This window comes from Roseburia sp. OM03-7AC (assembly GCF_003462625.1).
GTDB classification, from domain to species: Bacteria; Bacillota; Clostridia; order Lachnospirales; family Lachnospiraceae; genus Roseburia_C; species Roseburia_C amylophila.
The window spans coordinates 57,672-115,342 of sequence record NZ_QTZJ01000003.1; the positions used below are offsets into that span (position 1 = coordinate 57,672).

48 protein-coding genes and 5 tRNA genes (2 of these 53 cut by a window edge) are annotated in these 57,671 nt (G+C 41.0%); 7 read left to right on the forward strand and 46 right to left on the reverse strand.

Features of this window, described 5'->3' with window-relative positions; all coding sequences use genetic code 11:
- From DXB39_RS08265 to DXB39_RS08295, 7 genes are all read right to left on the reverse strand, one after another.
- Positions 1-369: the start of an alpha-L-rhamnosidase gene (locus DXB39_RS08265; protein WP_117841626.1), read on the reverse strand. It extends 2,172 nt beyond the left edge of the window; the window shows 369 of its 2,541 coding nt (coding positions 1-369); it begins with the start codon at positions 367-369; its stop codon lies off the left edge, out of view.
- Between the two features lie 33 nt (positions 370-402).
- The gene (locus DXB39_RS08270) at positions 403-2,085 is read right to left on the reverse strand and encodes a glycoside hydrolase family 3 protein (protein WP_022242961.1); all 1,683 of its coding nucleotides are present in this window, start codon (positions 2,083-2,085) and stop codon (positions 403-405) included.
- A gap of 54 nt (positions 2,086-2,139) precedes the next feature.
- Positions 2,140-2,775, reverse strand: a complete 636-nt coding sequence (gene pgmB / locus DXB39_RS08275; protein ID WP_117697681.1) for a beta-phosphoglucomutase — start codon at positions 2,773-2,775, stop codon at positions 2,140-2,142.
- Entirely contained in the window at positions 2,776-3,783 is a 1,008-nt protein-coding gene (locus DXB39_RS08280; RefSeq protein WP_022242959.1) for an ABC transporter permease, read from the reverse strand. It abuts the gene before it with no gap.
- 78 nt (positions 3,784-3,861) lie between these two features.
- Entirely contained in the window at positions 3,862-5,115 is a 1,254-nt protein-coding gene (locus tag DXB39_RS08285) for a sugar ABC transporter substrate-binding protein (protein WP_117841625.1), read from the reverse strand.
- Positions 5,116-5,181: 66 nt separating this feature from the next.
- A complete protein-coding gene (locus DXB39_RS08290; RefSeq protein WP_242988749.1) occupies positions 5,182-6,141 on the reverse strand; it encodes an ABC transporter permease in 960 nt (319 codons plus the stop codon).
- A 12-nt stretch (positions 6,142-6,153) separates the two neighbouring features.
- Positions 6,154-7,671, reverse strand: a complete 1,518-nt coding sequence (locus DXB39_RS08295) for a sugar ABC transporter ATP-binding protein (RefSeq protein WP_117841624.1) — start codon at positions 7,669-7,671, stop codon at positions 6,154-6,156.
- 193 nt (positions 7,672-7,864) lie between these two features.
- On the opposite strand from DXB39_RS08295, the gene DXB39_RS08300 reads away from it, so the two are divergent.
- Positions 7,865-8,914: an AraC family transcriptional regulator gene (locus DXB39_RS08300; protein ID WP_117697687.1), complete on the forward strand. Its 1,050-nt coding sequence runs from the start codon at positions 7,865-7,867 to the stop codon at positions 8,912-8,914.
- A 67-nt stretch (positions 8,915-8,981) separates the two neighbouring features.
- Positions 8,982-9,266 carry a GNAT family acetyltransferase gene (locus tag DXB39_RS08305; RefSeq protein ID WP_117841623.1) on the forward strand — a complete coding sequence of 95 codons (285 nt, stop codon included), beginning with the start codon at positions 8,982-8,984 and terminating at the stop codon, positions 9,264-9,266.
- Between the two features lie 3 nt (positions 9,267-9,269).
- Here DXB39_RS08305 and DXB39_RS08310 read toward each other — a convergent pair whose 3' ends face one another.
- Entirely contained in the window at positions 9,270-9,452 is a 183-nt protein-coding gene (locus DXB39_RS08310; protein ID WP_117697689.1) for a DUF6472 family protein, read from the reverse strand.
- Positions 9,453-9,465: 13 nt separating this feature from the next.
- The gene (locus DXB39_RS08315) at positions 9,466-9,969 is read right to left on the reverse strand and encodes a hypothetical protein (protein ID WP_117841622.1); all 504 of its coding nucleotides are present in this window, start codon (positions 9,967-9,969) and stop codon (positions 9,466-9,468) included.
- 713 nt (positions 9,970-10,682) lie between these two features.
- On the opposite strand from DXB39_RS08315, the gene DXB39_RS08320 reads away from it, so the two are divergent.
- Positions 10,683-12,683, forward strand: coding sequence for an amylo-alpha-1,6-glucosidase (locus tag DXB39_RS08320; protein WP_243006015.1), 2,001 nt, complete (start codon positions 10,683-10,685; stop codon positions 12,681-12,683).
- 83 nt (positions 12,684-12,766) lie between these two features.
- On the opposite strand, the gene DXB39_RS08325 is transcribed toward DXB39_RS08320, so the two are convergent.
- Complete coding sequence (locus tag DXB39_RS08325; RefSeq protein WP_334294221.1) at positions 12,767-14,554, reverse strand: aminopeptidase P family protein; 1,788 nt, start codon at positions 14,552-14,554, stop codon at positions 12,767-12,769.
- A gap of 80 nt (positions 14,555-14,634) precedes the next feature.
- On the opposite strand from DXB39_RS08325, the gene DXB39_RS08330 reads away from it, so the two are divergent.
- Positions 14,635-15,168: a restriction endonuclease gene (locus DXB39_RS08330; RefSeq protein WP_117841621.1), complete on the forward strand. Its 534-nt coding sequence runs from the start codon at positions 14,635-14,637 to the stop codon at positions 15,166-15,168.
- Positions 15,169-15,263: 95 nt separating this feature from the next.
- On the opposite strand, the gene DXB39_RS08335 is transcribed toward DXB39_RS08330, so the two are convergent.
- The 9 genes from DXB39_RS08335 to malQ form a co-directional block, all read right to left on the reverse strand.
- The gene (locus DXB39_RS08335; protein WP_022242942.1) at positions 15,264-16,496 is read right to left on the reverse strand and encodes a DUF4317 domain-containing protein; all 1,233 of its coding nucleotides are present in this window, start codon (positions 16,494-16,496) and stop codon (positions 15,264-15,266) included.
- A gap of 228 nt (positions 16,497-16,724) precedes the next feature.
- Positions 16,725-16,797, reverse strand: a tRNA-Gly gene (locus DXB39_RS08340).
- Positions 16,798-16,818: 21 nt separating this feature from the next.
- Positions 16,819-16,889 (reverse strand) — tRNA-Gly (locus DXB39_RS08345).
- Positions 16,890-16,909: 20 nt separating this feature from the next.
- A tRNA-Phe gene (locus DXB39_RS08350) sits at positions 16,910-16,982 on the reverse strand.
- A 132-nt stretch (positions 16,983-17,114) separates the two neighbouring features.
- Positions 17,115-18,827: an alpha-amylase family glycosyl hydrolase gene (locus DXB39_RS08355; protein ID WP_117841620.1), complete on the reverse strand. Its 1,713-nt coding sequence runs from the start codon at positions 18,825-18,827 to the stop codon at positions 17,115-17,117.
- 606 nt (positions 18,828-19,433) lie between these two features.
- Entirely contained in the window at positions 19,434-20,312 is an 879-nt protein-coding gene (locus DXB39_RS08360) for a sugar ABC transporter permease (protein WP_117697699.1), read from the reverse strand.
- Positions 20,312-21,694 carry a carbohydrate ABC transporter permease gene (locus DXB39_RS08365; protein WP_117841619.1) on the reverse strand — a complete coding sequence of 461 codons (1,383 nt, stop codon included), beginning with the start codon at positions 21,692-21,694 and terminating at the stop codon, positions 20,312-20,314. Before DXB39_RS08365 ends, DXB39_RS08360 begins: the two co-directional genes overlap by 1 nt.
- 130 nt (positions 21,695-21,824) lie before the next feature.
- Positions 21,825-23,120 (reverse strand): extracellular solute-binding protein, encoded by a 1,296-nt coding sequence (locus tag DXB39_RS08370; protein WP_117841618.1) that lies wholly within the window; start codon positions 23,118-23,120, stop codon positions 21,825-21,827.
- A gap of 75 nt (positions 23,121-23,195) precedes the next feature.
- Positions 23,196-24,647, reverse strand: coding sequence for a 4-alpha-glucanotransferase (malQ, locus tag DXB39_RS08375; RefSeq protein ID WP_199535129.1), 1,452 nt, complete (start codon positions 24,645-24,647; stop codon positions 23,196-23,198).
- 336 nt (positions 24,648-24,983) lie between these two features.
- Between malQ and DXB39_RS08380 the strand changes: the two genes are divergently transcribed.
- Positions 24,984-26,003: a LacI family DNA-binding transcriptional regulator gene (locus tag DXB39_RS08380; RefSeq protein WP_117841617.1), complete on the forward strand. Its 1,020-nt coding sequence runs from the start codon at positions 24,984-24,986 to the stop codon at positions 26,001-26,003.
- A 91-nt stretch (positions 26,004-26,094) separates the two neighbouring features.
- Here DXB39_RS08380 and DXB39_RS08385 read toward each other — a convergent pair.
- From DXB39_RS08385 to DXB39_RS08515, 27 genes are all read right to left on the reverse strand, one after another.
- Positions 26,095-26,178: transfer RNA gene (locus tag DXB39_RS08385), tRNA-Leu, on the reverse strand.
- Positions 26,179-26,233: 55 nt separating this feature from the next.
- Positions 26,234-26,315, reverse strand: a tRNA-Tyr gene (locus DXB39_RS08390).
- Positions 26,316-26,421: 106 nt separating this feature from the next.
- Positions 26,422-28,533: an alpha-glycosidase gene (locus DXB39_RS08395; protein WP_117841669.1), complete on the reverse strand. Its 2,112-nt coding sequence runs from the start codon at positions 28,531-28,533 to the stop codon at positions 26,422-26,424.
- Between the two features lie 141 nt (positions 28,534-28,674).
- Positions 28,675-29,004: an LptM family lipoprotein gene (locus DXB39_RS08400; RefSeq protein ID WP_117697705.1), complete on the reverse strand. Its 330-nt coding sequence runs from the start codon at positions 29,002-29,004 to the stop codon at positions 28,675-28,677.
- Positions 29,005-29,089: 85 nt separating this feature from the next.
- On the reverse strand, positions 29,090-30,400 hold the full coding sequence (locus DXB39_RS08405) for a sensor histidine kinase (protein WP_117841616.1): 1,311 nt from the start codon (positions 30,398-30,400) through the stop codon (positions 29,090-29,092).
- Entirely contained in the window at positions 30,397-31,131 is a 735-nt protein-coding gene (locus DXB39_RS08410) for a LytR/AlgR family response regulator transcription factor (RefSeq protein WP_117841615.1), read from the reverse strand. Before DXB39_RS08410 ends, DXB39_RS08405 begins: the two co-directional genes overlap by 4 nt.
- Before the next feature lie 784 nt (positions 31,132-31,915).
- Positions 31,916-33,766, reverse strand: a complete 1,851-nt coding sequence (gene ftsH, locus DXB39_RS08415) for an ATP-dependent zinc metalloprotease FtsH (protein ID WP_022242335.1) — start codon at positions 33,764-33,766, stop codon at positions 31,916-31,918.
- 12 nt (positions 33,767-33,778) lie between these two features.
- Entirely contained in the window at positions 33,779-34,303 is a 525-nt protein-coding gene (gene hpt / locus DXB39_RS08420) for a hypoxanthine phosphoribosyltransferase (RefSeq protein ID WP_022242336.1), read from the reverse strand.
- Positions 34,296-35,756, reverse strand: a complete 1,461-nt coding sequence (gene tilS, locus DXB39_RS08425) for a tRNA lysidine(34) synthetase TilS (RefSeq protein ID WP_117841614.1) — start codon at positions 35,754-35,756, stop codon at positions 34,296-34,298. Before tilS ends, hpt begins: the two co-directional genes overlap by 8 nt.
- 1 nt (position 35,757) lies before the next feature.
- Positions 35,758-37,593: a SpoIIE family protein phosphatase gene (locus DXB39_RS08430; RefSeq protein ID WP_242997796.1), complete on the reverse strand. Its 1,836-nt coding sequence runs from the start codon at positions 37,591-37,593 to the stop codon at positions 35,758-35,760.
- Between the two features lie 170 nt (positions 37,594-37,763).
- Complete coding sequence (locus tag DXB39_RS08435) at positions 37,764-38,066, reverse strand: septum formation initiator family protein (protein WP_117841612.1); 303 nt, start codon at positions 38,064-38,066, stop codon at positions 37,764-37,766.
- Between the two features lie 14 nt (positions 38,067-38,080).
- Positions 38,081-38,557, reverse strand: a complete 477-nt coding sequence (yabQ, locus tag DXB39_RS08440; RefSeq protein ID WP_117697715.1) for a spore cortex biosynthesis protein YabQ — start codon at positions 38,555-38,557, stop codon at positions 38,081-38,083.
- Complete coding sequence (gene yabP, locus DXB39_RS08445) at positions 38,554-38,841, reverse strand: sporulation protein YabP (protein WP_022242341.1); 288 nt, start codon at positions 38,839-38,841, stop codon at positions 38,554-38,556. Before yabP ends, yabQ begins: the two co-directional genes overlap by 4 nt.
- 82 nt (positions 38,842-38,923) lie before the next feature.
- Positions 38,924-39,163, reverse strand: a complete 240-nt coding sequence (locus DXB39_RS08450; RefSeq protein ID WP_022242342.1) for an RNA-binding S4 domain-containing protein — start codon at positions 39,161-39,163, stop codon at positions 38,924-38,926.
- 612 nt (positions 39,164-39,775) lie between these two features.
- Positions 39,776-40,051 carry an HU family DNA-binding protein gene (locus tag DXB39_RS08455; protein WP_022242343.1) on the reverse strand — a complete coding sequence of 92 codons (276 nt, stop codon included), beginning with the start codon at positions 40,049-40,051 and terminating at the stop codon, positions 39,776-39,778.
- A 134-nt stretch (positions 40,052-40,185) separates the two neighbouring features.
- Complete coding sequence (locus DXB39_RS08460; RefSeq protein WP_117841611.1) at positions 40,186-41,922, reverse strand: phospho-sugar mutase; 1,737 nt, start codon at positions 41,920-41,922, stop codon at positions 40,186-40,188.
- 94 nt (positions 41,923-42,016) lie between these two features.
- The gene (locus DXB39_RS08465) at positions 42,017-43,279 is read right to left on the reverse strand and encodes a hypothetical protein (protein ID WP_117841610.1); all 1,263 of its coding nucleotides are present in this window, start codon (positions 43,277-43,279) and stop codon (positions 42,017-42,019) included.
- 66 nt (positions 43,280-43,345) lie between these two features.
- A complete protein-coding gene (locus DXB39_RS08470) occupies positions 43,346-44,353 on the reverse strand; it encodes a phosphotransferase (RefSeq protein ID WP_158565981.1) in 1,008 nt (335 codons plus the stop codon).
- A gap of 50 nt (positions 44,354-44,403) precedes the next feature.
- Positions 44,404-45,738 carry a CCA tRNA nucleotidyltransferase gene (locus DXB39_RS08475; protein WP_117841668.1) on the reverse strand — a complete coding sequence of 445 codons (1,335 nt, stop codon included), beginning with the start codon at positions 45,736-45,738 and terminating at the stop codon, positions 44,404-44,406.
- Between the two features lie 22 nt (positions 45,739-45,760).
- The gene (locus DXB39_RS08480; RefSeq protein ID WP_117841608.1) at positions 45,761-49,090 is read right to left on the reverse strand and encodes a tetratricopeptide repeat-containing diguanylate cyclase; all 3,330 of its coding nucleotides are present in this window, start codon (positions 49,088-49,090) and stop codon (positions 45,761-45,763) included.
- Positions 49,091-49,324: 234 nt separating this feature from the next.
- Positions 49,325-50,026, reverse strand: coding sequence for an aspartate/glutamate racemase family protein (locus DXB39_RS08485; RefSeq protein WP_117841607.1), 702 nt, complete (start codon positions 50,024-50,026; stop codon positions 49,325-49,327).
- Positions 50,027-50,168: 142 nt separating this feature from the next.
- Positions 50,169-51,152, reverse strand: a complete 984-nt coding sequence (locus DXB39_RS08490) for an SIS domain-containing protein (protein WP_117841606.1) — start codon at positions 51,150-51,152, stop codon at positions 50,169-50,171.
- Between the two features lie 42 nt (positions 51,153-51,194).
- Positions 51,195-51,614 (reverse strand): hypothetical protein, encoded by a 420-nt coding sequence (locus tag DXB39_RS08495; RefSeq protein WP_022242350.1) that lies wholly within the window; start codon positions 51,612-51,614, stop codon positions 51,195-51,197.
- Between the two features lie 22 nt (positions 51,615-51,636).
- The gene (locus DXB39_RS08500) at positions 51,637-52,542 is read right to left on the reverse strand and encodes a fructoselysine 6-kinase (RefSeq protein WP_117697733.1); all 906 of its coding nucleotides are present in this window, start codon (positions 52,540-52,542) and stop codon (positions 51,637-51,639) included.
- A gap of 234 nt (positions 52,543-52,776) precedes the next feature.
- Entirely contained in the window at positions 52,777-54,090 is a 1,314-nt protein-coding gene (locus DXB39_RS08505) for an anaerobic C4-dicarboxylate transporter family protein (protein WP_117697735.1), read from the reverse strand.
- A 296-nt stretch (positions 54,091-54,386) separates the two neighbouring features.
- The gene (locus DXB39_RS08510) at positions 54,387-55,016 is read right to left on the reverse strand and encodes an HAD family hydrolase (protein ID WP_117697737.1); all 630 of its coding nucleotides are present in this window, start codon (positions 55,014-55,016) and stop codon (positions 54,387-54,389) included.
- A complete protein-coding gene (locus DXB39_RS08515) occupies positions 55,016-56,026 on the reverse strand; it encodes an SIS domain-containing protein (protein WP_117841605.1) in 1,011 nt (336 codons plus the stop codon). The genes DXB39_RS08510 and DXB39_RS08515 overlap by 1 nt, the downstream gene beginning before the upstream one ends.
- A 164-nt stretch (positions 56,027-56,190) precedes the next feature.
- On the opposite strand from DXB39_RS08515, the gene DXB39_RS08520 reads away from it, so the two are divergent.
- Both DXB39_RS08520 and DXB39_RS08525 read left to right on the forward strand, forming a co-directional pair.
- Entirely contained in the window at positions 56,191-56,901 is a 711-nt protein-coding gene (locus tag DXB39_RS08520; protein ID WP_117697741.1) for a GntR family transcriptional regulator, read from the forward strand.
- A 194-nt stretch (positions 56,902-57,095) separates the two neighbouring features.
- Positions 57,096-57,671, forward strand: the 5' portion of a protein-coding gene (locus DXB39_RS08525) for an alpha/beta hydrolase (protein ID WP_117841667.1). It continues 3 nt past the right edge of the window; 576 of the gene's 579 nt are visible here — the first part of the coding sequence; its start codon is at positions 57,096-57,098; its stop codon lies off the right edge, out of view.

The window sequence follows — 57,671 nt, forward strand, 5'->3', positions numbered from 1 at the left end:
CATTCTCTTTTCATTTTCTTCTGTTCCAATCCATTTTGCGGTCCAGCTTTCCTGCAGTTTTCCCGTTTCAAACCATGCCGGATTACTTTTTGCGCAGTCTCCCTTGTCATCTTTAACTTCTACCTGCCAGTAATATCTGGTTCTTGGTTTTAAGTCGAAGGAAACCAGCATCTGGTTCTCATGATAATTCTCCTGTACTCCGGAATCATATACCAGCTTTTCCATATTGCTGCTCTCTGATACTATAATTCTTGTTTCCACGGCCCATTTTCCACAGACATCCTTTACTTCCCAGGACAAATGGATTTTTGCCAAATTAAAACCTAATGGATTTTTTTTATGATTTACTCTTAATCTGCTGATATACATATAACCGGTTCTCCCTTATGTCTCGTTATTCTTTTAGTAGGAAAGTTCGATTCGTCCACAGAATGGATCTACCGGACTTACTCCTTTAAATCTGCTTTCTCCGGCAATCTTTGCTATTACTGCCTCTAATACATAATCATTATTGGAGTAACAGTTAATATACGTTTTTATCATTGGCACATCCAGTAAATGATATGGATTGGCTACACTGATAAAAATTACCGGTACTTCTTCTGCAAACCACGGAACATTATTTCCCTGTCCCCAGAAGGTATACCAGTTTAACCGGTTGGTGGTCTGATTGCTGGCATTTTCCACATTTCCGATGTAAATTACCATGTCATACTTATCTTTAAAAGCTGTTACATTATCGACACCCTTTTCGAAATCTTCCTTCTCATAGAGGAATACCTGGAAATTTCTCTTTTCCAGTTCTTCTTTTACTTTTCCGACTACTCTTTCATTGGACGGAAAATGTCCTAAAATTTCCAGCAAAATACGCGGTGTCTTCTTCGCACTGATTGGAAGATTCTCTGCAATATCTTTCACCAGTGTAACAGACTGGTCTGCCAGCTCTTTTGCCCACTGTATATGCTCCGTGGTGCGTAAGTTTTTTAATGCTTCCTTTCCAGGAACCAGCTGTCTTTTTATCTTCTTTTCATGTAATCTTAAAGAAGCCTTTAATGCCAGTATGCGTCTGTTTGCATCCAGTAATCTTTCACGGGATAACAGACCATTCTTATAACCATCTAGCATAAACTGATAATCTTCTTTTAAATCTTTATTGAATAAAATCATGTCACAGCCATTTTCTATTGCCATTGGTACCGTTTCACTTCGTTTACCGGCTGCCGTAAATCCGACCATCGGTGTTGCATCTGTAATGACAAGTCCGTTAAATCCTAATTTGTCCCGAAGCAAATTCACCAAAAGCTCTCTGGAAAGAGAAGCCGGAACAATCTTGCCCTTTAACTGTGGATTAAAATGTTCCTGATACGCTGGCATTGCAATATGCCCTGCCATAACAGTTTTGGCACCATCGTCAATCAGCCGCTGATAAATACTTCCATAGGATTTATCCCATTCTTCCATGCTAAGACTATTTACCGATGTCAAAAGATGCTGGTCTCTTTCATCCACACCATCTCCCGGGAAATGCTTAATTGAGACTGCCATATTGCATTCATCTGCTGCACGAAGATACTCCCTTGCATAGGCATAAACCTTCTCCGGATCATCGCCATATGTTCTGACATTGGTAATTGGATTATGATAATTTCTATCTATGTCAACTACCGGTGCAAAAGCCCAGTTAATTCCTAATGCACTTCCTTCTGAGCAGGCAATCTTTCCCAGACGATATGCATATACCGGATCATTTGCAGCTGCACATGCCATCTGTTTTCCATATGCAGTTCCATTGGTAGCCGCTCCATCTCCTCCCGCTTCTAAATTTGATGGAATCAGAAGCGGAATCTTTGTGTGCTCCTGCGCATAGGTAAATGTACTTTGCATCTCTTCTGCCACACCATCCCGGAAAAATAATCCGCCGATATGGAAATGTAATAACATATTCAGATACTCCGGATCCGTTGAATATCCAATCGGGCAGAACAACTGTCCTATCATTTCTTCCAGGCTCATATTTTCCAGCGTATTTTCTACCCAGGCAATGTCTACATCATCTAAATAAAATGGTTTTTCTTTATAATTCATCTCTTTTTCCTTTCATTTAAGGCACAAAAAGAGCAGCCACGGCTGCTCCTTTTCTTAATTAATATTTCTCAGTTCAGCAAAACCGCTCAATGGATATGTTGTCATTTCACATTCGGATGCTTCACCCAATCCTGCACTATCAAAGCCTCCAGCTGTAGCTGCTTTTATCCCTGCCACCGCATCTTCTACAACAAGACACTCCTGTGGTTCTAACTGCAGGTATTCTGCTGCTTTCAAAAATACCTCCGGATCAGGTTTTGATTTTGTAATATTCGTTCCATCACTGATGGCATCGAAATAATTTTCTAATCCTAAATGTTTTAATATTCTCTTTGCATTTTTACTGGATGAACCAATTGCCAGTAAAACTCCCTGTTTCCTTAAATCATCTAAGGTTGTTTTTACTTCTTTTGGCAAATCAGCCGGTGTCATGTCTTCCAGCAATTCCACATACATCTTATTTTTCTGCTCTGCGAAATCTTCTTTCTCTTCTTTGGAATATTTCTTTGTACTTTTCTCTAAAATAATCTCAAGGCTTTCCATCCGGCTTACGCCTCTTAACCGGTTGTTTATGGTTTCATCAAAATATATTCCCAGTTTATCTGCCAGTCTCTTCCATGCCAGATAATGATACTTATCGGTAAAGCAGATTACTCCGTCCAAATCAAAAATGATTCCTTTATATTTCATCTAATTATCCTCTTGTCTTTTTTTCTTCAACTGTTTCTTCAGCATTACAAGCTCAATTACCTTATTCTCGTTATTCAGATAAATCAGGAACAATACCAGGATAACTGCAGTAACAATCTGCTGAATGGATGCATCTACATTTAATCTTGCATACATCAATGATATGAATGCTGTTGTTACTGCTCCTAACAGATAACCAATTTTTTCATTGCAGAACCGTCCGATAAATCCACCGATAAACATCGGTAAGAAAGCTGTAAACATTACTCCAATTGAGCCAAAGTTTAAAGACATCTGAATATTTCCTGTATTTGAAGCACTAATAAATCCAACTACACCCATGAAGCCGCCTGCAATGGTATAACAGATTACTGCATTAGATACTTCATGAATTCCTGTATTAACAGAAACCTTCTGTCCGGATAATAGTGACTTATATTCATAACCAAATTGTGTATAATCAAAAATCGCAATAAATAAAACGAGTCCAATTACAATTACAAGTACATAATTCAAAACACCTGGAAAACTTGTTAATTCTTTATTTGCTACAAATGACACGCCATAACCATCGGTAAGTGCGAATGCCATTCCTTCGTAAAACAGTGTTACTCCCAGTGACACAATAATCGGTGGTAATTTTACAATTACATAAATTGCTCCGGATATCAGTCCAAGCAATGCTCCGGATACAATAGAAATCACGAGCATATATGGTGTTGAAAGTCCATGGGATGAACAAATTGATGCACTGATTACTGATGACAATAACGAAATTGCTCCGATTGAGAAATCAAATCTTCCGGAATTCAGATTCAATGAAAGAGCAAATGTCGTTAACATTACTGTTGCTGTTGCCCGGAAAAACAAAATCCAGTTTCCTTCTGATTCAAAAAATACAACACCATTCCTCTGACATAAGAGTATCATTACGAGCAGTGTCACTACCGGAATACACAAAGTTCCAATTATCTTTTTTAAAATGCTATTTCTTCCTTTACTTTTCATGTTATTTTCCCTCATGTCTTTTCTAAATTCTGCTCCGGAGAATTCCGGAGCAGAACAAAAATTTTATTAATATGTTACTTATTTTGCTTCTTCCTGGATATCTTTAAATCCATAAGCACTTACAAATTTTTCAAATGATGCATAATCTGCTGTAAGAAGTCTATCTAACATATCTTTTGTATATGCAGGGCTGTCTACAGAGCTGTCTACTGCATAGTACTCAGAGAACTCTTCTGGTGAAGTTGCAACCCAGTAACCCTGGCTGAGAGCTAAAGCATTTCCATCTTCTGTACGGATCGGGCTTCCAAGTACTGCACGATAAGTTGCAATAAAGATAGGTCCGATACTTGCTGAGAACTTACCTGCAAGGTAATCAAGCATTCCACCATCCATTGCAGTACCATAGCTTTCTGCATAAGCATCTACGCTGGCAATCTTAACATCTGTGCCTTCAATTGCTGTCCCAAAGAAGTCAGAACCATTTCCAACAGCTAAGATAACCTCTAAGTCAGGAGTCTGTGCCATCTGAGCACATTTTCCAAACCATGCATCATCCATGTCATATCCACCTACATAACCAACGATATTTACATCACCAATTGCTCCGGTTTCAATCTGTCCATCTGCATAAATCTGTCCAATAATTCCAGCTTCATCTGTAGCACCTTTGTAATTAGCATCTGCTCCACCTGCATCTACCATAGCTGCAATCATACCTGCTGCACGATAAATATGCATATCTGTATAATATGGAATTGCTCCACCGAAGATAGCAAAGTTTTTCTTGCCCTGCTCCAGATAGTAATTTGCCATATCATAACCAGTCTGATATTCTACTTCAAGAGATGGCCCGATTGCACCTACATAATGCTCATATCCCTTATAAGTCTCATATTCTTCATCGGTTAAAGTTCCTGTTGCAACTGCATAATACACACCTGCCGCTTCACACTGCTCAATCTGTGCTGCACGGTCAAAGGATGAGAATGAAATAATTGCTTTACAATTATTTGTAATAAAAGTATCAATTGCTGATGTTTCCCCTGCTGCATCCTTTAATTCATCAGAATAAATAAGCTCAACATTGTACTGTTTCTGAATATACTCTGTATAGTATGTCCGGAATGCCAACGCCTCTGCACTTGTTGCATCTGATACAAGAATACCCATTTTAACGGTTTCACTCATATCAAGTTCTGGTGTCTCTTCTTTGCTGCCTGACTGTTCTGTACTTACTACTTCAGAACTGTCATTCTTCTTGTCGCTTCCGCATCCGGTAAAGCATCCTACTACCATGACCGTTGCCAGCAACATTGCTAGAATTTTTTTCATGTTTCTTTCCTCCTGTACATTACATGTTTATGTATAAAGTGACTATCACTTAATACCATATGGATATTATCTTGGTAACATCTTTCCTCTCTGGTCACTGGTTGCCAGGAATACTACCAATATAAATATTGCTGCTTTTACCATCTGTCCAATTCCGGAATTCAGATTAAACATCACCATAATCTGACTGAGCAATGTCATGGAAAAAGCTCCGATTACTGCTGCATAAATTTTACTTCTTGCGCCACCTGATACCGGCATACCACCAAATACAATCGCTATGATGACATCCATTCCTACACTGGATGCAGTATTTCTCGTTAAAGTCGGAGCATAGACAATGGAAAGACATGCGCCAAGTCCAACTCCTATTCCAGACATAATAAATGCTATAATCGACATTTTCTTTACAGAAATACCGCTTAATTTTGCACAAATTGGATTTCCGCCCTGGAATTTCTGCATTCTTCCTACTTTAGTAAAAGAGAATACCAGTAAACATACTAAGAAAAATGCAGCTAATACGAATATTTTAAACTGTGTTGTATTCAGCTTACTGACCGCCATCATTGGCACTCTTATTTCAGAACCTGTTCCATTCATCTTAATCAGAACCAGTACCAGTGCATTCAATACACTTAGCATTGCAATCGTTGTTACGAAAACAGGGAGGTTAAAAATAGATGCCAGTACTGAGTTAAATAGTCCTATAAAGACCGCCACTCCAAGGCAAGCTGCAAACATTATTACCAGGCTCTCTGTTTTGTTATAAACAATCCCACCTACCAGTGCGCTTACTGCTACAGATGCTCCAAGACTGATATCAAAGGAACCAAGGGTATAAATAAAGATTGCACCTGTTGCTACTACTGCAACCACAACTGACTGGTTGATAATACTTTTCATTCCATATGCAACATTTATATTTTTAGATGTTCCAATGATAAAGAAAGCAACCAGCAATGCCACAAGACCAAATAAAGGGGCAAGGAGCATAACATTTTTTCTTAAATTCTTTGTTTTCATTTCATCCGCCTCCTATATCATGTACTGAATCGCATCTGCTTCTGAAAGCGATTCACTTCTTGGAAATTCATGCATAATCTTTCCATCCTTCATAATCATCAGACGGTCTGACATACCGATCAGTTCTGTTAATTCCTCTGAAATGATAACAATTGATTTTCCTTCTTTTTTCATCTGGTACATCAATTGATACATCGCCTGCTTCACACCAATATCAACGCCTCGCGTCGGGCAGTCCAGAATTAATACATCACTGCCTCGTCCAATCCATTTTCCAAATACAACCTTCTGTTTATTTCCACCGGATAATGCCGAAACATACTGATTTATTCCTGCACATTTAATGCTTAATGTTTCCACCTGTTTCTGAACATATTTCTTTTCATTCCATGGGAAAATCAGGAATCCACCAGTTGTAAACTGGTCCAGTCCGCCAACAGCAATATTATCTTTGATGCTGGCATTCAGGCATAGTGACTCAGTGTCTCTGTCTTTTGCCACATATCCAACCATATGCTTCATTGCATCGGCTTCGTTTTTCAATTTCTTTCCTTTGATTCTTATTTCACCAAACTCCGGTTTTTTATTTCCAAACATGACTTTGCCAAGTGTATGCATTCCACAGTGCGAAAGTCCGCCGATTCCAAGAATCTCTCCTTTATGCAATTGCAGATTAAAATCAATCAGTTTGCCAGTCAGATTTACATCTTTCATTTCTAAGACAACCTCATCTTCGCAGCTTCCATCATAATCACTTCGATAATAGTCGCCTTCCAGCTGCCTTCCAATCATACTTGATTTTATTTTGTCTTCATCAAATTCGCTCTTATCAAAAGTAACTATAATATTTCCATCACGAAGAACCGTCAATGCATCGCATTTTTCCATAATCTCTTCCAAATCATGGGAGATGAAAACTACCGCTTTGTTTTCTTTTTTCATCTGTTCCATAATATTGTAGATAATCTCTCTTCCCTTCTGTGACAATGCAGTTGTAGTCTCATCTACTACCAGCACTTCCGGATGCTTATTCATAATTCTTGCTATCTCAATCAGCTTACGTTCCTGTAAATCAAGGCTTGCTGTCATCTGTTCTGCACGAATATGGCTGGCACCGATTGCATCTAAGGCTTCCTGTGCTTTCTGATTTAGCAGCTTCCTTTTAACCGGTCCCCATTTATGCTTTTCGCCAAAACTCTTAAAGAACTTTGTCTCGCCAAGGAATATATTCTCTGCTACTGTAATTCCCGGCACTGTTCCAGTTTCCTGGACAATCATTCCAATTCCATGTTCCAACGAATACAGCATTGATTCCGGCTTCCATTCTTTGTCATGATATGTCATCGTACCGCTGTCTGCGTTCTGCATTCCTGCAATAATAGATGTAACTGTTGATTTACCAGAACCATTCTCTCCAATAAGTCCGAGAACTCTGCCTGAACAAACCTCTATTGAAACATCCTTTAATGCAACGGTAGAGCCAAATCTTTTATTCATATGTTCTACTTTTACTAAGATTTCCTGCTTCATCCATATGCCCCTTCTCTGTAATCATTGTTTTTGTGAAAATCACTTTTCTTTTGTTGTTAAATCTATTATAATCTATTCAAGTGGTTTTCCAATTGTTTGTAACAACCAATTCTATTTACTTTTTTTGATAGATATATCATTTTCTTTATGTTGTTATTGACTATTTTTGATATTTAAATTGGAGGATTCCATTATGGATTATGAAGCGTTAAGAACAGTAGTATATAAATTGAATGAAGATGAGCAGTTTTACAAAAAATATTATTATGCCAAACAGCAGGAGTATTCCCTGCAGGAATTCTTAAGTACTATCAATATAGATGATGTACTGCGCCGGCATCTGCTGGTTCCGGAAATCAAAGAAACCATTCCTCCACGCTTTGAAGATAATTTCTTTTTTGATGCAGGAAACCACGTTTCTATTACTGTAACCAGACATAACCGTTACTCTCCAGCACTTACTCACGACCACACTTTCTTTGAACTCTTATATGTCTATGACGGAAGCTGTTCCCAGAAAATCAGTGACAGTCAGCTCACACTGCGCACCGGAGACCTTTGTATTATTCCACCCGGCATCAAACATTCCGTCAGTGTCTTCGATGACAACAGCGTTATCTTAAATATTTTGATTCGAAAAAGCACTTTACATAATATCTTTTTCAATTTTTTAAATTCACCAAACATCCTGTCCGCTTTCTTTTTAAATAATATCTATTCCGAAAACGGCAACGATTATATTGTATTTCACACCGGCAATGATAATGAAATACGTTCTGGCTTTCTCTGGATGTACTGGGAATCTCTGAACCGCTCCCTTTACTGGGATCAGATGATTTCCTACACACTGATGATAACTTTTGGTCTTTTAATCCGGAATTATGAAAAAAGTTCCGAGCTTCCTACTTTCAACCGTAAATCTGATGTGCAGCGTTTTGCCCTGCTTCAATTCATCCAGGAAAATTATGCAACGGTTACATTAGAGCAGGTTGCCGAAAAATTTCACTATACACCTGAACATGTTTCAAGACTTTTTAAAAGCACTACCGGGAAAACCTTTACCCAGCTGTTACAGCAGGTCCGGATTGAAAAAGCCCAGGTACTTCTTTCTGATACTAATCTTACGGTTGCAGATATTGCTTCCCAGGTGGGCTATGATACAACGGAACATTTTATAAGATTATTTAAGAAAAATCTGAAAATCACACCAACCGAATATAGAAAAAAAGGGATTATCATCTAATCCCTTTTCCTTGCCAGACAACCTTTTTCATGCTATTTTTAATAAAGAATCGAAAGCAGGTGCAATTATGATACAACGTAAAGATTTATTTTCCATTCCTTTTTATAATAAAACACAGTATACCGGAAGCCACCTGGGCATGCGCTACCGCATAGAGAAGCATGTAGAAGATGACTCCACCACTCTGCTTGCCACCTGGTGGCCGGGTCCTTATTGCTTTACCGCCACGCCGGATGAGAAAAAAAAGACCAACACCTTCGAATATTCCGACGAAGGCATTGGTCAGGCTTGCGACTGGCTCAATCAGGTCTATGAAGAAAATGCAGACCTCTTTAAAACCGTTCCTATTTAAAATTTACATCTGATGACGCACAATCTTGTACTCATCATATAACTGATAATACGGGCAGGAATTGGTGTTGCCGGTAAGAAATCTTACCATATCATCTTCATCCAGATCCATATCACAGACATAATATTCGTAATCTTCATCATAAACAAAATTTACACAGGTATCACAATTTCCCTGCTCTGCCATAAAATCACCTCTCCTATCTGATGACTTTCTTTGCATTCCGGTTGCAGATCATATCCAGCATATTTTCATCCGGCTCAAAGATAATATCTCCAAGTCCGCTACCGTTCTTATAAATCACTTCATAGGTCTTCGCTCCCGACTGCTTGGAAGAACAATCCTTTACGCTCACCTGATTGTTATTATGATAATTATACAATTCATGTGCAGTTGACGGTGCAATCAGCACAACCTCTTCCATCTCAATCTTTGCAACATTTTTTCTCTTTCTCTTTGCCTTGATGCGTGCAAAGCTAAGTCTTCCTTCAATATAGGTATATTCCCATTCAATCTGTGATGCAATTTTAAGAAGATACCAGAAAACTGCAAAGATAATTGCAGGAACCAGTAAAATTCCTGGATACACAATAATGGAAACCAGTACACAGAAAATCGCCAATGCGATACAAAGATACCTTAAGATTACATTTACAACAGACACCTTCTTATCTACTAAAACTGTGTTTTCAAAAATACTCATACTTCAAACCTCTCAATTTTTCTTTTTGCAGCTGCTTCTCATGCAGATTCTTTTTCATTATATCTCTTTTTCTGCGATTAATCCAGTAGATTATATTTATTTAATAATTATGTTTTTTCCGTGTTTTTCAGTAGATTTTTTCGATTTATTTCGTTACAATAGAGGCAAACAGTCCGGGTGGAGGAAAGAACTATAAGACGAAAACATATTTCAATGTTATTTCAAGCTTCGGCTCCTTTTTATGGAGACAGAATGCGCAGCAGTTCTTAGCTGCCTTTGTTTTCTGATTGCAGGCTGTCTTTCCGTTGCTTTCACCGGATAGCGGTACTGTCCGTTGCATGCGGATGCGACAGAAAGCCTGCAAGGGGCACCAAGAATTTCAAAAAGGCTAATCGTTCATCTGGCAACCGGTGCAAATTCACATCCATGTTCAGATTGCACCTTGCTGGCACGTCCTGTGCCAGCATTGCCGGTTGCTAGATGAAATTCCAAGTGCCCCTATCAGCCTTTCTCATGCATCCGCATTGCAGCGAACCGTGCCGCTATGCTGTGAAACATTGGAAAGACCGGCTGAATAGCAAAAGAAAACAAAGCAGCTTAGTTCTGCAGCATTCTGTATCAAAAATAGCAGAAGCCTGAAATGACATTTACAATTGTTTTCCTGTTTTTTTCTTTCCTCCACCCGGACAGATTACACGATAAAGGAGATTTCTATGAAAGCATATCATTTAAATAAAGATGCCCTCACCCCAATGTCAGCGGGCGTACAGAAAGAATGGGTTCTGACCAACGGAATCGGCGGCTATGCCGGCAGTTCTGTAACCGGCGCCCATGCAAGAAAACACCACGGCTATCTGATTGCCAGCCTGCACCCGCCGGTAGAACGTTTCGTCATTCTCTCAAAAATCAACGAGTGTCTGATTCGTTCTTCCGAGAAAATAGATTTTACCGTAGAACAGTATCTTGCTGACGATGGCAGTACCGCTTACCGCAAAGGCATTGAATACCTTAATTCCTTTACTTATGACGGGCTGGTACATTTTACCACCAAAGCTCCGGAATTTACCATGACAAAGACTCTCGCCTTTGAACACGGCAAGAATACTATTGCAGTTTCCTATGATATCCAGAATGATGGAGATGCTGCTACACTGGTGCTGACTCCGCTCTTTAATTACCGGGTACACCATGATGCTTCTACCGTAGACACTTTAAAATTCGATACTACTTATGAGCAGCCGGAAATCAGACTGGTTCCGCAGCAGAATAAAGATGTTACCATCCGTCTTTTTACCGATGACGGAACCGTTGTTCCATGTGAAGAAAAATATACCACCGGAATGCAGTTACAAAAAGAACTGGATGTAGAATCCGATGCTTTAGATGATAACTACACGCCATACCAGATTGAATTTCCGCTGGACGCCGGATGCCGCAAGAAAATATCTATCGTCTGCACCATTGAAGATGTTTATGAAAAGGATGCTTTTGCCACTGCTGCCGCAGAAATGGCACGTTTTGATGCGTTAGAGAAAAAAGCTGGCTACCATGATGAACTGGCAGAGACTCTGACCATTGCCGCCGACCATTTTCTTGCATACCGGCAGTCTACCGGACTGATGACTGTTCTTGCCGGACTTCCTTGGTTTACTGACTGGGGCCGGGATACCATGATTGCCCTCACCGGCTTAACTCTGTCTACCGGGCGCTATCAGGATGCCAGAGACATCCTGACCACATTTGCCCGCTATGTCCACCATGGCATGGTACCAAATATGTTCCCGGATGAAGGAACCGCCCCATTGTATAACACTGCGGATGCTTCCATGTGGTATTTCTATGCAGTTGGAAAATATCTCGATTATACCGGCACTCCGGAAGATTATGCTTTTGTGCAGGAAACCATTTATCCGAAATTAAAAGAAATTATTGCAGCTTATGAGCACGGAACAGATTTCTCCATCTATATGGAAGAAGATGGACTTATCCATGCCGGAAGCGGTCTCGACCAGGTAACCTGGATGGATGTCCGTGTGGGCGACTGGGTTGCTACACCACGGCACGGCAAGCCGGTAGAAATCAATGCGCTCTGGTATCACGCACTCTGCCTGATGGAAGAATGGACCACGCGCTTTGGGGAAGACGGTTCCCACTATGCTGCTCTTGCTGCGCATGCAAAGGAATCTTTCACAAAAGAATTCTGGAATGAAAAAGATGGATGTCTCTATGATGTGGTAGACGGACTGGAAGGTGATGCCACCCTTCGTCCAAATCAGATTTATGCTGTTTCCCTGCCGCACCGGATGTTAGATGCTGACAAGGAAAAGAAGATTGTAGATAAGGTTTACGAGAAACTATATGCCAAAACCGGTCTTCGTTCCTTAAGCCCGGATGATAAGGAATACCATCCGACCTATGAAGGCTGTCTTGACAAACGTGACCACGCTTACCATCAGGGTACTTCCTGGGGTTTCCTCTTAGGCGGTTTTCTGACTGCTTATGTGCATGTCTATGGAACTTCCAAAGAAGTCATCAAACAGGCCGATGCCATGTTAGATGCCACCAGAGAGCAGTTCTATCACGGCTGTATTGGTTCTATTGCAGAAATCTTTGACGGAGATGAACCGCACACCTCCCGCGGCTGCTATGCCCAGGCATGGAGTGTCGGAGAAATTCTCCGGGCTTATACGGAGGATATTCTGCCATATAAATAAACTATGGGAAATAAACTACGAGAAACACAGAGGGGCTTGATTTATCAAGCCTCTTTTTTCATCCCCGTGCAATACCTATATCTCTATGCCGGAATCTGCTCCTTCAGCCATTTCTTTTCTTCTTCAGAAAGGAAGTCTGCAATGGTATCGTAGACATACTGCTGATACTTCCGAAGCAGTGCCTTTTCCCGGCTGTCTAATTCTTCCCAGTCGATGGCTTCCAAATCAAATGGTGCAACGGTCAGTGTTTCAAATTCCATGAACTGTCCATATTCCGTTTTCTCCGCTTTCTTACAAAGCAACAGATTCTCAAGGCGGATGCCGTATTTTCCTTCCAGATACAGTCCCGGTTCATCTGAAGTAATCATACCTTCTTCCATGATGATTCCGGTGCCGCACCGTTCCCGATAGCGAAACGCATTCGGTCCTTCATGCACATTTAGCAAATAGCCAACGCCATGACCTGTTCCGTGGTTATAATCAAGCCCCATGTGCCACAACGGTTCCCTTGCCAGATAGTCAAGATTGACTCCCGTACAGCCATATTTAAATTTTGCATCCGAAAGATTCAGATTTCCTCGTAATACGGCAGTATAATGCTTCTTCTCCTCTGAGCTTAATGCTCCAAGGGCAATGGTTCTTGTCACATCCGTTGTGCCATCCAGATACTGTCCGCCGGTATCCAGCAGCAGAAAGCTTTTGTTATCCAGTGGAATATTGCTCTTCCCATCCGGCTCATAATGCACAATGGCTCCATGAGCGCCGTATGCAGCAATCGGTGCAAAGCTCTGTCCCAGATAACCTTCTCCCTGCCTCCGGAATTCTTCTAATTTATCACATACCGCAAGCTCCGTTATCTGCCGCTTATCTTTCACATGTTTTAACCAGTAGATAAGTTTTGTTAAAGCAATGCCATCCTTCTTATGTGCCAGCCGCTCATGCTCCATTTCGGTGGCATTTTTCACTGCCTTCATAAGCTCAATCGGGCTGTTCTTCTTTACCTTATGTGCCTCTTTTGGAAGGGCATCATACAGTGCATAATTTGTCATACTCTCGTCTATAAGAATGCTTTTGTCTGCCGGAATTTTCTTTACGTCCGTATAAATCTGTTCATATCCGTAAATAACGATTTTTTCAGTTGAAAGGCTTTCCTTTAAGTCAGCCGGCACACTCACTTCATTTACATACCAGCGGATTTCATCCGGTGCAATCAGCACATAAGATAATGCCACCGGATTATATGCAATATCATTTCCTCGGATATTAAAAAGCCATGCGATTTCATCCAGAGACGGAATCAGAAAATAATCCGCCTTGCAATCCACCATTGCTTTTCGTACCCCTGCCACCTTATCCTTCCGGCTCTCACCTGCATATTCCACGCCAAGCTCCCAGATTGGATCACAGGATAATGCCGGACGATTCGCCCAGATTTCGCCTACGACATCACGGTCTGGAGCAAATGTAATCTTTTTCTCCCGCAATTTTTCTTTTAAACTCTTTGCCATGCCGGTACTTACGGTTCTTCCATCAAACCCCAATACGGTGCCATCTTCCATTTTTTCTTCCAGAAAAGTGCCAATATCCACTACCCCCGGCTGTCCACTCCGGAATAATGTAATACCGGTGCCGGCAAGCTGTTCTTCTGCCTGGATAAAATATCTTCCGTCTGTCCAGAGTCCTGCCATATCTTCAGTAATTACCAGCGTTCCTGCCGAACCGCTAAATCCTGAAATATATTCACGGCATTTAAAATATTCTCCTACATATTCTGATGCATGGAAATCATCGGAAACAATGAGATATGCCGCCATGCCGTATTCTTTCATCTTCTGTCTTAATTCCATCAATTCTTCTTTCAAATCTATCACCTCTATGTTATGCTATAATGAATGCAAGCGGGTCAATTACAGTATAGCATCCGTTATTATGAACGGAAAGGAATTCTTTTATGTTTCGCCTGATTGGAAAAATACTTTTCTTTTTCATAAGATTTATTATACATCTTCCGTTCGCCGTATTCCATGGACTGCGGCTGTTCTTTTTTGGTGTCAATTTTGACAAAATGAATGGCTACGAATTTGAAGAATATGCTGCCGGATATTTAAAACGCAACGGATATTCAAAGGTTACTGTCACCAAGGCTTCCAGAGATTTTGGTGTGGATTTAATTGCAAAAAAACACCGGACCACCTATGCAGTCCAGTGTAAATTATATCAGGGCAAAGTAGGAAACAGTGCCGTACAGGAAGCCGTTGCCGGCAAATCCTATTATGATTGTGATGAAGCGATCGTCATTACCAACAGCGTTTTCTATCCCGGTGCCATTGCCCTCGCCGAAGCCAATGATGTCATTCTCATTGACGGCACCCAGTTAAACCATCGCAGCTTCCGCTGGGGCAGATTCTTCCAGCTTCTCCTATTTCTTCTGCTGTGTGGATTGCTGATTTTTTGCATCCTATCTCCGGAATCTGCACTAATCTGACATTCAAAAGAAGTATTTCATCTTAATGATTTTATATACAAATACCATCCTTACCGGCTCAATCTACCAGCCGGTAAAGATGGTATTCTTATTTATTATACAGTTGTATTTACTCCGTTTACATTGGCATGTTCGTCTTCTGCCATTGGAATTACCAGACATTTCTGTCCGTTGATAACCTCGGACTTAATCTGTGAAACTTTTTCCGGTTTTACACGAAGCACAACATCATAGGTCTTAACTACTTCGTCTGCTTCTTCCTCGATCTGTTTCTCTTTTAACTGCTGCTGCAGCACTTCAACCTGGGCTACCAGCTCCTTTTCCTTCTGAATCTGCTCATTGGCAGCCAGGGCTTTGCTGTCTACTACATTTTCTGCCAGCGGTGCTTCTTCTGCAAATTCCTCTGCACAGGTCTTTCCAATCTTTTCTGCCTTTTCCGGTGCAACGCCGCTTTCTTCCATAACATTGGTCAAAAGCTCCGGTGTCAGAATTACCGGGTCTTCTTCCAGTTCTGCTTTCTCTTCTACCAGATCATTTAAGTTCTGCTGAATCTCCATCAGCACTTCACCGCTCTTTTCCACATCATCGCCATATGCCTGTTTGACGATAGAATGGAAGGTCATCTTCTGCTCCGTTGCGGTGCGTCTTGCGCCACAACCTAATCCCAACTCCATAAATTCCGCATGCGGTGCCTTGGTATCCTTAGTATAGAACATCAGGGAATGAATATCTGTACTGCGGTCGGTAAATGCCGGGAATAAGAAACCGCTGTCCGGTACGCTTACCACCCAGTCACGGATTCTTGGTCCGATACGGTTTTCATCTTCTCTGTAACCCAGTCCCGGTTTGGATAACTGTACCGGACAGATTGCACATAGAAGGTATTCAAACACTTCTTCTGATTCATCCAGTGCATTATTATCCGTGGTCTTGGTCATGACATCATAAGCATCATGGAACAGCAAAATCAGATAGTTGCCTGCATAGTCATAGCTTTCAATGACCATATCATAAAAACGTTCCAGTAACTCAGGATTTTTTAATTTACTTTCCCTTAAACCTAAAAGAAACTGTTGTCTTCCTCCTGCTGCTTCTTCATCCAGTGGAAAATTCAATTCCAAAAGATTATTTCCAATAGTTCCTGATAAGGTTTTCTTGGCAATCTCTAAATATTTATAAAATTCTTCATCTTCCAGATTTAAAAATGTCTCACTTAAATCAACGACCTTATTCTTACCGGCATCTACATAACAGCCACATAATCTTGTAAAGGTACAATTTTCTTTTGTAAAACGTCTCTTTAACTCTGCCACACCTTTTTTATCCATACTATGAATCTACTCCTTTACTAGCTTTCTTTTATTTCTTATGTTCCCAAATCAGACTTTTATAGAACATCGAATGTGCCTTGGCACATTCCCGCGCCTGCGGCGGTTGCTTGCGACATCTACCTTATACGCCGCAGTGCGCATCCTCGCGGAGCGTTTTTGACTTTACAGGAAAGCAATTTCCTGTAAAGTCAAAAAAAGCAAGATAAATTTCTTGCTTTTTGAAAGAGCGATAGACGGGGCTCGAACCCGCGGTCTCGACCTTGGCAAGGTCGCGCGTTACCAACTACGCCACTATCGCATATGCAATTGTATTCTGCAAAGCGGGTGATGGGAATCGAACCCACGTATCCAGCTTGGAAGGCTGGTGTTCTACCATTGAACTACACCCGCAGTTCATTGCCTTTCGGCAATGCCCAGTTCCGGAATCGAACCAGAGACACGAGGATTTTCAGTCCTCTGCTCTACCAACTGAGCTAACTGGGCTTGTGCTGTAAAGCACTCACAGCACTGATTATTTTATCGGAAAAAGCAGGGGTTGTCAAGACAATTTTCCTGCTTTTTTCATTTTTATTCCGGTGGCACGATAACTCTGTTCCGGTTTTATGCATTTCGGCTTTATTCTACGGTAATAAGTGCCATGGAATAAGATGGCAGTGTCAGTTCATTATTATCCAGCGTAATTGTATCTTCTCCGGTCAGAAGCATTCCACCGATAGTACCTTCTCCGCCTAAATCTACACCTGAAATGTCAACCTTCTGAGTTTCCTGGGAAAGGTTAAATACCAGTAATGTGGTTTTACCATCATATGTCTTGGTAATTGCTGCTATATTCTTATCAGAAAGATTCTCTACATTTGCAGCGATACCACGGGCGATTTCCGGATAACGGTTTCTCAGGCGGATTGCCTGTTTGAAATAATTATAAATGGAATCCGGGTCATCCTGCTGGTCTTCCAAGCTTCCATTTGTCATCTTAATGCTTTCCATTCCATCCGGCCCTTTACACATACCCTCTGCAGATGCATCTGAGGACCACTGCATTGGTGCACGCTTATTTTCATCTTTTCCAGAGCCTTTCATACCAATTTCTTCCCCATAATAAAGAAATACATTGCCGCTCATCATAAGATTCATGGCTCCGGCAGTCTTAATCTGTGCAGCCTTATACTCGCCGCTATAGTATCCGGCACCTCTTGCCATATCATGATTTGTATAAAACGGTGCATCAATATAATTTTCATTATACTGGCTTAAAAGCTCATCCATTTTGCCGCAGACATTGGCATATCCTTTTGCTCCGGACTCTGAGCTTCCTTTTACTGCATTGGCAATAATCCCATCGCCATCTCCAAAATCAAAATTGAATACACTATCAATTCCACTTTCCAGATATTTTGCATATGTCTCACGATCCGTCCAGACCTCTGCCACGATATAGGAATTCTCATCTTTTGCCTTTACCATATCATTAAACCATTTTAAGACTTCCACATTTTCTGTGGTATTATCTGAAAAATATTCTTTGGCACCATCCATACGGAAACCATCTACCCCAAGATCCATCCAGAAGGATGTAATCTCATCAAATTCAGCTCTCACCGCTTCACAGTCAAGGTTCAAATCCGGCATTTCACTCCAGAATTTTCCTTCATAATACCAATTGCTGCTGCCAGCTTTATAATACACACTGCTTAACTGATCTGTTGTAAAGTTATAATAATCTACATACGGACAAACGCTGCTATCCGGCTGCTGTCCGTCACTTAGTCCCTCCAGATATTCCACTGCCTGTGTAAACCATGGGTGTTTCGATGATGTATGGTTAATCGGGAAATCAATAATCACACGGATTCCGCGCTTGTGACATGCTTCGATTAACTGTTTAAAATCATCTATAGTTCCATACTGCTCATCAATATTTTCATAATCAGAAATGTCATATTTATGGTAGGTCGGTGATGGCATGATCGGCATCAGCCAGATTCCATTACAGCCAAGGTCTGTATCTGTACTGTCATCTCCATCATTGATATAATCCAGTTTATCAATTAATCCCTGAATATCTCCGATTCCATCTCCATCACTGTCATAAAAGCTATATAAAAACACTTCATAATAGGTGCGGTATTTATCATCAATGATATTCAGTTCTCCTGCATTTGCCTTTGCCATAGCAGAGTCTTCCACACTTGCGGTCTTTTCAGTTTCTGTCGCCGCAGCAGTCTCTGTTCCCGCAGCATTGTTATCCTGTCTGCCGCCACAGCCAGAACCTATAGTTCCAAGGGTAAGGCACAGTGCAAGAAGTAACGCCTGTAGTCTTTTTTTCATATGATTCTCCTTTTCTTCTCTTTCTTATTTCGTTGAAATGAAGGGGTGATGTAAATGCGATGCTTTTGTTCTGCATTTGAAATAACGTTATTTTCCAGACAGAATGCTCCAATTCTAACCAGCACATTTTTCTTTTCTTATTATCATCTGTCTTTCCAATGTTTGACAGAATGCAAGTGGTTGTCCGGCTGAATGCGGATACCATTTTGTAACTGGTTAGGGGCGCTTGGAATTTCATCTGGCAACCGGCAACGTTGGCACAGGACGTGCCAACGAGGCGCAACTGGAACACGGATGTGACTTTGCGCCGGTTGCCGGAATAGATGTAATGTAGATTGAAATTCTTAGCGCCCCTTACCGGTTGCATGAGGTATCCGTATCAGCCGGACACCCACTGCATCCAGTCAAAGCAGTGGCAAGACATCTGAAAATCAGAAAAATGTACTGCCAAGAATTGAGACGCATTCTGTCTGAATGAAAATACCTGTTATTTCAAACACAGAACAAATATCCTTCGCAATCTTCCACACCCTTCATTATCAACTGATATAACAAAGAGAGGCAAAAAACTGCCTCTCTTTTAAACATTTTAAACGGCTGTGAAATTTAGCCTTTTACTGCTCCACTCATTCCTTCTACATAGAATTTCTGTGTAAACATAAAGAGGATAGCAATCGGAATTGATACTACTACAGCACCTGCTGCAAAACATGTATACCAGCTGTTGATATACTCTTTCTCTAACATCTTCCATAAACCGATAGATACGGTAAACTGGTCTGCATTTGCACCACAGATAACCTTTGCAAATACGAAGTCAATCCATGGTCCCATGAAGGAAGTCAGGATGGTATATACAATAATTGGTTTACTAAGCGGAATGGTAATCTTAGTAAATACCTGCCATCTGCTTGCTCCATCGATGATTGCTGCCTCATCTAAGGACTTTGGAATGGTATCAAAGAATCCCTTTGCTACATAGAATCCAACACCACTACCTGCGGAGAATACAATAATCAACGCAATACGAATCATGGATCCTTCGGATAATCCCAGTGCCTTTAAGATAAAGTATACCGCAATCATGGACATGAAGGATGGGAACAGACCTAAAATCATTGCAATATTCATAAACGGTTTTCTCATTTTAAAACGCATTCTTGACATACAGTATGAAACTGAAAGTACAAAGATGGTTGAAATGATACAGGTGAAGATTGCAATAATCAATGTATTCATGAACATCTTAGGGAAGTTCAGGATACTTGTATCTGTAAATATTTTAATATAATTGTCAAAAGTATAACTCTTCGGGAAGAAGGTCTCAACATAAGAACCTTTCTCCGCACGGAAGCTTGTAAGTACTACCCAGAATACCGGAAGTACCCAGATAAATGCTAATACTGCAAGAAATATATGAATTAAAACATTTACAAATGTTTTACGTACTTTTGCGCCAGATGTGGCTGTTTTCTGCTTACTCATTACATGAATCCCTCCTCATCTTTGTAGGATGTGGTATTTCGATAAGTAACCAGGGCAACAATAGCCAATACCACGAATGTCATAATACCAATAACGGCACCCAGGTTAAAATATTTCTTATCAACAGTCAGCTTATACAACCAGGTAACCAGAAGGTCTGTCTTTCCTGCGGTTGCATCCACCGGAGTAGGATTTCCTCCGGACAGAAGGTATATAACGTTGAAGTTGTTGATGTTTCCTGTAAACTGTGTAATTAAGTACGGTGTCATTACGAATAACATATATGGCAGAGTAATTTTGAAGAAAGTCTGGACAGCATTAGCACCATCAATCTTTGCTGCTTCGTATAACTCAGCCGGGATATTCTGTAAGATACCGGTTACCTGAAGAATCGTATATGGAATACCTACCCACAGGTTGATTACAATAACGGTAACCCTTGCCCACATTGCCTTGGTAAAGAACGGCAATGCTGTGTCAATAATACCATATTTCATAAGCAGTGTGTTAACAATACCGGTTGGCTGTAACATACTTCTCATAATCAGAAGGGATACAAACTGTGGTACTGCAATGGATAATACAAAGCAGAATCTCCAGAATCCCTTTGCTCTTGTTTCTTTCCGGTTGATAATGATTGCAAGAATCATACCGAAAATATAGTTTAATGCTGTTGCAAATACAGCCCAGATCAGGGTCCATCCCAATACGGAATAGAACTGTTTTCCAATACTGTCTCCAACGTTCAATATTTTCTTAAAGGTAGCAAATCCAACCCAGTCGAATAACACTAAGTGTTCTCCAGATGTACTGTAGTTGGTAAATGCCATTGAAATATTGTAAATCAATGGCAGAACAGTAAAGATCAAAATTCCCATCAGTGGGAGTGCTAACAGCAATTTATGTAAATTTTGATCAAACAAACTCTTGAAGTCTTCTTTAAATGTGTTTAAATGCTTACCTGCTTTTGCCAGCAGTTCTGATTTATATGAACTTTTTACTGCTTCCCTCCATACAATGATAAACATGAAGGTAATATATAATGTTGCAACTCCATAAAGTAAGATAAGCTGTGAATTATCACCAGCCTGATATTCATAAATACTCTTTGCATCATTCCATACCTTTTCCCGCTCTCTCCATCCAAGTGATGGCAGCATGGAAACTGCATAGAATCCATAAGAAATCATGTAATAAAGATACGCAACCTCGATTGCCAAAAACATAAGACCTTTTACAATCTGTTTATGCGCAATATTGCCCAAGCCCATGATCAACATGGAGAGCTTAGTAATTGCATTTCCCTTAACTAACGCACCAGTAACAGTATATGGTGTCTGGAACTCTTTTGCTTTTTTCTTTTTTGTAGCAGCCTTCTTCACGCTATGGGCCTCCTATACTCTCTATAGTAAGACATCCAGGGTACCGTTGCCGGTATCCTGGAGTCCCCGGTTCTTTTCCAAACCGCTTTTTTAGGAATTCTTATAATGAACTTCCAATTACATCTTCTGCTTATTCAGCAACGTCTGTATTCATAGTTGTGTTCATTTCTTCTGTCTTCTCAGCAGCGTTGTCTTTTGTTACTTCGCCAGACTGGATATTTTTACCCATATTCTCTGCTGGTGACCAGTAGTTACCCATTTCTTTACATAATGGCTGCATGATAGATGTATCTGTCATAACATTTGTAACTGCTGTTGCGATTGGATCGTCAGCTAAAGAGATGTTGATGTTTGAAGGAAGGATGTTTCTCATTTCATAATGAGCTGTCTGAGCCTTCTCACCTGCTAAGTAAGCTGCAAGAGACATAGCTACCTGCTGGTTCTCAGCATTAGGGTTAACACCGATTGCTTTAGATCCGATGAAGGATTTCATCTGGCCTTCTTTTCCGTCGATTGTAACGGTAGGAAGAGCTGCAACACCCATGTTGTCACCAAGTTTTTCTTTAACTGCATCAGCATCCCATGTTCCGGAGAATACTGCTGCTACACTGTCGCCTAATCCAGCAAGACCAGATCCGTCAGCATCTACTAAGAAGTTAGGATTTGCTGCTAAGTCTACTAAGTACTCTGTAACTGCTGCTGCTTTGTCTCCACCGAAGTCGATACCAGCATCTGTATCAGTTCCATCACCGAATAATGTACATCCGTTAGCTACATAGAATGCCTGAATATACCAGGAATCAGTTAATTTGAAAGAAACTTTCTTTCCAGCTTCTCCAGCTTTCTCTAACATTGTATCAAAGTTCTTTATGTCATCCTCTGAGAATACGCTCTTATCATAGTACATGAACCATGTATTAGAGGTAAATGGGAATGCTACTACTGAATCGTTGTATGTAACAGATGCAAGAATAGAATCAGAGTTTGTAGATGTTACATATCCAAGATAATCTCCACCAAGCTCTGATAATGCGCCTGCAGATACCAGATCCGGGATGTTATCGTTAGCAAGCATGTAAACGTCTGCTGCTGCTTCAACGTCTTTTGTTACGTTGTCTTTTGCTTCACCCTCTGCACATACACCATAATTGAAGTTGATTTTCCAGTTTGGATGCTCAGCTGCAAATGCTTCACACTGATCCTGAAGCCAGTTTGTATCCTGATCTTCCTGTGGGCTCCATACTGTTAAGTCACCCTCCCAAGCTTCATCTTCTGCTGCAGCTTCTTTTTCTGTTGCTGCTGCTACTTCAGTATCTTTCTTGTCTGTGTTCTTGTCTGTGTTCTTGTCTGCGTCTTTGCTACCGCATCCTACCATGGATACTGCCATAGCTGTTACAAGAAATAATGATAATGCTTTCTTTTTCATTTTCTTCCTCCTTAAAAATGTGATTTCGATTAAGCATTTATATAAAACGGTAATCCGTTCTATATCATATAGAAATTATCTGCGGTATACTGCCGCAATGGTGCGGATCCACGCTCTTCGTTCTTCACTCAGAGTATCTTTTCCCACCCGCCATTTCCAGTTCTGTCCGACTGTGGATGGCTGATTCATTCTGGCTTCATTGCCAAGCTGTAAAATATCCTGCATTGGAATAATTACCACATCCGCTATGCTTGAATAAGCCAGACGGATTAAGGCGTCCGGAATTTCTTCCTTCGAGCCGATATTCAAATATTCATAGAGGTAAGCCAGTTCATATTCTGTCTTATCCCGGAAATAACCAACAACAGTATCATTATCATGTGTTCCGGTATATACCACTATGTTATTTTCTTCAAAGTTATGTGGAAGATTTTCATTTCCTGTATTTCCATCAAATGCAAACATCAGGATTTTACTTCCAGGCCATCCAATTCTTGTAAGAAGCTTTCTGCTTCCGGCGATGGCACTTCCGGCATTGTCTGCTATGATTCTGCAGTCACCGGCACTTTCTTCCATCACATCTGTCAATTTCTTTCCAGGACCCTTGTTCCATTTCCCATTGTAGCAATCTTTTTCCCGAAACGGAATCGTATAGTACCTTACAACTCCAAGGAAGTGGTCAATCCGGATTACATCATATAACGCTGCATTTTTCTCAATCCGGCGTCTCCACCAGTCAAACCGGTACTCTTCCATATAAGAGTAGTCATATACGGGATTGCCCCATTTCTGACCTTCTTCTGAAAAATTATCCGGCGGGCTGCCTGCTACATACTGCTGGCTTCCGTCTTCTTCTAATAAGAAGAGTTTCCGGTCTGCCCACACATCGGCACTGTCCATTGCCATATACAGCGGTATGTCCCCAATAATCTGTATTCCTCTTGTATTTGCGTACTGTTTTAAGAATTTCCACTGTTCATAAAATTTATACTGGCAGAATTTCCAAAACAGGATCTCTTCTTTTAGTAATTCTGTGTATTCCTGTAATGCCTCCGGTGTACGATTTCTGATTCCCGGTTCCCATGCCATCCATTCCCGGTTATTTTCTTTTCCTTTGACTGCCATGAACAATGCATAATCAGTCAACCAGCAATCATTGTCTTCTTCAAACTTCCGGAAAGAAGGCTTTGCGGTATCAAACCGTTCAAATGCTTTCTTTAATATCTGAAAACGGTTTTCAAAAAGATTGGCATAATCAACATCTTTCTCATCTGCACCCCAGTTATAGCTTCGAATCTCGCTTTCCATAAGCAGACCGTCGCGAACCAGGTCATCTAAATCTATCAAATACGGATTTCCTGCAAATGCTGATATTGACTGATACGGGCTGTCTCCAAAACTGGTTGGTCCAATCGGAAGTATCTGCCAGTATCTTTGTTTCAGGTCTACAAGTAAGTCTACGAAATTGAAAGCTGCATCACCCAGAGTTCCGATTCCATAATCAGATGGAAGACTTGTTATTGCCATCAGGATTCCTGCTCCTCTGGTTAGTCTCTTTGCCTCCAATGTTTTTCCCCCACATCGGTTTTTGTTTTTTGCTTTTCGTTAATTTTCGTATCTGAGGTTATTTTACGTCTTTTTAACAACTTTGTCAAACAAAACAGTCCTTTTAGCATCATTTTTGCCGTTTTTAACGGAATTCGCATTGTTTTTTTGGTTATATTGCTATTTAAAACCCTGTTTTTTTCGAAAAATAATATTTTGCAGTACTTGCACCTGTCATGCAAATTCTATATAATACAGAATATACGAGGTTTTTGATATGATTTTACTTAAAATATACCAGATTTATGGAGGCTTGTTATGGTCACAATTAAAGATATTGCCAACCGGCTCGGTATTTCCGTCAGCACTGTTTCCAAAGGATTAAACGGTGCCAGTGATATCAGTGAAGATTTACGGCAGATGGTCCTTGATACCGCTGTAGAAATGGGATATCAGTCCAAGAAGATGAAAAAGGACGAAAACAAGAAGCTTTGCCTTTTTATAGAAAATATGGACTATGAAACAGCCAACCAGTTCGGATACGAAATCATTCTGGGTTTCCGTCAGGCTGCTTTCCGGGATGGCTGGTCCGTCAGTGTAATTCCGGTTACTCCAGCTTTCCAGATGACTGAAAAATATGATACCTATATGTTAAAGAACGGTTATTCCGGCGGGTTCCTGGTCGGCTTTGCTCTCCATGATGACTGGATGCGGCAGCTTGCCTTCACTTCCATTCCGACCGTCCTTTTCGATAATTATATTAAGAAGAATCCACATGTGTGCTATGTGGGAACAGATAACTCTGAAGGAATTGAATCTGCAGTCGACCATCTCTATCAACTTGGTCACAAAAAGATTGCTTTTCTCAACGGTTCTCTCTATTCCATGGTCAGTGAGAAACGCTATCAGGCATATTTAGATGCCATGAAATCCCACAATCTTCCAGTAGAAGAAGATATGGTTGCACATGGCTACTATGTTGCAGACAGTGCAAAATATCATGTACCGAATTTTCTTGCTGCCGGAGCAACAGCAATTCTCTGTGGTAATGACCTGATTGCTTCCGGAGTCATTACAGAATGCCGGCTTCGAGGTTTTTCTGTTCCGGATGATATCAGTGTGGTTGGTTTTGACGACCTGCCGATTTCTTCTTTCTTAGAGCCGCCACTGACTACAGTCCGTCAGGAAAGAACCGAGCTCGGCAAATGTGGATATGCTGCTCTGAGTAACCTTATTAATCATGTCTCCGTCAGCATGACTTTACTGCGTCCGCAGCTTATTACAAGAGCTTCTACTGCTCCATGTGCAGAGAGAGAAGAAGAGGCAGAAGAAGAATAGGGCTATTCACAAAGGGAACATCACAACAACGGAAATGTGCTTTGCGGATTTCCGGCATAAAAAAAAAGGAAACGACCGTTTCCTTTTTTAATGCCCGCGACCGGAATCGAACCGGTACTGTGTCACCACAACAGGATTTTAAGTCCTGCGCGTCTGCCAGTTCCGCCACGCGGGCAAGTATCTTTTTATAGTTACATAAAAAAATTCTCATTGCATAACCACAACGAGAATGGGCAGAGGTGGATTCGAACCACCGAAGCAATTTGCAGCAGATTTACAGTCTGTCCCCTTTGGCCACTCGGGAATCTGCCCATTTATCAGTCCTTAATTGTCCTGACGAATATAGATTATAGCATAACGCCCTGCTGTGTGCAAGGCGTTTTTATGCATTTTTTGCATTTTTTATTTTGCCATTTTTTTATTCTTCCGGATTCTTTCCTTTCAGAATGACAGCTGCATGCTTTGGCAATGTAATATCCAATCTTCCATTGTCGATGTCATAGCTGACAGAAGAAATGGAGTATCCATTTTCACTAGTAAAAAGTATCTGTTCTAAAGTTCCATACTTCGGAAGCCCCACTGCCCATACAGACAAATCAATGTGCCGGATATTTTCATCATTATTTACAATAATGACAAACTGCTGTTCCCGGTTAAATCTTCCATAGCAGAGAAGATTATTCTCACCATTTAAAAATTTCACACTTCCGGTACGAAGTGCCGGGTTTTCTTTATGAATTCTGATGATATCACGATGGAAACGAATCAGTTCTTTATCTTCCCGGCCCCACGGATAAGTTCTGCGGTTATCCGGATCTGTAAATCCACATAGTCCGGCTTCATCACCGTAATAAACGGTAGGTGCTCCCGGCCAGGTCATCTGAATAACAACCGCCTCCCGTAGAACCGCTGTATTTACGCCCTCTTCTGCCGCTTTTGTTCCAAGGTGTTCCGCTCTACCTACTTTATGATTGGTTCTGGTTAAGAATCTGGAATGGTCATGGTTGGAAAGTTCATTCATGGAGCACTGCAGCGATGGTGTCAAAAAGCTTGCCATATAATGCTTCATAGCACCTTTAAAGTTCTCAAACTTTCCGATATTTTCCGGTTTAAAATCATCACTGTGTTTCTCCATTCCGGTAAGGAACCATGTCACCGGCTCCATAAAAGCATCATAGTTCATAACTGTATCCCACTGGTCTCCACCCAGCCAGTCTCTCGGGTCGCCGTAATGTTCTGCCAAAATCACTGCCTGTGGGTTGGCTTTCTTTACGGCATCACGGAATTCTCTCCAGAACTGATGGTTATATTCCGGACTGTGTCCCAGATCTGCCGCAACATCCAGTCTCCAGCCATCGGCATTATAAGGTGGAGAAACCCATTTTGCAGCCACATGAAGAATATAATCATGCAATGTATCTGAATCTTCATAATTAAGCTTCGGCAATGTATCATGTCCCCACCAGCCATCATAACTTCCGTTATCCGGCCATGCATTCTGATCATGGAACTGGAAAAAGTCATTGTACGGACTGTCCTTGCTGATATAGGCTCCCGGTTCATAGCCTGCTTCACTACGGTAGATTTTTTCACGATCCAGCCATTTATTAAAGGAACCGCAATGATTAAACACTCCATCCAGGATAACGCGGATGCCCCTCTGGTGCGCTTCCTTTACCAGCGTTGCAAAAAGTTCATTGCTTGCCTCCAAATTCCGTTTATCCGTCACGCGGGTGATATAGCGGCTGGCATGCTGGTTATTGCGGTCACCCGGTTGTAAAAGTTCTCCCTCATCCACCACTATTTTGCCGTAATGCGGATCAATATAATCGTAATCCTGAATATCATACTTATGATTGGACGGAGAAACGAACAGTGGATTGAAGTATATCACCTCTATTCCAAGTTCTGTGAGATAATCCATTTTCTTTCTCACGCCCTCTAAATCTCCGCCATAAAATTCTGCTACCGAAAAATTCTCCGGGCATTTCTCCCAGTTATCTACCTTCTGACTGGTAGCACGGATATAGAAATATTCATCCGTCAACGGGTCGTTGGAAGTGTCTCCATTGTAAAAACGGTCTGTTAAAATCTGATACATAACCGCCCCTTTTGCCCAGTCCGGCGTGGAAAAACCCGGTACAATTTCAAAATTATACTGCGGTCTTGGTGTCTGATTCACGCCATAGCGGTCAAAGATACAGTGAAGCATTCCCGTCTCAATTTCAAAGTAATAGTAGAAATGCTCCTCTGTCATACGGATTTCTACGGAATAATAATCAAAGAGCCCCTCTGACTCGGTCTTTTCCATAAAATATTTTTTCTGTTCTGTACAAAGCCAGACTGCATCTACATTATCTCTTGCTGTACGAAAACGAATGGTCACCAGCTCTCCGGCTTTGGGTTCTGCCGGACTACGATAATCTTCTGTTCCATCAGAAAAGAGTGCGCGTTTTCTAAGAATCGGGCGCATCTGCATAATATACTGCTGAATTCTGTTCAATTCATAAATCGATTGCTGTTTCTTCATCATCTTACAACAAGCCTCTCGTTTCTAAATAATTATTTTTATTACTATAATATACGAAAGTTCCAAAGATTACAACCAGAAAAGGACGGATACATTTTCCGTATCCGTCCCCTCTTTAAAGAAGTAACTCTATGAAATCTATTATATACCTAACTCCGCCTTTACGTCTGATACCCATTCTTCTACGGTACCATACCATTCAATCATTTCATTTAATTTGTCTTCTTCAATTTCAGTGTCTCCCTCTAACAGCTCTTTGTGCTGCTGTAAGACATCTGCCATTTCAACCATGGTATCAATCACATCCTGGTCGTATGCATCCGGATCCGCATTGATGGCATTCGCTACTTCATTGAATGATGTGCTTGCTTTATTGAATGCATCAATTGCAGCCTGTTTATCCGTTCCCCCGCAGGCAGCCAGTGAAATGCACATAGTCAATACCACTAAACATGAAATTATTTTCTTCATTTTCATCTTCCTCCTGTCTTTTGTTTGTCATCCTTGACTTAGACATATTTTACCATTCTTTCTTATCCAACAGGAGATTCACGTCTCAAACGGCAGTAAAATGTACTGAATCGACATTCTTTTCCGACAGATTCAGGCGGAGTATAAAATACTCTTTTTCCACCGAAAATGTATATACTCCTCCATAGCGTTCCACAATGGCACAGATGCTCCGCGTCCCAATGCCATGTCCTTTTTCCTTTGAAACCGGGACTCCGTTTTCAAAGATTGGTGCTCCGGCACAGGAATTTTTTATCTGTAAAAATACCTGATGCTGTTTTTCATAAATCTGTACTTCTATTCTGGCTTCTTTTCCCTCTTTTTGTACTTCCCTGCAGGCATGGATGGCATTTTCCAGGGCATTAGACAATAGCACACACAAGTCAGTATCACTTATCACCGTCTTCGCTTTCATGCCGCCTTCCACTTTCATCACAATTCCTTCCGCTTCTGCCCTTCCTGCAAAGGATGACAAAATCAGATTCGCAGCTTCGTTTTCACAATACTGTATCACCTTCTGCTGTTCCAGCTCATTACAGATATCAGATATATAATCCTCTGCCTTCTGTATCTGATGGTTCTCCAAACAGGCATATAGATATTGTAAATGATGACGCAGGTCATGGCGGTAACGGCTGGCCAGATTCTGCGACTCCCGCAACGCCGTTATTTCACGCATGGACTGTGCTACCTGCATATCAAGGCTTTTTTGAATCTCCTTCATCCGGTTTTCTTCCTGCCCTTTTGTAAAGTTATACAACAAGAACACAAGATATGCCCCGCAACAGATAAACGGCATAAATTCCACAACAACCGGAGCCCCACTGGACAAAAGATCTGTGTACACCCTTGTCAGATAATCAAATACATAATACAGCACCGGTATCACACCAAACTGGCACTGCATTTTTCTGGAATAACCAGAAATATAGCGGACTGCCGGCGTCATAAAGTGCATCAGTCCAAACAGTAGTGGCAGCGTAATCAATAATTCCACCACATCCAGCATCAATACTCCTCCACCCAAAATTTCTACTGCAAGAAGTGCCAGCCAGCGTCGTAACTGGCAGCAAAGGTAGGCTGCCATCACAGAGAAAAATGGCCATAGCAATTTACCGGTCAGTCCACATAACAGTAAAATCAGCGGAACATGTACCAGCAGCGGATAAATCTGCCTCAAAAAGCCATCATCCCATTCATAGTAAATAATCCCCTGTGCAATCGGAATCAGTGCGATGCATATCCAGAATATGATCCGGTTTTTCCGCCGGTCCAGTGCATCACAGAAGGATGCCGCCAGCACACTTCCAAAAACACTGACTGCCACATTGTTAAGAAAGGACATCCAAAGGCTCATAACGTCACCTGCCCATCTTCAAATGCATATTTCAGAAATGCACTCTTTATTTCATTGTATTTTCCTCTTGGAATAGGAATTTCCACAAGACTTGACATCGTAATGGTACGATAAGAAAGATTCTTTATATATTCCAGATTCACAAGATATGAACGATGTGGACGTATAAAAGTTCCATAAGGCATAAGCTGCCGGCCCAGTTCATCCATGCTGCCGCTGCATTCATATACGGTTCCATCGGTCAGATGTATCAACAATGTCCTGTGGATTACTTCACAGTATTCCAGCTGTTTTAACGCAATCCGGGCAATTCCCGTCTTACAGCGCAGTACAATACTACTGCCATGCTCTTTTTCCATCTGTTCTAACATAGAATCCAGCAGATGATAGAAGCTGCCCTTTTCAATCGGCTTCAACTGGTAATAATATGCTTTCACCTCATAAGACTGCACCGCAAACTCCACCGAAGAAGTAAGAAAAATAATTTTGATATTATTATCAAACTTCCGAATCTCGGATGCCGTTTGGATTCCATCTACCCCCGGCATTAAAATATCCAAAAACAAAATGTCAAAGCGGGTTCCTTTTTCCATTTCATTCAGTAAATCCAGCGGACTGTGATAGACTTTTGCATCTATTCTGTAATCACGCTCCCTGCGATACTCCTCCAGTAAGCTCTGCAGTTCTTTTAAAACCGTATCGTCATCATCGCAAAATGCTGCCTTTATCATGTTGTATCTCCCATCTATGTATCAGCTTTATCAAAATATTCTTTTCTTAAGATTCATTATAGGCAGTTTGGGAGCCGATGTCCACTGTTTGAGGGATGGGAGTTTTCTATGCGAGATAAGTGAGGGAAAAGCTCCCTCACTTCCGCGATAGGCTCGGGAACAAGTTCCCTCGCTATCGCGGTATTCGTCAAAGTTCCAAGCTGTAAAAAAGAAACTCAAGCAAGCTTGGTTTCTTTTCCTCGCCTGTCACTTTTCCTCATTACTCGCGTAAAAAAAGACGACCTTTCGCACGGTCGTCCTTTTAGGAGAAGGTATTTTTACTATGGGGTGTAGCAAAAATTATATAATGTATTGGGGGGTTTTTACGTTAATTATAGTACCATTTTCCCATTCAAAAGTGTGCACAAACTTCCAAAAAAAATCACATTCCTTTTATTCAATCTGTATAGTTCATAAATTTCATGGCGAAAATACCACTTATTTTTTGCACAAAAGAATGGCTTTTTAAGGCTTCTATTTTGGTCTGACCATTTTTCTGCTCTTTTCCTCATTACTCGCGTAAAAAAAGACAGCCACCGATCGGCTGTCCTTTTAAGGAGAAGGTATTTTTACTATGGGGTGTAGTAAAAACTATATATATAATGTATTGGGGGGTTTTTACGTTAATTATAGTATCACCTCTCCCGTTTAAAGTGTGCACAAACTTCACAAAAGTTGTGCCTACTTTTTGTATACTTTATATAGTACCTTTTTCCCATTTTCGAAAAAACCTTCTCTTTGGATTCTATTCCTCCGTTGTCTCAGTTACAACATCAGCTCCGCTCTGGAATAATGCTTCAAATTCGTCTCTTCCAATCTTTTCTTTTTCCAAAAGAAGGTCTGCTGATTTATGGAGTACATCACTATTTTCCTGAATGATTGCCCTTGCTTTGGCATAGCATTCGTCAATGATACGTTTTACTTCTTCATCAATTTTGGATGCCACACCCTCGCCATAGCCTCTGGTATGTGCAAGGTCTCTTCCGATAAACACTTCGTCATCATCATTGTTATAATTAATCAGTCCGACATTTTCAGAAAATCCATATTTCGTTACCATTGCTTTGGCAAGCTCGGTTGCCTGCTTGATATCCTGGGAAGCTCCGGTTGTGATATCATCAAAAATCAACTCTTCTGCCACACGTCCACCTAAGGAAACAATTATCTGCTGCAGCATTCTTCCCTTGGTATCAAACATTTCATCACGCTCCGGCAATGGCATCGTATAGCCTGCTGCTCCACCACCGGTTGGGATAATGGATACGGTATATACCGGTCCCACATCTGGAAGTACATGGAATAAAATCGCATGACCCGATTCGTGATATGCGGTAATCTTCTTTTCTTTCTCGGTAATAATCCGGCTCTTCTTCTCCGGACCGACACCTACTTTCAAGAAGGATTCCTTAATATCTTTCTGGATAATATAACTTCTGTTTTCTTTGGCTGCAACAATTGCCGCCTCATTTAAAAGATTCTCCAGGTCTGCTCCGGTAAAACCTGCTGTAGTCTGTGCAATCTGTTTCAAATCCACATCCTCTGCCAGGGGTTTATTCTTTGCATGTACCTTTAAGATTTCTTCTCTTCCACCAATATCCGGACGCCCCACATGTACCTTACGGTCAAATCTGCCCGGACGCATAATCGCAGGGTCTAAGATATCGACACGGTTGGTTGCTGCCATTACGATAATTCCTTCGTTGACACCAAATCCGTCCATCTCTACCAGAAGCTGGTTCAAGGTCTGCTCCCGTTCATCATGTCCGCCGCCCATACCGGTTCCTCTTCTTCTTGCCACTGCATCAATCTCGTCGATAAATACGATACATGGTGCATTTTTCTTGGCATCTTCAAAAAGATCACGTACACGGGATGCGCCGACACCAACAAACATTTCTACGAAATCAGAACCGGAAATACTAAAGAACGGAACGCCTGCTTCTCCGGCAACTGCCTTGGCAAGCAGAGTCTTACCGGTTCCGGGAGGTCCCACCAGAAGAACTCCCTTCGGGATTCTCGCTCCCAGTCTGGTATACTTTCTCGGCTCTTTTAAAAAATCTACGATTTCTTCTAATTCTTCTTTTTCTTCCCGCAGTCCTGCCACATTTTCAAAGGTTACATTGCGGTTCTCATCGGTGGTCATCTTTGCCCGGCTTTTACCAAAATTCATCATCTTGCTGCCACCGCCACCACCTGCTGCCTGATTGTTCATAACAATCATAAACAGAATAAACATTGCTCCAAACACAAGTAAGAGCGGCAATAAATTCATCAGCCAGTTTTCTGCCGGAATATCATTCACCACATAAGAAGTAAATTTTTCCTTATCCATCAGCGATTGAGCCTCACTGACATCCAGCACATATAAGGTCTCTTCTGACTTATCCGTTTTGACAATATCCAGTCTTCCGGTTGGATAAACTCTGTTTGGCTGCACTTCTACAGATTTAATCTCATCATCAGCCAGTTCCTGTTTAAACTGGGCATAATTATAGTCATCCTGATTCAGATGCTGTCCGTCCAGTAAAAACCAGACCAAAACCACAACTACAATCAGACTGATATAAAAGCCCCATCCTCTATATGATTTCTTCACGCAAACTCCTTCCTATCCCAAATCAAGAATGCCAATGTATGGCAGATTGCGATAGCGCTGGTCATAATCAAGACCATATCCTACTACAAATTCATCCGGAATTTCAAAACCGGTATAATCTACCGCAACGTCTGTTATCCTGCGATCCGGTTTATCTAACATTGCACACAATTTTAAGCTCTTCGGTCCTCTGGCGGATAAATCATCCAGCAGATAACGCAGTGTTCTTCCTGTATCAATAATGTCTTCAATGACAATTACATTTCTACCTTCAATAGATTCTTCCAAATCTTTCTTTATGGTGATTTTTCCACTGGACACGGTTGACGCGCCATAACTGGAAACGCACATAAAATCAATTGTTACCGGCACGGTAATACGCTTTGCCAGTTCACAGGTAAAGAATATACTTCCCTTCAGTATGCAGATTAAATGAACGCTTTCACCTTCATAATCCTTGCTAATTCTTTCTCCTAATTCAGCAATTTTACGATCAAGTTCTTCCTCTGAGAGTAATACACGAATCTGCTCACTCATTGTCTTCTCTTCCTCCATGATATTGTATTTCCAAAATTGTCTTCGTTGTACTGCTTACTTTGTAATATGCACTGATCCGGTATCCCACAATCCACAGGATATGAGCACCGTCTGCCACCAACGGAATAGTGTCCCGCTGCTCTTTTAAAATTTTCTCATTTACAAAATACTGCTTCAGCTTCTGTGTTCTGCCCGTCTCATCCAGCACAAAATAATCGCCCGGCTGTCTGTTCCGAATCAAAAGACTATTTTTTATTCTATCATAATCCAGCCATTTCGTATACTTTTTTTTAGAAATTCCTTCCGGTAACTCTTCCCGTTTATAAATCCGACAGGTAAAATCCGGATGTTCTTCTATTGAAATTCCACAACAACCGGCTGGCTGACCGCTTTGTCGTCCGACCGGCTGACTGGAAGACTGACTGGATAGCATTCCTACCTGTTCTGTAATTTTATGCTCCGGTTGTTTTTCACACTTTTGCAGACGCACCCCGCCGTAAGTCCGCTCTGCCACCACCTGATAAGGCAGGTTCACGCTTCTTCCCGTCTGCATGGCAAAAAGTTTCTGCACCAGTTCTACATGGGTTCTTGTAATATCTTTACTGCTTGCGGCCGTCTCACAGATGCTCTCCTTTATAATGCTTGTATACAGAATTTCCGGTTCTTTTAAAAGCTCTTCCGATATCAGGAAAGCCTGCGGCTGCCGGAAATCTTTTTCTACATATTGTGCCTTTTTTTCTTCTATTACAGCAGACAGATATTCCTGCGTCTTCCGGATGTCATCCCCAAGCTGTTCCATATGGGCATAAACTCCGGCATTCAGTTTCTCCAACACCGGAAGCACCTGATTACGGATCCGGTTTCTGGTATAATCCAAAGATGCATTGGTAGCATCCGTACAGTAGCTTTCACCTTTTTCTTTTAAATAATTTTCGATTTCCACCCTTGCCGTATGAAGAAGCGGACGGATGATGCCATCTCTCACCGGCGGAATTCCAGCCATGCCACGCATGCCGCTGCCCCGGATCATATTCCAGAGCATGGTCTCTGCCAGATCATTACGGTTATGGGCAACTGCAATTTTCCCTTCCGGCGCACCCAATTCTTCTAACGCTTTATGAAAACTTTCGTATCGTAAATTTCTTCCCGCCTCTTCTTCCGAATATCCATGCTGCTTTGCATATTCCGGCACATCATAATCATAGCGGAATAGCTGCACCTGATACCGCCTGCAAAGTTCCTCTACAAACGCTGCATCCTGAAGGCTTTCTTCGCCCCGGATGCCATGCTGCACATGGACTGCTGCCAGCGTAAAGGAAAGTTTTTCTTTCAATTCAAGCAGATGCAGCAGCAGGCATACGGAATCTGCACCACCGGATACTCCGGCAACCACTACATCCGACTGCTCAATCATATGATATTGTTCCAGAAAAGATTCTACACCAGGAATCATATTATTTCTCCCAAATTGCGGTAGCAAGCACCGTCATATCGTCTGCTGCCTTTCCTCCGGTAAAAAGTAACACCCGCTCCAAAATGCGTTTTGCAAGAATTGTTGCATTATTGGTCTCAATGCTTTCTATAATTTCCTGCATGGTTTCTTCCGGATTCGGCACATGTAAATATTCTAGCACACCATCTGATACCATGACAAGGAAATCTCCGTTATATAAGTCCTTTTCGCTTTTTTCCATATCCAGTTTATAAGATACGCCCACCGGAAGACTGGTGGAAATAAGACATTCCACTATGCCATTTCGCCGGATAAAGGTTGCCGCCGCTCCGATTTTATAAAAGTGGCAGGTTCCGTCATATAAATCCAGTTCACTGATATCCACCGTGGAAAATAAATCCTCCTGCCCTTTCATCACCATGGCAGAATTCATCATGCGGACTGCCGTTTCCACATCAAATCCCGCCTCCAGGAATTTTTCCACCAGTTCAATAACCATTTCACTTTCCTTGCAGGCAAGACTTCCAGAACCCATGCCATCCGATAAGCACATGACCATTTTTCCACTTTCCGGCTCCAAAAAGGAAAAGTTATCCCCGGAAACTGCTGCTCCATCCTTTACCATCCGGGCTACGCCATAAATTGCCTGAAACCGCGGCTCTTCTTCATAGGTATAGAGGTTGACGCCTTTTCCAATCAGCGTCTTGGTATCCTTCTCCGGAATCATGCGCCGGTTCAGTGCTCCGGCTACTGCCTTTGTCAGTTCTCTCGTAGTGACACAGCCATCTTTTACCATGACTTTCATCACAAGCTGCCAGCGGCCGTTTTCCTTTTCCCAGAGTTGTTCATCAATCACTTTTATGCCCCGCTCTCTTGCCCGGTAAGCTATGTCCTGCAGATTTGACCGGCACTCTTCTGTAATATTTTTCTGCTTCTTTGCACAATCCTCCATGATATATGCCATGGCATCCAGCTGCTCGGCTATGACCTCACGGTTTTCTACCAGCCGGTTGTACCACGCCATATTTAAAGAAGCTTTTTCAAATATCCGAAGAGCCTCCGCCGTCATTTCCTGCATATAGGGGCAATATTCTTCCATTTTCTTTTCAATATCGCGGTTTGTCTTTCCCGCCTCCCGGATAGATTGCAGCAGTGACGACAAATAGCCGTACATGGGGCTGTCATCCTTTTCCCAGCAAAGAGCGCACTGGTCGCAGGAAACACACATTTTCCCGGTTATCTCATTTTGCATCCTGCCCATTTCCTCTGCCGAGAAACTGGTATGTTCCACATTCATCCGCCCGAATATATCTGAAAGGCTTTGAAAGGACTTTGCATAGGTCAGTAGTTTTTCTTCTTCATTACTCTTTATCTCCGGTATTGGCTGATTCACAAATGTGAATTCCAGAAAGCTATGTATGATACGGCTTAACACCATGGTGGCTGCAAATATAAAGACTCCTTCTAAGACCGCCATTTCCGTCCGCATTCCGTCTCTTACGTTTAACATTTCTCCAAATACGGATAATAAGGTTGCCGAACAGCCTGCGCCAAAGGCAGCTATCCAGGTATAGCAGCCTTTATTTACCCATTCTGCCAGCTTGATGATTACTATGGTTACCAGCAGTGTCATTACATATTTTGTCATCAGTGTCAGCGGCAGCATAAATGCCATTCCAAGAAACATTCCAATTCCCAGCAGCAGCCGTCCGCCCCGTTCCAGGTAAGCTGCCGCAAAATATGCCGGGATAAAAGGGTAGCAGCCTGCAAATCCTAATTTACACACTGCTACCCCTATAAAGCATATTACCGCCTGTTTCGTTCTCAATTTCTTCATTTCCATTGTTCCTCCTTCTCCTGTCATTTGTGACAGCAGAAGCTATTATAGAAATGTTTGTCCGAAATCTTTGTCAAACCGTTGTCTCATTTCAAAAAAGTTTTCGGCAAAAAGCGGAATGGTTTGTCTATTTTAAGTTTTTCTATGGTCTTTATGTTCTCGAAGCTGTTCTACTTCTTGTCTTCCTTGAAGATAATCTCATTTTCATGGGTCAGTCCCAGCTTGCTCTTTGCCTGGTCTTCAATATATTCCTGACTCTTGGTATATTCTTCGTAATTATCCAGCTGATTCTGACGTTCTGTTTCATCTTCATATGCATCAGTCAACGCATTTATTCTTTCTCTGTCCCCCTGATCTTTTTGATACAGTTTTACTATTTGAACTGACATAATTGTCAAAAACAGCACTACAATCAAAGAGATACAGATTCTTCCGTTTCGTTTCTGTTTTCTTTTTCTTCGACTATTTGTCATACTCATTTCCTCATCTATAGTTTACATAACACCATTCTAATAGTTTTACGGATTTTTTTCAACGTTTTTTGTAATTTTCGTAATAATCTTCTGATTTTCCCTTTCAGGAAACGTAAGGGTACTGCCACCATGCGAAATACTGCCCGCAATGGTTTCCCCACTACTTGAAACAGTTTCTTAAATACTTTTACGATTCCCTTCACCAGCCATGGACTGATGGCATAATTGCATAACAGCATCCCAACGCTCATGCCCAGCATGCAAAAGCCCCGGATTGCTCCGTCATTTTCCCGGCAGAGCATAATAAATATAAATATGGCACTGCCGATGCAGTACAGCATATCCTCCACTGCAACCATCCCGGTTCTATGGGGTATCAGCCTGCGCAGAATCCGAAGCAGGTCAAAGGCTAAGATTAACAGAAATCCCACCAGCATGAACCGGAGGAACCTTAAGGCTTCACCGGAAATTTCCGGGCTGATTTCTATCATTTAAACAACCTGCCTAAGAAGGATTCTCCGCCACCTTTGTGATAGGTTTCCACATCCGAATAGGTTAAGCCATCAATTTTCCCTGTGACATCCACTTCCCCCTGTTCTAAGGACAGGCGGTTTACATGAAGGTCATTTCCCTTTATCAGAAGCATTCCCTGTTCTGTTTCCAGTAAAATCTCATTTACATCAAAAGAAAGCACATCCAGCACTCCGCTGAAGTTTGCACTTTTCCGGTTTGCCAACAATACTTTATGTGCTTTTGCTGTTTTCAATTCTTCCATTCAGTCTCATACTCCTTTACCCGAAAGTTAGTCCTTTCCAAAATATATGAGACTGTTTCTCTTTTTATGCGTTTTTACTCTTTTACAGATAGCGGAATAATTCTCCTGCCTCTTCTTTCTTGGTGGTATCTGCGATTGCAACCACTTCTACTTTCACCGTCTTCTGGCCAAACATGATTTCGATGATGTCACCTGCTTTTACATTGACGGATGCTTTCGCCGGTTTGCCATTTACGGTGACACGTCCGGCATCGCAGGCTTCGTTGGCAACGGTTCTGCGTTTAATCAGGCGGGTTACCTTTAAATATTTGTCTAATCTCATTTGCTTACCTTCTTTCTTTTTGAAATTCGAAGCAGCATTGTCCATCCTTCTATGTTCCATGAAGTAAAGAAACGGAAACTGGCTTTTGTATCTAATCAGAATGCGTTGTAATTTCTGTCCTGATTTTTCCTTGATGTAAGGCTGTCTTTCCGCTTGCTTTGACGGAATGCGGCGGGTGTCCGTCTGCTGCGGATACGACCACTCGCCAGCAAGGGTGGCTAAGCATTCTGCTTAAAGAAAATGGTTATTCTGGCAACCGGCGCAAAGTCGCATCCATGCTCCAATTGCACCTCGCTGACACCTCCCTGTGTCAGCGTTGCCGGTTGCTATGCAGAATGCAAGCCACCCTAACCGTCTCGTTCATGTATCCGCATACAGACGAACACCCACCGCATTTTGTCAAACATTGGAAAGACAGGCTCAATTAACAAAAGGAAAAATCAGGGCTGCAATTACAGCATTCTGGTTTCACAAAAACAGTTTCCGTTTCTGTGTCTTCATGCATATAGAATGATAGAAAATTCTTTTCTCCTTCGAATTTCAATAAAAAAAGGTGTAGCAAAAGCAGTTTTCTACTTTCGTTACACCTCTAATCAGAATCATTTTATCAACTTATTTATTGATTAAATCTTTTAAAGCTTTTCCTGCTTTGAACTTAGGTGCTTTAGAAGCTGGAATAACCATCTCTTTACCGCTCTGTGGGTTTCTTCCTGTTCTTTCAGCTCTTTCAGATACTTCGAAAGTACCGAATCCAACTAACTGGATTTTCTCACCTTTTTTTAATTCTTCAGCTACGATATCAGTGAAAGCTTTTAAAGCTGCCTCTGCATCTTTTTTAGATAAAGCTGTTTTTTCAGCCATAGCTGATACTAATTCTGCTTTGTTCATGTTAAAATTCCTCCTCTGGATTTTATAATTCTTCTTGAGGTCTACACTCTCCAAGATTACCTACGAATATATTTATACTTGTTTTTCCTTTATTTGTCAAGGAAAATACGGTAAATTAAGGCATACAATTTGGTCTATAACATTTTGTTGATTTTGTCCAAAACTGCTTTTCCAAGGACTTCATATTTCTGCTCTGCTTCTTCCATGGATGAACCCTTCACACCAATGTAGAATTTTACTTTCGGCTCGGTACCGGATGGTCTTACACAGAACCACGCAGCATCGTTTAATTCATAGTAAAGTACATTAGAGCTTGGAAGTCCTGTTGCTGTTACTGCCCCTGTTGCAAGGTCTGTAATGGTATCCTTCTTGTAATCACGTACTTTTTCAACTTTATAGCCACCGATTTCAGTTAAAGTTTCGCTGCGCAGTGTATCCATGATTTCCTGAATCTTAGCCAGACCCTCGATTCCCTTTAATGTAATAGACTCAACATGGTCTTTATAGTATCCATATTTTTCATACATGGCAAGCATTGCATCCCAAAGAGTCATATTCCTGGTCTTGTAATATGCAGCAGCCTCACACAACGCCATAGATGCTACCACTGCATCCTTATCTCTTGCATAGGTTCCGGTCAGGCAGCCGTAGCTTTCTTCCATACCAAAGAGATAGGTTCCTTTTCCGGTCTTTTCGAACTCTAAGATTTTGCCACCGATAAACTTGAATCCGGTTAATACTTCGATTAACTGAATGCCATAGTATTCTGCAATGGCATCTGCCATATTGGTAGATACGATGGATTTGATAAATGCACCATCTGCCGGCAGGGAGCCGTTGATTGCTTTCTTTTGTCCGATGATATAATCACCAATCAGGCAGCCGGACATATTTCCGGTTAAGGAATGATATTCTCCCGTCTTAGAATCCTTTACATATACACCGAGGCGGTCTGCATCCGGGTCAGTTGCAAGGATTAAGTCTGCATCTACTTTCCTGCCCAGTGCAAGTCCCAATGCAAATGCTTCCTCTGCCTCCGGGTTCGGATAACTTACGGTTGGGAAATCTCCATCCGGAAGTTCCTGTTCTGGAACAACATATACATTTTCAAAGCCAAGCTCTTTTAACACACGGCGGACCGGGATATTTCCTGTTCCATGTAATGGTGTGTATACAATCTTAAGGTCTTTGCCTACTGCATCAATGGCATCCTGATGTACCACAAGCTTCTTAAGCTCTGCAATATAAGCATCATCGATTGCCGCGCCGATAGTCTCATAAAGACCTGCTGCCCTGGCATCCTCTAAGGACATGGTCTTAACGGTGCTGTAATCAGTTACTTTCTTTACTTCATCCATAATTCCGGTATCATGAGGTGGTGTAATCTGTGCACCGTCCTCCCAGTATACCTTGTATCCATTGTATTCTGGCGGGTTGTGGCTTGCTGTAATATTAATTCCGGCAGTGCATCCTAATTTACGGACTGCATAAGATAATTCCGGTGTTGGTCTTAATGACTCAAATACATATGCTTTGATTCCGTTTGCTGCAAGGCAAAGTGCGGATTCATCTGCAAATTCCGGTGACATATGTCTGGAATCGAAGGCAATTGCCACACCCTTATCCTGTGCATTTACTTTTAAAATATAATTTGCAAGACCCTGTGTTGCTTTGCGGACAGTATAGATGTTCATACGGTTGGTACCGGCACCGATTACCCCACGTAATCCTGCTGTACCAAACTCAAGATCTTTATAGAAACGATCCTCAATTTCCTTGTCATTGTCTTTGATTGCCTGAAGTTCAGCCTTGGTTGCCTCATCAAAATACGCTCCCTCAAGCCATGCTTCGTAAGTTTCCTTGTAACCCATTCCTGATTTCCTCCTACTTTTCATTTATGTTGTTTACCAAAAGAGCCTGCCAGTGGCAGCCTCCTTCGGATGTCTCGCCCTTTCATTTCTCTCACTAATTCGTAAGACTGTTAACTACCTGATTTAATGTACTTGTCGAAGAATTATTGTTACTGGTTAATGTATCAATAATTTCACTCAATGCCTTCCTATATGCATCAGAGTCACTGGATGAACTTCCACTGGAGCTGTTAGTTCCACTGGAATTCGATGTACTGTCGGAATGCTTATGCTCCACGGTTGTGTTCTCTTCATTTCCGGCAGTTTCCGTCGATTCTGTCTCTGTACTGCCCGTATCATCACCTGACAACGCAATCTCTATCTGCGCTTCCGGCGAATTTACATATAGCCGCTTCGACCAGGTGTCATATCCATCTGCAGTAATCTGTATGGAATGGATGCCATACTGCAGCTGTAATGGCTGTGTATAATCAACCTGACTACCATCAATATACATCAAAGCGCCTGCAACATCAACCGCAAAGGTTAAAGTACAATATTTCGGATCCTCACCCTTTATGGAATCTACATCCACGGAAATCTGCTCATTTCTTGTTACAGCTACCTCTGTGGAACCGCCGTAGCCATTGCCGGCAACGGTTAATTCATAGGTTCCTTCCGGCACCTCTAACTGCATATTCTCCGTGATCTTATAATAATTCTTATGATTCAGGCTTAACCAGCCGCCCTCTAATGCCTGTGTATTTACAAGCTGGATGACTCCATGTCCTGTTGTAACGGACACTGACAGCACTTTCCGGTCAATTCCCTGTATTCTTAAGGTGTCCTGTCCGGTAACTGCGGACAATTCTATGGCTGCATCTCCGGAAAACACTTGTAATTCTTCATCATAAGAATACTTTGTGTCTCCTATGGTAAATATCTTATCTTCTTCATTATAGGAAAATTTTCCGATATCGTCCATCTCCCATGCATCTGCCGACTGCTCCACCTTTTCTAATATCAGGTCTTTATCCCGGAGTGTTAAAGTAACCACTTTTCCCGGTACCATGGATGCAGCCGAAATCAGACTGCCATGTCTGTCTTTAAAAATTGTCCCATCTGTATAAGAATACTGTTCATAACGTCCCGTGTCAATATTCAGAAATGTCATTGTTGAAAGTGTTGTATCAACACTACTTACCGTATACAGGCTGCTTTCCTCTGCCTGTATCTCTTCCTCCGTTGCTGCCTCAACGCCCGATGCATAGCCTTTCATGCTGACAGGCCCATCGTCTTTCTTTCCACAGCCGCTCAAAGCCACAAACACTGTGAAAATAACCAAAGCCAACAGCCAGTGCTTTCCTGATTGCTTCATTTCGCACCTCTTTTTCTCCTGTATGCTCTTTTTCCCCGGCAATTGCCTGTACATGATTATACATGATTATTCCACAAAATAAAATAACATTCTTAAAAACTGCTGGCGGATTTCTTCCTGTTCGATAACCCGGTTCAACTTCTCAATGTCTCTGCCGGACACCCATGCCTTATTGGCATTAAAGTAGTGATTTGCCACTTTCCAGAACTTCTGTGGGTATGCCATCCTTACATAAAGCTGCTCCCATTCCTCTGGTAATAGTTTTCGTTTTTTTTCGTAAGCTGCCAGCATATCCGTTGCCAGCCCGATATTAAAATTATGCTTTTCCATCAGTTTCCGTAAGAAATGTGCCAGATCCCCTACCAGCACATCATAATGTGCCTGTTCAAAATTTGTAATTATAATTTTACCATGGGCAAATAATACATTATGCTGGTTAAAGTCTCCATGGCAGATTCCATACAATGCTGTTTCCCGGCCCTGCTGTCCGCTCTGCCCCTGCGTTTCACCCGGATTGGGTTTCATCAGCCGATGTTCCACGTCCAGTGCCTGTTTTAAAAAAGTCTCATAATTGTGCATAAATATCATTTCAAATTCATTCTTTTTATGCTTTCCATGAATATAATTGCGCACCTTTTTAAGCTCCCGGTTGTGCCGGAATACCTCCATGGCATAATCCTGTCCGCCAATTTTTAAATTTTCATCCTCCACCTTCTGCAGGACAAGATGCAGCTTTGCCAGTTCTTCTACCGCAGCAAGTACATCATCACGGCTCCTGGTCTCACACTCCCTGCCCTCCATATATTTTCTGGCATAGTACCAGGTTTCATCCACCTCCTGGGCTAAAATTTCTCCTTCCCTGGTATGTATGATTTCATCTGCTTCTATTCCATTTTCTTTCAGACGGAGCAGAATATGTTCTAAAGCTTCCGCTCTGCCTTTTGACCCGCGAAAAGATTCCATTATTATTTTTCCGTCCTCTGATGTTGTGCAGATATAGGTCCCCCTTCCTTTCTGGATAGCGGTTACCTCAAACGGATACTGTTCTAACAACTGGCTCGATAAATTATACACAAAAACCCCTCCATACGACGAATTCGCACAAATCTTTATGCGTCTTTCTATCATATGAAGAGGTTCTTTAAAGTATAACCTGTCAGATATTCTTTTGTATTCTTTTCCGGTTCTTCGATTACCACATCTAAAAGCTTTGCCAAAATGTTCCCTATCTGCGGACCGGGCTTCACGCCAAGTTCTATTAAGTCCCGTCCGTTAAGCGCAAGGTCTTTTAGTGTCAGACAGTCTGCATCTTCGATTATTTTATCATAAATCTTATGATATCCGTCCAATGCCTCAAGCTTTTCTGTCCTCTGATAATCACTCTGGGCCAAAATATCTGCTTTCTTCAGTTCAAATATAACCGGGTAGCACTCTAATCCGGCTTTCTGTACCGCCTTTCGTACGGACTCCGGTGTCAGTACCGGGTTAATATCGTGAATTGCCACCAGCCGGCAGACCATATCAATGGTTGCATTGTCGAATTTTAATCTGCGTAAAATTGTCTTCGTCTTCTTTGCTCCCACCTGCGGATGCCCGTAGAAATGGTCAATTCCATCTTCATCTGTACTGCGGCAGTCGGGCTTTGCCACATCATGAAATAATGCTGCAAGCCGTAGCACCTTGTCTGCTTCCACACCTTTTAACACTTCAATGGTATGCTCTCCTACTGTATAACAGTGATGGGGATTATTCTGTGGTGTACGCATCATCACCGAAAATTCCGGCAGTACCACATCCGCAATTCCTGTGGCATATACGGTACGCATCTCCTCCGGATGGACTGAGGTAAGAAGCTTAACCAGTTCTACCTGAATACGCTCTGCACTGACCTTTTTTAACATCGGTGCAAGCTCCTGAATCGCTTCTGCTGTCTCTTCTTCTATATCAAAGCCCAGCTGTGCCGCAAAACGCACTGCCCGAAGCATCCTTAAAGCATCTTCCCCAAATCTCTCCTTTGGTTCTCCTACACAGCGGATGATGCCACGCTTTAAATCTCCTGCTCCGTCAAAAGCATCCACCAGTCCCCGCTGTTCATTATATGCCATGGCATTAATGGTAAAATCCCTGCGTTTTAAATCCTCTAAAAGATTATCTGTATAGGTTACTTCCTTCGGATGTCTGGCATCCTCATATTCGCCATCAATCCGGTAAGTTGTCACCTCATACCCTTTTTTATCCAGCATTACCGTTACCGTTCCATGCTCAATTCCGGTATCGATGGTGCGCCCAAAAATTTCTTTTACGTCTTCCGGATAAGCAGAAGTGGTAATATCCCAGTCCTGAGGCACACGTTGAAGGAGGGTGTCTCTGACACACCCTCCTACTGCATATCCTTCAAAGCCTGCTTCCTGCAGCTTCTCAATTATAAACTTAACATGCTCTGGAAGCTTCATTACCATACGTTTTCCCGTTTCCTTTGCTTTACTTCTGTTCCTGCTCTTCAAAGAACTTATACGTTCCTTTGGATTCTGCTTTTACTGCATACAGAAGATCATCCGCCTCTTTAATCATTTCGTCAATGTCTTCTGCCTTCTTTACCTGATTGGAAGAAATAATACCAATAGAGCAGGAAAGTAATTTCTTATCATCAATCTCAACCGGCTGTCCGATTTCTTTTGCAATCAGTTCCCTGAACCCATCCTGTTTCTTAATCTCTTTATAGATAGCCTTTGCGGTATCCTCTAAAACCTTGTGCTCTCCGGTGTAGAGGAAAATAATAAATTCATCACCACCGAAACGTGTCACAAAGCCCTTGTCCCTGCAGACCCTGCTGAAGATATTTGCCATGGACTTAAGCAGCAAATCTCCTACATCATGTCCAAAGGTATCATTATATCCTTTGAAATTATCCAGATCGATAAACATAATACCAAAATCATGCTTCATGCGGCCCTTTTTAATCTTCCGGATAATTTCCTCGATGTTCTGATAGAATCCCTTCCTGTTGAAAATTCCTGTCAGCTGGTCGGTTACTGCAGATTTATACAATGCAGTATTCATTTCGTAGAGCTTCTCATATGCATAGAGACGATTCAGTGCATACTGCACTTCCCGGAACAAAAGCTCATAAATCCGCATATCACTCTCATCTAACATATAGCGGCTGACGGAAGAATGCCAGTTATCCTTCATCAGAATATATGCTATCATAATGCTTGTTACTTTTCCATTGTCAAAGAATGGAATAGCAACAAGGGAGCATACATTATCTTCACCAAACAGTTTGACCACATTCAGATGTTCCGAATAGTTACTGCTGATTTTCGATACAACAAACCCTCTCTGTGTCTTTTCGAACACTTCCTTTAAATACTTCTGCTCCTTCATAGAAAGACTGGCTTCTGTATTATCATAAAGTACCTTTGGTTTTCTTCCATGATACTGTATATATAATGCCCGGTCCAAATTAAAGTGATACAGGAATGTCCGCATAACATTCTCTACCATTACTTCTGCCGAAACATCCGTCACATCAATTGTCTTCTGCCATGTCGACAGAAAATCCATCTGACGGCGTTCCTGCTTGTAAGCACGGTTTATGCTTTCCTGCTTCAGCTGCATTTCCATCTCCTGGGAAGATATCACATGAAGAGGTTCTTCTGATAAATACTGTTCTAATGGCTCTAATATCTTAATTTCTTCATCTGTGAGAGAATGGGTATTATCCTCAAGATATTGTTTTAAGATTGCCTCTTCATTGCTCTTAAGTTCCATTCTTCCTGTCTGCCCATAAAAGCGGATCCTGTCCTTACGGAACAGCTGATAACAGAAGAACTGGTTTCCCTCAGTCCGCACCAGATGTGTCTCTGCACAATTAAAATCTTCAAATGCTGACGAATCATTACCGGAATCCATTCCAAGTAATGCCCGTGTGAAATGATAAAGGAACATATCGTCATCACAACGTGCATAATCGTGGATGATTCCCACATCATTCTGAAGCTTTTCTTTTTCAATTATGTAATTCAAGAACTGTTTGCAGTTATTGAGGTACTGTTCACAGTTGAAACGGTTGCCAATCTTCTGATTGCACAATGCTAAGAGTCCATACAATTTGCTTAAATTGCAGACCCTCAGACTATTCAAATGCAGACGTTCAATGGTCTTCATACAGCGCATCAGATATTCGTTGGCTTCCTTGAATTCTTCTGCTGCAATACAGTTAATTGCCATATTGTAATATACTTCCGCAATATCCTCCGGCAATTCCAGATTATATAAAATTTCTACTGCTTTCTGAAAATAACGCTTTGCAAGGTCATTCTGTCTTAATGCCGTTAAGGTATAACCGATTCCCGAGAAAATACGTCCACTTTCCAAGGAGCGTTTATTATCCAGTGCTTCAAAAGTTCTTACCGAATACAGCAACGCAATCAGATACATACCGTTGGTAGACGCCAGCATAATGTTCTTCTGATATGCATTGTAAATAAGCTGTGTATTGCCAATTTCTGTTGCCAGTCTGATTCCCTTACTGAAATAAATAAGCTGGGATTCGGAATAATATGCCTTTGCCACAATCTCCGGCTTATTGTCATAGGCATATACATAAATGTACGCCAGATGATTCCGGTAGTCATATTTCATTAATTTTTCAATCATGGCATCGCTGACTTCCACATTCTGTGCACAGAAGAAAATATTATTCCAGCCTGCCATTTTCGCTTGTATTTCTACCAGCTCTGCTTCAAACTGACCGCGCTCCATGCCGCCTTCTATTGCAATACTTTTTGCAACACCTGCACATTCAGTGGCTTCCTGCAGTTTTGACTGATACATATAAATTACAGAGCGGAGATAATATGCATAAAAGCGCATCCTGCGGTTCTTTTTCTTCTCTGCAAGCTGTAAGATACCCTCACTTATTTCCAGTGCTTTTGGCAAATCCCTCATATATACCGATACATATGCATAGAACTGCCAGAGTTCGTATTTCACTCCATCCGATACTGTAAAATTGTCAAATCTGATTTTGCGGTCTACTTTATCCAGATAAAACAACGCCTGTTCAAAATCCATGAAAAAGACAAGATTCTGCAATGTTCTGATATCATCTTCAATACTTTCTGCTGTAATAACCTCATCTCTTTGTTCCCGGGATTCTCCGGCATTTCCAATGCGGAATATTGCAACATTATTATCCAATTCCTCCGTTACGTTTTCCCAGCCCGGCAGCATATATTCCGGCAGACGCTGCTGCTCATTCATGCCGAGAACGATTCCGATATTCTCTGTATGCTCTGCTTTTAACAGTTCATAGACTATTTCTATGGTTCCATTTCCGGCAAACTGCATGCGGTTAATCCAAAGCATAAACGGCTGTATCTTAGAAACTTCAACAAGCATTGCCACAATAGCATCATGCATCCGCTCCCGCTCATAGTCAACTTCTGTATACAATAAACTCTCTTTCCGGATACATTTTCCACTCTCCCGGTATGCTGCAATAATCGGACGCTGCAGGGAATAGACATTACACTTGTCCAGGAATTCATCAAATGTCATCTCCTTCTGCTGGTCGAAAAGTTCCAAAATCAAATCCAGAAACGGCTCATATGCTCCCGATAATTTCTCTGCCCGGAATTCGTGGGCTACAAAACGAACCTCTTTATTATTCGTTATCTGCTCTGATATTTCCAACTGCTTTAATGAAAAATCATTGCTGTATTTTGCCAGAACAATGTTGTGTTCTTTCTTTCCAATCTGTGCAAAAACCTGTTCCAGAATACTGTTATAATATTTTTGAATCATCTGTTTCCCCCTTCAGAAATATTCAAAAAGGCTCTGAAAATATATGATAATTCCCTGTTATCATATACCTCCCTTTCTCTTTCTGTAATAACCTGTCTGGTATTTATAATTTATATATTAGTATAGTCCTCAAACCCACGGATTGTCAATGTTTGTTGCGACTTTTTGGGGGCTTTTTGAAGGGAGTTTTCACACTTTTCCGATACCATTTATTTTCATAAAAATACAGCTGCTTTATAATGCATGTATTGGTAATTGCAGAAATTTTAATGCAGCTCTTGCTGCAATCTCCGTCGGGTCAACTATATTTTCTCTGATTCCTGCCAGGGAAAAAGCAATTGGTAATTCAGTACATCCCAGAATCACACTTTGCGCACCCTGTTTAATCAAGGATTTTAAAATATCGTCAAGTCCGTACTTTTCTACATCCTTTTTTCCTGCTTTAATACACCGATAGATTACTGCCATAATTTTCTGTTGCTGCTCTGCATCCGGATAAATCGTTTTGATTCCCTGTGCCCGAAGCTCTTTCTCATAAACCCCACTCTTTATCACGCCATCCGTAGCCAATACGGCTGCACATGATATATTCTGCTCTTTTAAAGCTTTTACTGTCTCGCGGGGCATATGCAATATCGGGATATCAGTAAATATTTTTAACCGGTCATAAAAAAAATGTGCTGTGTTACAAGGTATCATCAATAAATCTGCTCCCATATTTTGCAGACTTACTGCACTTTTTACCATCTCTGGTATAGGATCCTCTCCCTTTTCAAGAATAGCTTTCGTTCTATCCGGAATATTCGTGTTACAATCAACACAAACATGCACATAGTTCTGATCGCAGTCTGCATCTGACACTTCAAAAATCTTTTTCATTAAATCGCAGGTAGCCATCGGTCCCATGCCACCAATAATACCTATTGTTTTTTTCAATTCCGTTCCTTCTTCCTCAGGTCATGTGTCAAAGCTCAGAAAGCCCGGAAATCATTATCATTTCCAGGCTTTCCTTGTAATGTACTTCAAATTTTCCATCAAAATCTGACATGCTGTATGTTTACATCATTTTTTAAGTTTTTTAATACTCTACCTTCCACATATAGCGTCGTGTTGTCAGTGGATGCTGTCTCTCCTCAGCCAAAGCCTTATTATAAACCGGATATACATTTGTGAATAAGGAATGGTTAAAATAGTCTACGACTGATGCATCAATTGTAGACAGCCCTAAATCCTTTGCATCAATTACTTCAATCCGTTTTGCATAAGTCTTCAAAAACTTCAATGCACGTTCATCCAACGGTCGATTGGTTCCCTCAGAAACCTGAAGCACAAATGGTACTTCTTTATCTGTAATTTCGAAAGGTCCATGGAAAAATTCCCCACTGTGAATACTGGAAGAATGAATCCACTGCATTTCCATAAAAATACATATACTTTGCATATATGCTGCACCATAACCCGCTCCGCTTGCCATAGTATAAATAATTTTATCATCTTTATATTCCCTGGCAAACAGTTCAGCCCGTTTTTCCACATGCTTACGTGCATGTTTCACAATACCATCAATACGTCCAACACCATCCATAAATTCTTCATAATGCTCATACCCTTCTGTCTGATTCAACAGTTCCACTGCCACCAGAAGTGCACAGATAATTTTTTCACCAGCAATATCCTTATTATCTCCAAAAGTATAATTGATAATATAATCACCAAATGGGGTAATCTCTGATTCCTCTTTCCATGTCAGAATAATTACAGCTGCACCTTTTTCCTTTGCCAGTTTCGCTGCATTAATTGTTTCCGGTGTATTTCCCTTATGGCACGATAAACACACGATTACATTTTTTCCCAAATCCTTCGGAGTACTATATACAAATTCATTACTATTAATTAGTGCTGACTTAATATTTGCACATTCTCTTTCCATAAATGTTTTCGCTGGATAAAGTGCTCCATTAGAACCACCGCATCCCACAAAATATAATGCTTTAATACCGCCTTCTTCTTTTCTGCTTTCTAAAATTTCTGTAATTACATTCTTGATTTCTGTTGGTTTCATTGATAATCCTCCCATAAATATTTTTAATACATTGTTGTTATATTATTCTGCAAGCATTGGTCTTGCTAATTTCTGAATATATGAAATTTCTTCCTGGCTCAGTTTACAATACTCACTATTATCCATACTACATCCGGCATCCTGCACATACATCATTTTGGTATCCTTTTCTACAATAGTAAAAAACCAACGCTCTTTCGGTACATTGTATAAAGTTCCTTTCTCCACCGGAGTTAATTCAATATTAAACTTTCCATCTATTCTGTCCGCTGTAATAATAATACATTTTCCAGAAATCAAAATGAATTGTTCATCTGTCGTATGATGTATCTCTAAATGTTCTAACCCATCAATGTCATTATTCGGTTTCCAATTTTTGATACAAACAACCCATTTTTCATTCCGATATGCACATTCTATTCCTTCTCCATCATACCTGTAACTTGTCGGCTTTATATCCATATAGCGTTCCTCCTTAAACCTTTTAATTATTTCTATTATCAATTATTCTTCCTGCAATTGGCGTTCCATACCCAAACGCTCCTTCGACACCGCAAATCTTTGAAGCGAATTCTGCTCCAGCCTGCATGGCTTTCTTTAAAAGTTCTTTAACATTCCCATCATCTTTACTTTCTTCTTTAAAAAATTCCGGTTCTTTATACCGTAAAATATATGTCAAAAATGTCGCGAAATAAGAGTCTCCTGCACCCATAGTATCCATAATGCTTTCTGCCTTTACAGCTTTTTCATACATCATTTCACCATGGTATAAAATGTATGAACCATCTTCTCCTATTGTTCCCAGAACAAGCGGAACTCCAAGCTCTTTTACTTTACTCATTTCCCTTTCGCGTTCTTTATCACTTAAATGTGCACAGGAAAGCATTGCCACTTTAATATGCGGACAAATTTTTTTCAGATATTCGTCTGTCCATCGATTTGAAAAATCAAATGCAACTGGAAGACCCAAAGAAGCAATTTCTTCTATGTCATCATCTATATAGGCATTCAGATTTGTATAAATCAAATCAAACTTTCTTATATATGAAAAATCTTCCTGCGTAAAATCATAAGGATACTCTTTTGCCACACCTCCATGATTGGACCCGACAAATACGCGATCTCCCTGATTCAGTGTCACACATGCAAATCCATTTTCACCTTCATAATTCCTGCTATGTGAAAAGTCTACATTCATATTTTTCAGTGCTGCCTGAATGCATTCTGCTACTTCATCATTTCCAAATTTACCTAAAAATGCACTTTCTGCATTATTCATATGTGCATATGCACATGTGTTAACACACTGACCTCCTGGATACATTTTCCCCCTGGAAAGATATTTGTCACAAACTGCATCTCCAATTGCAATTATTCTAGGCTGTCTCATTTTTATTTCTTTCTCCTTTCTTTCAATTTTTCTTTCACCCAGACTCCCTCACCTCTTCTTTTTGCAACAAGCAATTATTTTTCCAGATTCGCTCTTTCATTTTTTCAGATAGCCATTATTAATATTTATGTATATCTGGCAATCCATCATGAGGTGGCAGTTCCCACAGCCTGTCAGAATAACACAGGCTGTGTGCTGTTACTGTTTTCTTTATTTTGCCACCACCGGTTTTTATCAGAAAACAAAATATCCTATTCCTGTTGCTACTAATACTGATACAATTGTACATACAAGTCCCGGCCGCATATAGCTGTGATTAAATATAAATTTTCCAATCTTCGTAGTACCTGCCGTGTCAAAAGCAAGACCTGCTATACACTGGCTGGAATCCGGGATAAAATAGTTGGATGAGCATGCCATCCATCCACCTACAATAATATAAGCCGGCAGATTCAATGCAATTGCAATTGGAATCATAATCATTGTCGTAGACGCTTGTGAACTTGTCAGTGCACCTACCAGAAATACTGCAATAATATAAATCCATGGATGTTCATTTGTTAAAGCTGACAAATTTTCTGTAATGAAGTTTGTCTGTGCACCAACAAAAGTATTTACCAGCCAGCAAAGTCCCGCTGCAAGAATAACAGCAAAGAATCCAGTCTTTAACAACGGTACTTCTAAAATGTCGTTACTATCAATTTTACTTACAATAACAATAATTGCGGCAGCTACATACATAATAATCTGGATTAAAGATGTCATTGCTAACTGTGTACCATCGCTAAATGTTGGACGGAGCGCCGGGAAAATACCGCATATTGCAATTACTACCATAGAAACCAGGAAGATAGCAACAGAAATCTTTGCTTTTTTGGTTACCTGTTTTTCTCCTTCTACTTTCTTTTTAAAATCCTTTACCAGTCCATCTGCAACCCTCTGCTGATATTCAGGATCATCCTCTAATTCCAGACCCTTCTTGTATACAGACAATGCTGCAACCAATACTCCTATCAGTGCTGCCGGAATTGCTACCAGCATAATTGTTGCCAGATTTACTTTTTCAAAAATAGTCATATAACCCACAATAGCTACTGTTGCAGCTGTTATTGGTGATCCGGTATTTGCCTGCTGGGATGAAATAATACTAACAGAAATCGGGCGCTCAGGCCGAATTCCATTTTCCAATGCTATTTCATTAATAACCGGAAGTAACGAATATACAATATGTCCGGTTCCACAACAGAATGTAAATAAATACGCTACAAAAGGTGCTACCAAAGTAATGTTTTTCGGATTTTTCCGTAATATTTTTTCTGCAAGCTGTACCATAAAATCCAATCCGCCAGTCGCCTGCATCGTACAGGCTGCGGTAATTACCGCCAACATAATCAGTATAACAGTAATCGGTGGATCTGATGGAGTCACTCTAAAGATATATACGAAAATCAACATTCCGATGCCGCCAGCCATTGCCAGGAAACTTCCACCTTTTCTGGTTCCCCACACAATAATCAGCATTAAAACAATAAATTCAATCCAAAACATGGACATCTACCTCCTCTTTTTTATTTATTCCAAAGCATGTGCACTACTTTAAAACCAAAATGTATTAATTTGTTTTTATTTGTATTGTTTTATTTTGTATCTATTTGTATTATATAGATTCCATACATTTGTGTCAATAAAGAAATACATTTTCGACATTATGCACAATTTTTTGTTTCACTTTTTGTACATCAATATCAATTTATTTGTGCATAGTAAAACCCGCCAGGAGCACTGGCGGGCATACAATTAAATACTTTTTATTCTTCTGTTTTCTCTTTCTTTCACTCAGGCAGTTAAACGTATGAAGAAATAACATAATCCGCCTGACTTACATCCTGATTCTCACCAGCTCCTGTATACGCAACTACCTCTATATTTGCAGCCTTTGCTGCCTGTATACCAATAAACGAGTCTTCTATTGCAATACATTCTTCCGGCTTTGCTTCTAAATATTGCATTGCTTTTCTATAGCATTCCGGATCCGGTTTTCTATTCCGGCACATGTCTCCGCATACCAGCACATCGAACAAACCCAGCATTTTCATCCGGTTCAATGCTACTACAATCAGCCGTGTAGAGGTTGAAGAAACCACTGCCAGCTTTTTCCCCTGTTTTTTCAAACCGGCAATAAACTCCAGTAATCCCTCCATCGGCTTAATGCAGCCATTTTCATATGTATTTCCTATTTCTTTTCTTTTTTGCAAAAGCTGTTCCATTGTTATTTTCTCCGGCGAGCGTTCCAGCAGTTCCAGCAGAATATGGGAATCATGTGAGCCAATTAGTCTATCCCTGTCTTTTTGTGTCAGTTCCACTCCAAACTCTTTTAATGCCAGACCCAGATAATTACCATTACTCTCTTCTGTATCTGCTATAACTCCATCAAAGTCAAACAATACATATTTTTTTTCACAGAATTTTTTCATTAATATTCTACCTTCCACATATAGCGGCGGGTTGTTAACGGATGTTCACGCTTTACTGCCAGTGCGTGGTTGTAAATCGGATATACATTATTAAACAGTGCATGGTTAAAGTAATCTACTACTGTTGCATCAATTGTGGATAAGCCAAGCTCTTTCGCATCAAGAACCTCAATACGTTTTGCATATGTTTTCAGGAATGTAAGTGCTCTCTCATCCAGTTCGCGGGTTGAGCCTTCTGATATCTGAATCATAAACGGACGGTTTGCATCTGTAACTTCAAATGGACCATGGAAAAATTCACCGGTATGAATACTGCTTGAATCAAGCCACTGCATCTCCATAAATATACAGATACTCTCCATATAGGCAGCTCCATATGCTGCACCACTTCCCATTGTATAAATCACTGAATCATTCTGATACTCTTCTGCAAATGCCTCTGCCCTGGCAGCCACATGTGTACGTGCATTTCTGATGATATTGCTAATCATGCCTAAAGCTTCATAGAATTTATCATAATTAGCATATCCCTCCGTCTGTGCAACTAATTCCACTGCCACAAGCAATGCACACTGCGTCTTTTCTCCTGCATAATCAATATCCCCTGCAAGATGATCAGGACTTGCATCAAATGTATAATGTATAATATAATCTCCAAATTCTATAATTTCTGATTCCTCCAGCCATGTCAGAATAATAACCGCCGCTCCTTTTTCTTTTCCTAATTTGGCAGCCTTAATCGTTTCCGGTGTATTTCCCTTGTGGCAGGCAAGACATATAATAGAATTTTCTCCAAAGTCCTTTGGTGTGCTATGCACAAACTCATTACTGTTTATCCAGGCTGATCTCAAAACCTGTGATTCTCTCTCCATAAATGTTTTTGCCGGATAAAGTGCGCCAAGTGATCCTCCGCATCCCACAAAATAAATATTTTTAATTCCACCGACGTCTTTTTTTTCTTCTAAAATTTCTTTCACAATGTTTTTAATGTCTTTACTTACGTATCCCATTTTTTCTCTCCTTTTTATAATGTATTTATTTGTTCTATACGTTTACTATAATACAATATAATACATTCTGTCAATATATATCATACAATATAGGAAAATATATACATTTTTGCAACTTTGTTTTATAATATTTGTGAAAGTTATATTAGGAGAGAGGTATTTATATGGAACTGAACAACACCATTGCCACACCACTGTACAAACAATTGGAGGAAAAAATACGAAAAGAAATTGACGCCGGAGAACGGGCGGCCGGCAGTCGTCTGCCTACAGAAAATGAATTAAGTGAATCATACCATGTGAGCAGAGTTACTGTCCGAAAAGCATTAGCCGTTTTATCTGAATCCGGATATTTAGAAAGGAAATCAGGAAAAGGGACTTTTGTAGCTGAGAAAAAATTGCAGCGTAACATTACAGAAGTCATAAGTTTTTCTGATATGTGCCGGATGAAAAACGCAACACCTGGAGCTAAGACCATAAAAATTGCATTGGAAGATCCTTCTGAACGGGATTTAACTGAAATGTCACTACACGAAGGGGATAAAATACTCGTAGTGGAAAGAATCCGTTATATGGATAATGTCCCTGTCATCTTAGAGTTCAATAAATTTCCTGAATCCTTTTCTTTTTTATTTGGAGAAGATTTAAACGACTCATCTTTGTATGAAATACTAAGAAAACACAATATCATTCTGGATCATTCACGTAAAACACTTGATATTGTTTTCGCTAATGCCCAAGAGGCTAAGACTTTAAACATCAGTAAGGGGTATCCTCTGCTCCGGATATCAAGTACCATCCACGACGTTGACAACACTATCACGAATCTTTGCAAACAGCTATGTATCGGTGATAAGTTCCAGTTTATTTTTTAGTTCCAATTTACACCATTTCCAATGCGGCTCATCTAATAGCAAATGCGATAAAGTTCCTTATTACAATTAACTTTATCGCATTTATTATATCCTTAGAGAAGTCATTATTTCCCATTGTGCTACTATATTTTCTAAGGTTAAAAAGCTCCGGTTTCTGCCACCTGAAAATGCCGGAACAGAAAGGACAATTTCTTATGCATTTATCGAAAAATAAACTGGCGGTCTTTTTTCCGGGCATCGGTTATCACTGTGACAAACCACTGCTCTATTACAGCCGAAAGCTTGTTGCCGAAGCAGGTTATGAAACCGCTCTTACACTGGACTATTCCCTTGCCGGCAGCGATATCACTGGAAATATCCGGGGTAATAGGGAGAAAATGCAGCAGGCTTTTTCTTATCTTTATGAACAGGCTGTAAAACAGCTTTCTTCCGTAAACTGGCAGGATTATGATGAAATTATATTTATCTCAAAGAGCATCGGAACGGTTATTGCCTCTGCCTATGCAAGGAAGGAAAATATTTCCTGCCGCCAGATTCTCTATACCCCTTTACGGGAAACCTATGATTTCCACCCGCAGAATGCCATTGCTTTTCTCGGCACTTCCGATCCCTGGAGCGATATTGAAAAAGTGACTGGCATCAGCAGAGGGCAAAAGATTCCTCTTTTCCTCTATCCGGATGCCAACCACTCTTTAGAAACGAAGGATACACTTTACAATATCAAAACGCTTCGCAATGTCATGGAGGAAACGAAGCGGTTTCTTACTTCA

Coding starts and splice junctions, on each gene's coding strand:
- DXB39_RS08270 (WP_022242961.1), bottom strand. CDS start 2,085: ATGAATTATAAAGAAAAACCATTTTATTTAGATGATGTAGACATTGCC.
- pgmB (WP_117697681.1), bottom strand. CDS start 2,775: ATGAAATATAAAGGAATCATTTTTGATTTGGACGGAGTAATCTGCTTT.
- DXB39_RS08280 (WP_022242959.1), bottom strand. CDS start 3,783: ATGAAAAGTAAAGGAAGAAATAGCATTTTAAAAAAGATAATTGGAACT.
- DXB39_RS08285 (WP_117841625.1), bottom strand. CDS start 5,115: ATGAAAAAAATTCTAGCAATGTTGCTGGCAACGGTCATGGTAGTAGGA.
- DXB39_RS08290 (WP_242988749.1), bottom strand. CDS start 6,141: ATGAAAACAAAGAATTTAAGAAAAAATGTTATGCTCCTTGCCCCTTTA.
- DXB39_RS08295 (WP_117841624.1), bottom strand. CDS start 7,671: ATGAAGCAGGAAATCTTAGTAAAAGTAGAACATATGAATAAAAGATTT.
- DXB39_RS08300 (WP_117697687.1), top strand. CDS start 7,865: ATGGATTATGAAGCGTTAAGAACAGTAGTATATAAATTGAATGAAGAT.
- DXB39_RS08305 (WP_117841623.1), top strand. CDS start 8,982: ATGATACAACGTAAAGATTTATTTTCCATTCCTTTTTATAATAAAACA.
- DXB39_RS08310 (WP_117697689.1), bottom strand. CDS start 9,452: ATGGCAGAGCAGGGAAATTGTGATACCTGTGTAAATTTTGTTTATGAT.
- DXB39_RS08315 (WP_117841622.1), bottom strand. CDS start 9,969: ATGAGTATTTTTGAAAACACAGTTTTAGTAGATAAGAAGGTGTCTGTT.
- DXB39_RS08320 (WP_243006015.1), top strand. CDS start 10,683: ATGAAAGCATATCATTTAAATAAAGATGCCCTCACCCCAATGTCAGCG.
- DXB39_RS08330 (WP_117841621.1), top strand. CDS start 14,635: ATGTTTCGCCTGATTGGAAAAATACTTTTCTTTTTCATAAGATTTATT.
- DXB39_RS08335 (WP_022242942.1), bottom strand. CDS start 16,496: ATGGATAAAAAAGGTGTGGCAGAGTTAAAGAGACGTTTTACAAAAGAA.
- DXB39_RS08355 (WP_117841620.1), bottom strand. CDS start 18,827: ATGAAAAAAAGACTACAGGCGTTACTTCTTGCACTGTGCCTTACCCTT.
- DXB39_RS08360 (WP_117697699.1), bottom strand. CDS start 20,312: ATGAGTAAGCAGAAAACAGCCACATCTGGCGCAAAAGTACGTAAAACA.
- DXB39_RS08370 (WP_117841618.1), bottom strand. CDS start 23,120: ATGAAAAAGAAAGCATTATCATTATTTCTTGTAACAGCTATGGCAGTA.
- malQ (WP_199535129.1), bottom strand. CDS start 24,647: ATGGCAATAACAAGTCTTCCATCTGATTATGGAATCGGAACTCTGGGT.
- DXB39_RS08380 (WP_117841617.1), top strand. CDS start 24,984: ATGGTCACAATTAAAGATATTGCCAACCGGCTCGGTATTTCCGTCAGC.
- DXB39_RS08395 (WP_117841669.1), bottom strand. CDS start 28,533: ATGAAGAAACAGCAATCGATTTATGAATTGAACAGAATTCAGCAGTAT.
- DXB39_RS08400 (WP_117697705.1), bottom strand. CDS start 29,004: ATGAAGAAAATAATTTCATGTTTAGTGGTATTGACTATGTGCATTTCA.
- DXB39_RS08405 (WP_117841616.1), bottom strand. CDS start 30,400: ATGAGCCTTTGGATGTCCTTTCTTAACAATGTGGCAGTCAGTGTTTTT.
- DXB39_RS08410 (WP_117841615.1), bottom strand. CDS start 31,131: ATGATAAAGGCAGCATTTTGCGATGATGACGATACGGTTTTAAAAGAA.
- hpt (WP_022242336.1), bottom strand. CDS start 34,303: ATGAGTGAGCAGATTCGTGTATTACTCTCAGAGGAAGAACTTGATCGT.
- tilS (WP_117841614.1), bottom strand. CDS start 35,756: ATGATTCCTGGTGTAGAATCTTTTCTGGAACAATATCATATGATTGAG.
- DXB39_RS08430 (WP_242997796.1), bottom strand. CDS start 37,593: ATGAAGAAATTGAGAACGAAACAGGCGGTAATATGCTTTATAGGGGTA.
- DXB39_RS08435 (WP_117841612.1), bottom strand. CDS start 38,066: ATGACAAATAGTCGAAGAAAAAGAAAACAGAAACGAAACGGAAGAATC.
- yabQ (WP_117697715.1), bottom strand. CDS start 38,557: ATGATAGAAATCAGCCCGGAAATTTCCGGTGAAGCCTTAAGGTTCCTC.
- yabP (WP_022242341.1), bottom strand. CDS start 38,841: ATGGAAGAATTGAAAACAGCAAAAGCACATAAAGTATTGTTGGCAAAC.
- DXB39_RS08450 (WP_022242342.1), bottom strand. CDS start 39,163: ATGAGATTAGACAAATATTTAAAGGTAACCCGCCTGATTAAACGCAGA.
- DXB39_RS08455 (WP_022242343.1), bottom strand. CDS start 40,051: ATGAACAAAGCAGAATTAGTATCAGCTATGGCTGAAAAAACAGCTTTA.
- DXB39_RS08460 (WP_117841611.1), bottom strand. CDS start 41,922: ATGGGTTACAAGGAAACTTACGAAGCATGGCTTGAGGGAGCGTATTTT.
- DXB39_RS08465 (WP_117841610.1), bottom strand. CDS start 43,279: ATGAAGCAATCAGGAAAGCACTGGCTGTTGGCTTTGGTTATTTTCACA.
- DXB39_RS08475 (WP_117841668.1), bottom strand. CDS start 45,738: ATGGTAATGAAGCTTCCAGAGCATGTTAAGTTTATAATTGAGAAGCTG.
- DXB39_RS08480 (WP_117841608.1), bottom strand. CDS start 49,090: ATGATTCAAAAATATTATAACAGTATTCTGGAACAGGTTTTTGCACAG.
- DXB39_RS08490 (WP_117841606.1), bottom strand. CDS start 51,152: ATGAAACCAACAGAAATCAAGAATGTAATTACAGAAATTTTAGAAAGC.
- DXB39_RS08495 (WP_022242350.1), bottom strand. CDS start 51,614: ATGGATATAAAGCCGACAAGTTACAGGTATGATGGAGAAGGAATAGAA.
- DXB39_RS08500 (WP_117697733.1), bottom strand. CDS start 52,542: ATGAGACAGCCTAGAATAATTGCAATTGGAGATGCAGTTTGTGACAAA.
- DXB39_RS08505 (WP_117697735.1), bottom strand. CDS start 54,090: ATGTTTTGGATTGAATTTATTGTTTTAATGCTGATTATTGTGTGGGGA.
- DXB39_RS08510 (WP_117697737.1), bottom strand. CDS start 55,016: ATGAAAAAATTCTGTGAAAAAAAATATGTATTGTTTGACTTTGATGGA.
- DXB39_RS08515 (WP_117841605.1), bottom strand. CDS start 56,026: ATGGGATACGTAAGTAAAGACATTAAAAACATTGTGAAAGAAATTTTA.
- DXB39_RS08520 (WP_117697741.1), top strand. CDS start 56,191: ATGGAACTGAACAACACCATTGCCACACCACTGTACAAACAATTGGAG.